Source organism: Acinetobacter sp. ANC 7912, from assembly GCF_039862785.1.
Lineage (GTDB): Bacteria > Pseudomonadota > Gammaproteobacteria > Pseudomonadales > Moraxellaceae > Acinetobacter > Acinetobacter thermotolerans.
The window spans coordinates 2,245,738-2,302,089 of sequence record NZ_CP156795.1 but is presented as its reverse complement, the minus strand read 5'-3'; the positions used below and the strand labels follow the sequence as shown (position 1 = coordinate 2,302,089).

Here is a 56,352-nt window from a genome sequence, read left to right as displayed (position 1 = left end):
GGTGTATTTCTTCGCAATCGAAATTACCAGACGTAAGTTTGCTTCAACCATTTCTTTCTTGGCACGACGTGCTTTCGCTTCACCCACCGCCATGCGTTTCGCGATATCTTTGATGTCACGAACTTTCAGGCCAAGATCATTTTCAATGTCAGCAATTTTTTGCTGGAAGGCCAGTACGTCTGGACGTACTTTTTCCAGATAAGCTTTCTGATCCGCAGGTGCTTTCGCAATCTGCTCATCCAGCCAGCCTGGATTAGATTCCTGACCTGGGAAAGAAGTACGGAACTGGGTACGGTCCATACGGCCACGACGCACGGCATAACGCATGATTTCACGTTCAGCGCCACGGATCTGGTCGTGTGTACCACGGATCATTTCGGAAATGATGTCAAACAGACGTGGCGTAAACTTGAACATCATGAACACAGCAGCAAGCGCTTGAAGGGCTTCTTCACCTTCCTTGCTGTTACGACCGTGTTTTTCCAGAACTGATTTGGTATTTTTCCAGGCATCGCTGAGTTCAGCAAAACGAACTTTGGCAATTTCTGGATCTGGACCTGAATCACCTTCAGAATCATCATTACCGTCAGACTCTTCGTCTTCTTCATCGTCATCCAGTTTTACATCTTTGGTTGACTTGGTACTTGAATCTTCATCATCTTCCAGTTCAGTTTCTTCTTCCAAAACTTCCGGAATATCATCATCAGTTTCAGGGTCTAAATAACCTGACAGAATGTCAGCAAGGCGGCGTTCACCTGCTTCATAATCTTTGTATTCTTGTAGTACAACTTCTACGGCATTTGGCCAGTAAGCAATTGAGTGCAGAACGTCACGAATACCTTCTTCAATGCGTTTCGCAATGCTAATTTCGCCTTCACGCGTTAAAAGTTCAACGGTCCCCATTTCACGCATGTACATGCGTACAGGGTCTGTTGTACGACCTGGCTCATTCTCTACAGATGCAAGTACTGCTGCAGCTTCTTCTTCTGCAACTTCATCGGCAGCCTCTGCAGTATCCTCGAACATCGCATCATCAGATTCAGGCGCGCGATCATGCACCGGGATACCAACATCATTCAACATCTGGATGATGTCTTCAATCTGTTCGCTTTCTGTGATTGAGTCCGGGAGATGATCGTTAACCTCAGCGAAGGTTAAATAACCTTGTTCTTTGCCTCGGCTAATCAGAGCCGCTACTTGCGAAGTAGGGGAAGTCATATCGCTCATCTTTGCTTACTCTTCGTTGAATCTGTGGCAGTGAAAAACCGTGCATGATAGCACAATTCACCTAAAATAGTTTTGGAATTGATCAGTCAAGCATGATTTTAATAAATATGTTTGAACAACAATTGAATACCTATATTGGGGCTAAGCTTATATTTTCAAGTATATTTCCTGCTCTTGTTTCAGAATCGTTCAGGTTTAAGGCTGAATAAAAAATATTCAAAAAATACCCTGTTCATAAATACACAATATTACAGGGTTAGTACAAGTCCATAAACGTATAAAACTACAAAATAAAAAATAAAACTTGACAAGAAATTTTAGGCAAGATAAATAGCGCTCAGGACCCTTTACATTTTTCACAATGAGGTAGTTTTAGTGTCTTCTACAGATTTTGAACTAGATGATAACTACGGTGATGATGATGTTAACTTCGATGAAGCATCGAGCAAGATCAGTGCAAAAGAGTCGTTAGAAAAACGTCGCTTGATTGACGACCTGTTATCACAACGCCGTCTTGAGCGCGAACTCAAGGATTTTGACTATGACTTCGACGACGATGACTTCGACGACGAAGACTGAATTCGGATTTAGCCTGGCATAAATAAATGCTATGCTAGTCCTTTCAAAATTTTTAAGTTTGGATATTAGATGAGTGCTTTAGATTTAGACCTGTTGAGTGACTATCTGGATGGCGACCAAAATGAGTATGGTCTGGATTTCGCGGCAACTCATGGTTTCCTGTGTGCGATTGCCGTTGGTCCACAATTTGACAGATGGTTAGATGAACTTTTTGAAGGCAATCAGAAAAAAGTGCCTGCAGAAATCATCAATCAGGTTAAAGCATGGCTAGAATCGATCCGTCAAAGCTTGGCCAATGAAGAAGGCATCACCTTTCCGTTCGAAATTGAAGAAGCGGATACCGAATCTAGTCTAGGTGACTGGAGTGTCGGTTTTGTGGATGCGATGTTCCTGAACGAAGAAGCATGGTTCACAGAAGAATTTGAAGAACAGTTGGTAGATTTAACCTTGCCAATCATGGTCTTCAGTGGTATCGATGAAGAAGATCCACAAATGGAATCTTTCCGTCGCAATGGCCAGTTAATGGACGAGCTTGCGGAAGAAATTCCAGAAAATCTGAATGAATTGTACCTGATGTACCATACTCCAGGCTGATTCAGTCGAAAGTAAAAAAAAAGCACCTCCGGGTGCTTTTTTTATATCTGCTATTTTTGAAAGAAGTGATTATTTGGCCTGTTTTCTAGTTTCCAGACCTTTCAACGCTGTTCTGCTCATCCAGCCAAAGCATAGGGCCAGAACGATATATTGAATCGCAAGGCCGAGCATTAATACCAACATCCAGATTCCGAATGGTAACGATTCCAATAAACCCAAGATGATTTCCCGTTCGGTAGAAATCGACAACATTACCAAGGACAGAATCAGGCTAATCAATACGCTAATCCCCAGGCAGCCCCAGACCAGCTGTTTTTTCTCATGTGTATTGGGCCGGCGCTGCTGATCTTGAACAAATTTGATCGCTACTGCCATCCCTGCACCGAACAGGGCTGGAATAGCGGTGCTGCTGCCCGGAATATCAATCCACATGTTTAATCCGGCTACGATCAAAATGGCGATCAGATATACCATGGTGAAATAGCTCAAATATTTTTTCATCATCATTCTTATCTCAAGGATGTATTTTTATTGTTGTTGCTTATCGGCTCAAAAAGAAGAAAGCTATACCAGTCGGCTTAAAAAGAAGAAAGCTATACCAGCAAGTGTCTTGATTGTAATGAATTGGTGAAATATTCAGCAAGTTAAAAGTATTAAAATACGATGAAAGTCACATGATACTTGAAAGTATCACGCGACTAGAAGAAAAGGTTTCGTGATTAGGCATGCTTCTTAGGCATTTTAGTCAGGCTGTAACGCGCATAGCCCTGATAGGCGATATGGAACAGTCCAGCATGGAGTGCGATCAGGGCAGCGATAATAAAAGAATTCGGACCGCGACCTAAATAACCGATTCGCCTGAAAATTTCATCGGTATAAGGGTGCAGCCAGATCATCATAAAGATAAAAATAAAGCCGAGAGTCATGGCTACAATGGTGGAACCCCAGACCAGTGTCTTTTTCTCTTCTGGAGTGGGGAGGCGTAATTCCCGATGTGCAAAATGCCGGGCAGACAGAAAAGCCGAGGCAATTAACGCAGGAATGAAAATAACGGCACCGAGATTCAGCCAGTACACAATCATGCCGACGACAATTAGCAAGATTGAATAAATCAGGGCAAAGTATTTCAGATAATGAGACATTGCGGTGGCCTCCTTATCAAGGTTTCCCTTCAGGATGGACGCTTTTTACGCTGCTGTCTACGATATAAAACCCAAGCGATAAAAATCATTACAATTGCCACAATCACATGACTGACCTTGCTAAAAATCTGCTGCATCAGTTCTTGGTTTTCACCAAAGTAAAAACCGACACAAGCCAAAAAGGTCGTCCAGATAATGGTACCCAAGCTGCTGTAAAACATGAATTTCCAGAAAGGCATATGGCTCATACCGGCAGGAATACTGATTAGGGAACGCACTGCGGGTACCATGCGTCCAGCAAAGACAATACGATGCCCATACTGTTCAAACCATGCCAGTGACTTTTTCACATCTTCAGATTTGATAAACAGGAATTTACCGTAGCGATCGACGAACCTAAAAATCGCTTCATGGCTAAACTTGTAACCGATCCAGTAGAGCACAGCTGCTGCGAGCAATGAACCGATACAGCCAGAAATGATGACACCGACTAGTAATAATTCACCCTGGGAAGCGGAATAGCCAGCGGATGGCATGATGATTTCGGAAGGAATGGGCGGAAAGACATTATCCAGGAACATCAACAGGGCAATCCCCCAATAGCCCAGCTGTTCCATCACAGAGATAATCCATTCGGTCAGATTCATAAGCAGCAATTATTTGAAAATACTGCTTTTATCCTACGGATTATCAAGAGATGGGTAAAGTATGAAAATTGTACACGAGCTTCCTAACTATCTAACTATGGGTCAGGGTATAGATATACACGCGGCGCAGAAAATAGGCACTGAATACAGGCAATATACTCAGCAGTAAAAACTGTACAATACCGGTATTGAGGTGATAGCCAATAAATAGAGCGAGGATGGCTCCGATCACTGTCCCGAGAACTACGATAAATAAATGGGATTCCTGTTCTAGCTGTTCCATTTCATTAACAGTATCTGCCGCAGGTACAATCTGGGGCTGCATTTTCTGCAGTTCCTTGCGGCGGAATTGCACAATATTATCTTGATTGTTTTGAAATTTTAGATAGGAATTGGCCATTTTGTGTTCCTTTTCATATTAAAAATATATTTTTAATTAAACACTTAGCGCTAAAAAGCTGACTACAGATAGACTAGCAGGAGTTTTTAGGATTAAACGGGATTCTTGGTTAAGACCTGTATGTTTTTTTATGCGGACTGTGAATCTTGTGTAAAAAAAAGCCCTCAAATGAGTAATGCCAGTCAGTTAAGCAAATATTAGTAAAATGTAGTAAAAATGAGTGTATGTAAATACGCTCATTTTTTTTTATGACTTTATCTGAAAATTTAGATTGCACCCTTCAACATTCTTTACCTTCACTTAGCCATTTTAGTGAATTTATTGATTTCAACTGGATTGAGGAAAGTCTGAATCAAACAGGTAAGGCATCAATTAGAAGAAGGAAGTTACCCGCTGAACATGTGGTATGGCTTGTCATTGGACTCGCTTTATTTCGAAATCAACCTATCGGATATGTCGTAGAACAACTAAAACTTGTATTTGGTACAACAGAATATTGTGTTCCTAGCGCAGTAGTACAAGCACGACAACGTTTAGGATCAGAACCTTTAAATGCGCTATTTTCTTTACTTAGCCAAGCCTGGTTTGAAGAATCTCAGCAGCAATACTCAAACTTTCACGGTCTGAGTGTGTGCGCTGTTGATGGTGTTGTTTGGTCTATGCCTTATACAGATGAGAATTTTGCACACTTTGGTTCATCTAAAGGAAAAACTGCTGATGCTCCTTATCCACAAGTGAGAGCAACCTGCTTAGTAAATACCGCGACCCATGAAATTATAGATGCTCAAATAGGCAGTATGGATCAAGGTGAACTCACACTGGCAAGCCAATTATCTCCTTGTTCACACAGTATTACCCTATTTGATCGAGCCTATTTCTCTGCAGATTTTCTCATCGGGTGGCAAAAACGTGCAGAAGAAAGTCATTGGCTTATGCGTGCAAAAGATAATTTACGGTATGAGATTGTGGAGCGTAATTCGCAACATGACTTTCATATTAGAATGCCGATATCAACAAGAGCTAAAAAACTTAATCCAGCCTTAGGAGATTATTGGGAAGCACGTCTCATTGGGGTTGAGCAGGCAGGTAAGATTAGACGTTATATCACTTCACTAATAGATTCAAAGAGATATCCATTATTAGCTTTAGCAAAACTCTATGCCCAGCGTTGGGAAATAGAAATGTGTTACCGAGAAATCAAGAGTAACTTACAGGAAGGGAAGCATTTAAGGAGTAAACAACCTACCTTGATTTATCAAGAGTTATGGGGAGTCTTTATTGCCTATAATATTCTAAGAAGACAAATGAAATATATGGCTCAACGTGCAAAAGTCAGTCCTTTGAGAATGAGCTTTCATATTACCTCTATTGCTATCCTTAACCTATTGAAGTTTGATTCTTTGGCTTCCGCAGGCAATTTGCCTAAACATCTAGAAAGTTTAATGGAAAAATCTAAAAGGTATGTTTTACCGAAAAAAAGAAGTAGAAACTACCCACGAGTTGTGAAAGGGAAACCACAGAAATACCCAAAAAAATGCCAGTCAATCTCTTAACTGACTGGCATTACTCAAATGAGGGCTTTTTTATCTATCTTTACAATTGGTGGATTAGAGACGTTTACGCTTCGCTGCCAGAATTTGTGACTGACGCATGCGGAAGCCTTCTTTCTGCTTTTCTGTAGTCTTGTCGATACAGTACACGCAAGAAACGCCGTGTTCATAGCTTGGCAGCGCTACTTCTTCTGGTGTGAGTGGCCAGCCACAGGCATGGCATTTCACGTTTTGACCTTCTTCGACACCATGAGTCACTGCAGTACGGCCGTCAAATACGAAACATTCACCTTCCCACAGGCTTTCTTCTGCTGGCGTTTCTTCCAGGTATTTCAGGATACCGCCTTTCAGGTGATACACCTCTTTAAAGCCTTCTTGCAGCAGTAAAGATGTTGATTTTTCACAGCGAATACCACCGGTACAGAACATGGCAATTTTCTTGTCCTTGTGCTGTTCCAGGTTTTTCTTCACGTATTCAGGGAATTCACGGAAAGTTTCAGTTTTCGGGTCGATGGCACCCTTGAAGGTACCTGCTTTATATTCGTAGTCATTACGTGTATCGATCAGGATTACGTCGTCACGGGCAATCAGTTCGTTCCATTCTTTAGGATCAAGGTAGTGGCCGACTAAATCGCGTGGCTTCACCGGCACACCTAAAGTCACGATTTCTTTTTTCAGCTTGATTTTCATTTTACGGAATGGCTTGTCAGAGCTGTGAGACTCTTTGTATTCCATATCATGAAAACCTTCATTGAGAAGGAACTGATGAATCTTGTCGATCGCTTCACGGTCACCGGCAACAGTACCGTTGATGCCTTCGCCTGCCACAATCAGAGTACCGCACAGGTTGATGGTTTTTACCAGATCTAAAAGGCGTTGTTGAAGATCGGCAGGATCTTGAACTTCCTTAAATTGATAAAGTGCGGCAACAACCCAACCAGTCGTCGCTTGCTGTTCTACAGGTGCAAGCTGTTCTACAGTAGCGTTCATGGAATACTCCAACGTAGCATGATATTTGAAAGGCGCACATTTTAGCGTGATTTGCATGATTATGCGAGTAAAACACTAGGATTTAAATAGGCTTCAATTCACGGGGGAGAGCGTGTATAGTCATGCCGGCTTAAGTATTTCGCAGAACTAAAAAACGCTGAATGATTCAGCGAAGATGGAGTGGATTTTGAGTTCAGATCGTCATATTGCATCTTTAACTCCTTGTGCAGGGCGTTGCTCGACCGTATTTGGTGATGCGGTATGTCGTGGTTGTCGCCGTTTTAATCATGAAGTGATTCAATGGAATACTTATACAGCGGAGCAGCATACGGCAGTATGGCGCCGTTTGGATGCGCAGCTCGATCAGATCTTGGTACCGATGCTACCGATGGCAAATCTTGCCAAAGTTGAAACATTTGTTTTGTCCAAACGTGTGCGCCTGCGTGATGATGCCAGCAAGGGGCGCAAGCTTTACCATGCACTAAAACTCTGTGAAAAGAACCGGCATTTTACCGATGAAAGCGGGTTGGGGATTCATTACAAACAGGTGCGTCCGCTCTGGGATGAATTTGAACGCCGGGTACTGGCACTGGCTAAAGCCAGTTATGATCTGGCCTTTCTGCGTGCCGATGGCATTAGCCAGCATCTGATTCAGATGGGAGAAGAGGACGAATAAGTCCTCTTTTTTTTATACTCGAAATTTAGGCAAGGAGGGTGGGAGTGAATATTACGGAATATCTGCTGTACTGTTTGGCCGTGGTGATCATGATCGCTACCCCAGGTCCAGTGATGTTGCTGGTCGCCAGTGCTGGATTGAAAGGCGGTTATAAGCATGCTTTACAGACCATTTTCGGGACGAATTTTGCCTCGCTGGTACTCATCAGCTTATCCATCCTCAGTTTAAAAGGCTTATTGGTCGTTAATGAAAACTGGCTAAATGGCATCAAGCTATTTGGTTGTCTTTATATAGCTTGGTTGGGAATTCAGATATTTCGGGAAGTCTGGCAAGGGCAGGGTCAACCAGTCCACAAGGCTTGCAGCCAGTACAGGGCGGCTTCCGGACTGGATTTCTGGTGGGGATTTCCAATCCCAAAGACATTATTTTCTTTGCGGCATTTTTTCCGCAGTTTATTAACATTACAACAAACCTGGATTTAAGTTTAGTGATTTTGACAATCAGCTGGATTGTACTGGATTTCTTGACCTTGTCTTTGGTCTATCTGGGCTTTCAACGTTTTGCCAAATCCAAGCTGTATCCTTATTTGCTGGGATTATGCGGGTTGATTCTATTGGTTGTTGCTCTGTATGGGATATTTTCTGTTCTCATCTAACATCATATGTTGCTGAAATAAAAAAATCCCGGTCTTAAGTCGGGATTTTTATTTTTAAATCTTAAATATTGTGCTGCTGGCGATACTGTACCAGTTCATCAATGGTAATCACGGTCAACTGATGGGTCTGTGCATAAGAGAGGACCTGAATGCCAGAAGCCATAGTGCCATCCGGATTGGTGAGTTCACACAATACACCAGCAGGTTTCAGTCCAGCCAGACGAGCCAGATCAATGGTACCTTCAGTATGGCCACGACGGGTCAGTACACCGCCTTCACGGGCACGTAACGGGAATACATGGCCCGGACGGTTCAGGTCACTGGCAACAGCGCCATCTTTAATTGCTGCTTTAATTGTAGTCGTGCGGTCTTTGGCAGAAACACCAGTGGTTACACCTTCAGCTGCTTCGATGGTTACGGTAAATGCAGTTTTAAAGTGACTGGAGTTGTCTGCCACCATTGGTGGTAGTTCTAAGTGATCCGCCAGCTCATTGGTCAGGCATAAGCATACGATACCTGAACCATCGCGAATCATGCGGGCCATGGTTTCGACAGTCAGGGTCTCTGCTGCGATAATCAGATCGGCTTCATTTTCGCGATCAAAATCATCCATGACCAACACAGGTTTGCCCTGACGGATGTCGTTAAGAGCCTGAAGGATACGCTGTTCAGCAGGTGCGAGTGCAGAAAAGAAAATTTCGGGTTGAATCAAACTGGACATTGAAACGCTCACGTAAAGTAAAAGTACGATTGAACATTTCAGGACATAGTGAAAATAGGCTTATGGCAAAACAGTTTTATGTTTCACATAAAACATGCTGTACTGCTTTCGTCTTCTTTCATCCGGACTATACCGTCGGCTCTGGAGTCGCACCAGATCTGCAGATCAATCGAAATTGACCGCTCGTGGGCTGATTCAGTCATTGAACTCCGCAATGCTGAAATTACCACCGGTGGGGAATCTCACCCCGCCCTGAAGCGATGTAAGGTCATTATAGTCCTGATTTTTAAAAGATGGGATAGTTTGATAAGTCACGTATTTGCAGAATTTCAGATAAGTAAAACAGATAATCTGAATTGTCTTGGCGTTTTAGCAAAAAGCTGGAAACATGCTATTTAGCGAACAAGAATAGAAATTGATCAATCATGCGAACTATGAAGAAAACTGAGCGGATCCAGAATTATCAATTTTCACCCTTAATGTTTTGTCATGCAGAGGTGCTACATTATCTGAAAATTTTAGGACTGCTACTGATTGCAGTCAGTTTTGTGTATTTGCTTGCGGCGAATTGGTGGATGCTGCCGGATCAGGTTCAGCTGGCGATACCGATGCTGATTTTACTTTGCAGTACGGTAGCAAGTGTAGGGTTTAGTAAGCGAAACTGGCTTAGACAAAGTCTGGATGCTGTATCTGGGCTGATGTTGGGATTAACTCTGGCTGTAATTGGACAGATTTATCAAACGGGCGCAGACAGTTATCAGTTGTTTCTACTCTGGTCGGTGTTGCTGTTGCCATGGTTGTATCGTTCCAATATCGGCATTTTTGTCATGCTCTGTGTCGTCAGCCAATTAGCCCTTTATTTCTATTTTAAACAAAGTTTCTGGATGGCAAGGGCAGTAGGGTTGTATTTACTAGGATTAAACCTGCTCACGGCAGTTAGCTTTGCTTTTACCATACGTTATTACCCGCTACTTCGTTACCTGTTTATTGCATTCATTATCGCTATTTCGATCAGTAGCATGATGCAGTTTACCCATCATTTTGAATTAAGGTATTTGGTTTCCTCACTGATTCTGCCAATTGCTGCAGCTGTTTATTTTTATTGCAAACATCAGGTACTGGAAACAATTCTGTTCATCGCTGGTCTGGCTGCCAGCTTAAGTTTATGGCTATTTGAGTTGGTGGATGATCAGTTGACCAATTCAGCTGCTGGCTTATTTGTATTGGCTATGCTGATTTTTGGCTGGTTTGCGCTGATTAGTTTTGCACTCAAGAAAATCTTTCCTCAAACGAAATTTTCCGTCATTCCTTTGGCACTGGGTGCCTGGATTGCTGGAATTATTCTGGCAGTACTATTGCTCACCTATTGGAAAGCAGTATCGATTGTCTTGGGTCTGGTATTTATCGGCATCGCCTGGAAATTACTGAATCAACAGACATCAATTTTCCTGCGGCAGTTCGCCTATTGCTTGTGGGTCTGTGGACAAGCGGCTGCCCTAATGCATACTGAATTATTAACTGATAGTTTCTTGCTGGTCTGGCTGCTGCAACTGGGAATGTTGGGTTTTACCCTACTGAACCGTATGCACTGGTTTATTTTGACCTTGCAGCTATTGATCGCACATGTACTGGGAATTGCAGTTTTGGCTTTGGAAACTTCCTTTCAGCATGATGATGTGATGATTACGCTTGCCTTAAGCCTGAACTATTTGATTTTTATCCTACTATTTCTGACTGCACCTTATTGGCAGGTCTCAAGTTATTGTAAAAGTGTTTATCTCTGGATGATTGCCATGTTGGCCGGTTCAGCGCTGGTTCAATCTGTAACAGGATTAAATTATTGGCAGGACATTGGGCAGTTTAGCTGGGATCGGATTTTATTGTTTTATCTTCTTCCAGGCCTGTTATTGCTCAGCTTTATCTGGCAAAACTTGCCACAATTTTCAGAAAAATGGCTGTGGCTAATTCCTGCTTTTGGTGTCTTGCTTATCCTGCTGGGCTATTTTGAGATTTTTATTATTTTGGTTCTCATGTCGTGGGCTGTGTCTAGTCAACAAACACTAATCCAAGGGTTGTTGATTCTCTTGCTGATCTTCTGGCTGTGGATGTTGTATTACAACTTGGGACTCAGCTTCCTTGTCAAAAGCCTGACTATTTTTATTTCCGGTCTCATAGTCTTGTTACTGGTTTATGGCTTAAAGCAGATCAGGATTAATCCTGTTCAGGAGGAAACTATATGAAAAAGCAGTTTCCTATTATCTTAGTTTTGTTCAGCATCCTGATCTTTGTAGGGCTGATTCTAAAACATGAAGATCATTTGCAAAACAGCCAATCGATTTATATTGAGCTGGCACCAGTTGATCCACGTTCCATGCTGCAAGGCGATTATATGGCGCTGAATTATGAGCTGTATTTAGCCGGTCTCAGGGAAGGCAATCCTTGGGATGAGAATAGAGCAAGAAATAAAAAGCAAGAAGTTTCAGAAAGGCAGATTCAGAACCAATCTAAGATTTTGAGTTATGTACAGCTAGATGCCCAACGTCGAGTGATTCAAACCAGTTTTGACCAGAATCAGTTAAAGACTAATCCAGAGAACACAGTTCGACTAGTTCTTAAGAATCCGAGCAATCAGCTGCAGAATCTCTACCCGGCAGCGAATAGTTTTCTGTTTGCCGAAGGTTTGGAGTCTTGCTATCGCAATGCCAAATATGCTGAGTTAAGGGTTAAACCGGACGGGCAGGTTCTACTGGCTGGATTAGTCGATGAGGATTTAAACAGCCTGAATTGTGAAAGCCAGACAAATTGGATCAAGGGCAGTTAGAAATATTTTTAGGGTATTTAAAAGCCAATAAAAAAGCCTGCAGATGCAGGCTTTTTTGGATCCGACGCTTAAGCCACCTGAACTGGAATACAGTTTGCAGTGTGGTTTACAGTATTGTCCGGGTTTGCATAAACAAGACGAGGTTTGTGGGCATCTGCTTCAGCTTCAGTGAAGTCGCCGAAAGTCGCGATGATCATGATGTCACCCACGTCTGCTTGTAGGGCAGCACCACCATTAACAGAAATGATACCTGAACCTTCTTCACCACGGATGGCGTAAGTGGTAAAACGCTTACCATTCGTTACGTTCCACATATGAATTTCTTCATATTCGCGGATACCTGCCAAATCCAGGAGAATGCCATCGATCGCACAAGAACCTTCATAATGTAATTCTGCTTGTGTTACGACACAGCGGTGGATTTTAGCTTTTAATAAACGAGATAGCATGGCTAGCGTCTCCTTGGTGGACCTAAGATTTTAATCTTATGGTTAAATCAGTCTTGCTTGCTAAATGATGAACAATCGAGCAATCGCATTTTGCTCTGAAATGAACAAGATGGCAAGAAAGATTGTTGAACAATTTATAGAATGATCAGTTTGGTTTGTAGGCGTTAATCTGGTTCATGGCCTGCTGTACTTCACCATTGACCAGTAATTTCATGCGAGATAAAGCATGTGCGATCGCATCATCCATCAAGGTCTGTTCGCTACTTGGGGCTTTACCCAATACATGACCTGTCACGCGTTCTTTAGAACCTGGGTGACCAATGCCAATGCGCAGGCGATGGAAGTTTGGACCGATATGCGGCACGATATCGCGTAAACCATTATGACCACCATGGCCGCCGCCAGTTTTCAGGCGAATGACACCAGGGTTCATATCCAGTTCGTCATGAGCAATCAGGATTGACTCAGGGGCGATATTATAGAATTTGGCAAAAGGCACAACACTTTGACCGGAACGGTTCATGAATGTTGTAGGCAGAAGCAGACGAACGTCTTGGCCTCCGATATTGCCTCGACCGCTAAATCCATTGAATTTTGGGTCTTTTTTGAGGGAAATGCCATATTGGTCTGCAAGGCGTTCAATAAACCAGAAGCCTGCATTATGGCGGGTTTGGGCATACTCAGAACCTGGGTTACCCAAACCAACAATCAGTGAAATATTTGACACTAATTTACACCATTAACACTTATGCGCGTTTGAAGTCTGCGTGCATTGGAGTGTTTTTAGCTGGGTGACGTTGCAGCGCTTGGATTTTCACGCTTTCAGTTTTACCGTCAACGTTGATTTCAACAACTTCTTCGAAGAAAGCATTGCTTTCTAAAGCTTTAACAAGCTGACGAAGTTCAAGAGTTACAGCTACAGGAGCAGCTTCACCGCCATAGATGATAGCAGGTACTTTGTTTTGAAGACGAAGGCGGCGGCTCGCACCTTTCCCTTGTTGAGCTTCATCACGTGCTGCTGCGTTTAATACGAAGTTTGCCATGATAGACATCCTATTTAAGTTTAAGTTGACCAGACTTGCGACCAGTCTGGTGATAGAAAGCCCCGCCAAAAGGCAGGGCTTTGGAAATTCAGCGCACTATTATAGATAAGAATCGAACATTGCGCTAATAGATTCTTCGTTGTTAATACGACGAATTGTTTCTGCAACCATACTTGCAACAGAAACCTGGCGAATCTTACCAAGAGCTTGAGCTTCTTCTGAAAGAGGAATGGTGTCAGTCACAACCAGTTCATCGATCACAGAATTTTTCAGGTTTTCCAGTGCTTTACCAGACAATACTGGGTGAGTTGCATAAGCAACCACACGACGTGCACCGAACTGTTTCAATGCATCAGCCGCTTTACACAAGGTACCTGCAGTATCCACCATGTCATCGACGATGACACAGTCACGATCTTTTACATCACCAATCAAATGCATCACTTGTGATTCATTCGCTTTTTGACGACGTTTATCGATGATGGCCAAGTCGATATCACCCATCTGTTTTGCAACAGCACGAGCACGAACCACACCACCAACGTCTGGAGAAACAACCATCAGGTTGTCATGAGACTGTTGACGCAAGTCAGCAAGCAGGGCTGGAGTACCGTAGATGTTGTCGACAGGAATATCGAAGAAACCTTGGATCTGGTCAGCGTGAAGGTCGATCATCACTACGCGGTCGATACCTACAGTAGTCAGCATGTCTGCCACTACTTTTGCGGTAATCGGTACACGAGTAGAGCGAGGACGACGGTCTTGACGGGCATAACCGAAGTAAGGGATTACGGCAGTAATACGACCAGCACTTGCACGACGCAATGCATCAGCCATAACCAGAATTTCCATCAGGTTATTGTTGGTTGGGGCACAAGTAGGCTGTACGATAAATACGTCTTTACCACGTACATTCTCAGTAATTTCTACAGCGATTTCACCATCAGAAAAGGTTGAAACAGAAGCAGCACCTAGAGGAATGTGTAAATGGCTTACGACTTTTTGGGCGAATTGTGGATGCGCGGTTCCACTAAAAACGACAAGATTGGGCATGAAGCACCCTTGGCGGTTAGAATATATGGGAATAGATGGCAGGGGTAGCTGGATTCGAACCAACGGATGGCGGGATCAAAACCCGCTGCCTTACCACTTGGCGATACCCCTAATGCGGCAGAACTTTAATATTTTTGCGGTATTGTGTCAAGGTAAATTAACACTCTTACTGCAAAAGCATATTCTGTCTTTTTCGAGAAAATGGCAGGGGTAGCTGGATTCGAACCAACGGATGGCGGGATCAAAACCCGCTGCCTTACCACTTGGCGATACCCCTGGAATTCGATGCAACTGTAAGATGGCAGGGGTAGCTGGATTCGAACCAACGGATGGCGGGATCAAAACCCGCTGCCTTACCACTTGGCGATACCCCTAATACAGTACATCTACAGGTGAAAAATGGCAGGGGTAGCTGGATTCGAACCAACGGATGGCGGGATCAAAACCCGCTGCCTTACCACTTGGCGATACCCCTAAGAAACCTTGAAATGACGTAATGGCGATTCTTGCAGACTGTTGACCAGGTAAGCTTTACATGGTGCATGTTGCAGAATGTCGTTTACATTCATATCACTAGTCACTTCGATAAACACGCAGGCACCTGTACCTGTAAGCTTTGCAATACCGAACTGGTCGAGATACTGCATTGCTTCATCGACTTCAGGATATAAGCTTCTTGCCAGTGGCTCAAAGTTATTTCCGAAATCAGATGGTGATATCTGATAGGCGCAAAATTTAGAGGGCTTCGTGTCTCTTGTCAACGATTTTTGTGAAAAAAGCAGTTGAGTGCTGATAAAACAGTCAGGTTTCAGTACGATGAACTGTTTTTGATCTAAGTCAATGAATGTTAAGTGTTCACCGACACCTTCGGCCCAGGCATTGCGGCCATGCACGAAAATCGGCACGTCTGCACCGAGCTTCACGCCCAGCTCAGCCAGTTGTTCAGTGTCTAGCCCGCAGTCCCAGAGCTGATTCACCACAATCAAGGTCGTTGCTGCATTGGAAGAACCGCCACCGAGTCCGGCACCCATCGGAATATGCTTTTCCAGACGGATTTTTAACCCGGTAACTGTCTTTGCATAAGGCTTGAGCATTTGTGCAGCGCGATAAATCAGATTCTGTTCCAGATCCACCGATGCCAGACCTTCGATCTGAATCTGTTCATCATTAGTTTGCTCAAACTCCAGCCAGTCACACAGGTCAATCAGCTGGAAAATACTTTGCAGCTCATGATAGCCATTGGGTCGGCGACCAGTAATGTGGAGGAACAAATTCAGTTTGGAAGGCGAGGGAACATGAATCATGGATGAACTTCAGTCAAATGCATTAACGATTTTGAATGACCATTGTAATACGGTTTTCACCGCCGCTCTCAAGTGGCTGCTTTAAAATCAAACGGTTTGGCAGACGGGACTGCTCGGCATAGCTTAGATCCACTGTCCAACCATCCTCAATAATCTGACTGATGCGTTGCGAGGCATCTTTTTGCAACTGGGCTTTCATGGTCGCCGGACGGCCTTGTACCCAGTCTACCAGGTGAGTAATAGGCGCCTGCCAGCCGGTGGCTCGTTGCAGTAATTCCTCTGGAGTTGCAGCTTTAATTAGACCTGTTTTGGCACTGTTTAGCGTCACTTGCCCAGGTTGTCCTGAAATCTGGGTTTTACCAACCCCAAGAATACCGGTCAGTTCGATATCAAACTGTTCCTGTTGCTGTGCCCAGGTAAAGAACGCGCTGCCACTTTGCTGTGGAGTACGCACTCCAATCTTGCCCTGTAGCTGGAATTCATTTTCAGCTGTTGGCACTCCAGACGTTGCAGGTGGTTGTGGCTTGGTAATTTGCTGACAGCCGGTCAGAATCAGGGTGCCTGTTGCAAAGGCGCAGCAAGCCAGCTGGCGAAGCTTAAGCATCATTGTAAATTAACTCGTTTTCATCGGTGGGGATAACAATAACGAATGAAGCTGTTTTAATTCAGGATCATTCGGGTATTTTTGTTGTAATTCATTAAAGATCTGTTGGAATTGTTCAGTATCACCGTTCATGTACAGCGAACGTGCCAGACGAGCACCCAGCTTGGCACTTGGGTTCAGAGTGTAGGCCTTGGCCCAGGCCGTGACTGCAGTGGCAAAGTCATTTTGCTGGTAACAGATATAACCGAAAGTATCCAGAATTGAAGCTTGTTCAGGCGCATTCTCTAGGGCCAGTTCGACATAGCGACGCGCTTCTTCCAGACGACGGTTCTGCATCGCCAGGGTATAGGCATAAGCATTCAGATAGGCCGGGTTATTCGGTTCAATGTCCAGTAAACGCCTCAGCAGTTTATCCAGCAGTTCACGATCCTGATGCGGATCCAGCAGCAATACCTGGGCATAGACCAGTTCAGGATCATCCGGCAGGTTGCTACTGGCTTCTTCCAGCAAACGTAGCGCCGCTTTTTTGTTGTTCATCTTCTTCAAGATATCGGCCTGGGCCAGATACAGGAAGCTGGCATGCTGGGGGTAGTTGACCCGTTCCTGGGTCAGGAAGCGCAGGGCATCTGGCAGCTTATCCTGCTTGGCAAAAATGCTGATCATGTTGCGGCGTGAAACGGTATACAGGCTGCCATCTACCAGACGGTAATAGGCCTTGGCAGTTTCATAATGCTGCTTACGTTCGGCGTTAATCGCCAGATAGTAATAGGCCTCATTCTGGTATTGATCGGAATAACGCAGCTCGACCAAATGTTTTTCCGCTTTTTCGTATTGTTCCAGGTCGATACTGGTCAGGCCGGCAATAAACAGCGCTTCTTCATGTGTCGGCCACTTCTTTAAAATGGCTTCCAGCTTCTTTAGTGCCTGTTGTGCCTCGTTCAACTTGATCAGGTATTTGACTTCTGCCAGACGCACTTCGATGTTATTACGGTTCTTGCGGCTGGCTTTTTCATACCATTTCAGGGTTTGTTCTTCATCGTTTAGTGCCTGCAATAGATTCGCTTTAAGCAGGATATAACCGGTCGATTTCGGGCGCTTCTTAAGTGCACGGTTGATGGTTCCTAATGCCTGTTCAAACTGACCATTCTGCGCTTCCAGACCGGCGACCAACACCAAAATGGACGGGTTATCTTTGGCCTTGCTGGTGCTGAGTGCCTGAATCAGATAGTTACGGTCTTCAGGATCTTCTGGCGCGATCCCAGCCAGGATTTCTTCCAGATCTGCGGTATCATCAATTCTGAGAATCTTATCTAAAGTCTCTGCAGCTAACTCATATTCATGGGCTTTCAGGGCAATATGCGCCAGATAAAACATGGCTGGCACATCTTCCGGTTCCTGTACTACCCAATGTGTGGAAATATCCAGTGCCGCGCGCAGATCATTATGCTCGAGTGCCACGTTCAGGGCACGCTGTTTCACGGTGGTGGAATTGCTCTTGATCGCCAGCACGGTATAGTTATGCAGCGCAGTCGGGATGTCATTGGAAGCTAAAGCAAATTCGGCAATCATGCTCTGTTTAATTGCTTCATAATTCGGGTTGGCATGGTAAACTGTTCCTGCTGCCTGAAGCTGGGCAGTGGAAGCCATGCTACCCACAAGTAAGAATGTGGTAGAATATTGCTTAATTGTATGGCCGTGACTACGGCTATTGATATATCGCAATTTTTTCTTGATCCAAGTAATGCTTTTTATGACACCGATGTTGCACAATAGCATAAATTTAGTGAAATGATGACCTGATATGTCTTTCTTTGCATTGGGTGTCAACCATCAAACTGCCTCTGTAGAGCTACGCGAAAAAGTTGCCTTTAACCCTGAAAAGTTAAGCGCTTTATTGGCCGAGCAAAGCCAGCACCCCGAACTGAATGACATGGTGGTGGTGTCTACATGTAACCGTACTGAAATCTACGCGATCTCTGACAATGTAGACCTCGTGCTGAACTGGCTTGCCCAGAAAAATGGCATTGATGTGAGGCAGTTGCAAAATCATGTCTATCGCTATGAGAACGCGCAGGCAGTGACGCACTTGATGCGTGTCGCAAGTGGCCTGGATTCACTCATGCTCGGTGAACCGCAGATTTTAGGTCAGGTCAAAACAGCGCTTTCCCTAGCCAAAGAAGCTCATACTGTTTCACCGAATTTAAACCGTATTTTTGAATATGCGTTTTATGCCGCTAAACGTGTGCGTTCGGAAACTGCAGTGGGTAGTCATGCGGTATCGATGGGTTATGCCGTTGCTCAACTGGCTTTACAGGTTTTCTCCAAGCCGGAAAAACTGACGGTGATGGTGGTGGCAGCCGGAGAAATGAATAGTCTGGTCGCCAAACATCTGGCAGAAATGGGTGTGGGCAAGATTCTGATCTGTAACCGTACCCGTGCCCGTGCCGAAACGCTGGCGCAGGAAATTGCGCATCGTGTTGAAGTAGAAATTATTGACTTCAACCAGTTGGCAGACAATTTATACCGTGCCGATGTGATTTCTAGCTGTACTGGTAGTTTGCATCAAGTCATTAGTTTTGCAGATGTCAAAACGGCTTTAAAGAAACGCCGTTATCAACAAATATTGCTGGTTGATCTGGCCGTCCCACGCGATATCGACCCTAAAGTTGAAAAACTGGATGGTGTCTATCTGTATGGTGTAGATGACTTGCAAAGTGTGATTGATGAAAACTTGGCGCAGCGTCGTCAGGCCGCAGTTGAAGCCGAGCTGATGGTCAATCAGTTGGCTACTGAACTGATCACTCAGCAAAAAGTGAATATGGCCGGTGAAACCATTTATGCTTACCGTGATTTTGGCGAGCAGCTGCGTGAAGAAGAATTAGCATTGGCGATGCAGCGTATAGCCAAAGGTGAACAAGCGGAAACAGTGATGGCTGAATTTGCCTATCGTTTAACTCAAAAACTGTTGCATCCAACGTCGATGCTGCTACGTGAGGCTGCTAAATCAGAAGATCCATCGCATTTTGAGCTGATCGAACAAACCTTACATGATGTGATGGCATACCGCCGTAAGCCGAAACATTAAAATTAACCTGAGTTCGATATAAAAAAAGAGTAGAAAAAAAGCCCTGTTTTTGTAACATATTGGTTCTCAAGACAAAATGTTATAAAACAAGGCTTCTCAATGGATCATATTACCGAATTATTTTGTATTTTGGATGATTTCTGCAAAAAATTTAATGAATCTTTAGAGAAAGCTTTAATTTCTAATCAAAAAACCAGGTTGAAAAAGTCAGCTTTAAGCTTGTCTGAAGCAATGACCATTGTCATTTTATTTCATCAATCCGGTTTTAGATTCTTCAAATATTTTTATTGCCAAATGATCGTTCCATTCTGGAAATCTGCTTTTCCTAAACTGCTTAGCTACAACCGATTTATTGAAATCATGCCCCGTTGTTTGCAAGCTCTGAGTAGCTTCTTCCATCAGGTGAAAGGAAAAGATACGGGAATCAGTATCATTGACTCCACTAAATTGGTAGTTTGCCATAATCTTCGGATTAAAAGGCATCGTGTATTTAAAGGCTTGGCCGGTCGTGGAAAAAGTAGTACGGGTTGGTTTTATGGTTTTAAATTACATCTCGTTATCAATAATTTAGGTGAAATTATTAATCTCAAGCTGACATCGGGAAATGTTCATGATGTTGCTATATTAGAATCTTTAACTCAAGAATTAAAAGGGATCCTACTCGGAGACAAAGGCTATTTGAGCAAAGCAAAAGCCGAAGCTTTAGCAGCAAGAGGACTGAAAATATTGACCCCATCACGTCGGAATATGAAAAATAAACCCATCCAAACTGAAGAAGAAAAACAATTACTTTGCAGAAGAGGATTGATCGAAACAGTGAATGATCAATTAAAAAATTTACATCAACTTGAACATTCACGTCATCGTTCGGTAAATAACTTCATGGTGAATATCATGGCTGCTGTAGTGGCTTATTGTTTGAACCCCAATAAGCCAACTTTCCAAAATATGCTAAAAGGTTAAGTGGATTTCATCGAACTCAGGTTAAAATTAATATTGAAAAGAAAAATGGAGATCACAGTGATCTCCATTTTTGTATCTGGGATATAAGAAAATTAGTCTTCCAGCAACGTCATGGTACGCTTGCGGTCAATCTCAAAGATCTGCAGTTTCAGGTTTTTCATTTCTTCAATGCTGCTAAATTTTTTCGATTTAATCTTGTGTTGCAGGCATTGATACTGCAGCTTGGTGGACAGGTCGGCTGCTAGCTTGTCGGCCTGTTCTGGCGAAGATGTATAGTCACTGACGTTGGCATGCTGCAGGATGCGTTGCAGTTCATGATGGTAGGCCGCACAGGCTCCTAGCACATAGTAAGTTGACAGTTCAGGATCATCTGGCAGGTCATCAAAGATGATATTCAGGATGTTCAGAATCTTGTGCAGCAACTGATCTTCGGATACTAGTGCACGTAGTGGCTCAAAATGAATATACAGATACGGATGATTGATCAGAATCGCGATTACATATTCTTCGGCATCAATCTTGGTGCTAAAACTTAAGCTCGCATCATTATTGACCTTCGGTTGCCATTTGCGGTTAAAACCAAGTTTTTCCCGGAAGAACTGCTGCAGCAGGTAACGGTATGAACCCTGTTTGGGTAACAGTTCAGTCAGCTGGCGCAGCTCGGCCATGACCTGACTTTTACCTTCAGGTGTTGCCACATCATGGTTTTGGGTCAGATGGGCAAACACAAAATCGGAGAGTAGTGGCGCCTGATCCAGCAAACGACGGAAGTTTTCAATGCCCTCACGACGGATCAGGGAATCCGGGTCATGGTCATCCGGCAACACGAAAAACTTGAGCTCACGGCCATCATTGAGCAACGGCAGGGCAATCTCTAAGGTACGTCGTGCCGCTTTCTGGCCAGCTGCATCACCGTCAAAGGCAATGGTAATGCGATTGTTCTGCTTGAACAGGATATTCAGGTGTTCGGTATTACTGGCTGTCCCTAGCGTTGCGACTGCCCCATGAATGCCATATTGCTGCAAAGCAATCACATCCATGTAGCCTTCCACCATCAACCAGTCTTGGGCTTTGGCTTTGCGGCCTTCATATAGGCCATATAACAACTGGTTTTTATGGAAGACTTCGGAATCTGGGGAGTTGATGTATTTTGGCTTGATCTCGTCATTCAGTGCCCGGCCACCAAAGCCGACCACACGGCCTTTGGGGTCGCGAATCGGGAAAATCACCCGATCCCGCAGCAGGTCGAAATCCCGGCCATTGTCACTGGTGCGGATTAAGCCTAAAAGTTTGAGACCTTCAATATCCTGAGGAAAGGCTTTTTCCAGATGCTGCCAGTCTTCTGGTGCATAACCCAGACGCCAATAGGCAATGGTGTCGCTACTTAAGCCACGCTGCTTGAAATACTGCTGTGCGCTGGCACTGTTAGGTAACTGGCGTTCATAGAACTGCGCGATATTTTCCAGCAGGTCATACAGGTTGCCTTCCTGAGGTGCATCCTGTATCGGCATCTGTTCAAAGGATGCAAATGGATCGCCGTAGTCTTGCTCAGCATTCTGGAATTCCGCAAAGGGATCAAAATGTGCAGTAGGAGCAGCTTCAGTAGATGTATTTGGTGAAGGATTCTGCAGAGCTGATGTTGTTGGCTTTGGTGCAACTTTCGGCTTGGCTTCGCGCTTGTATTTAAGCTTGCTGGAATCCTGATTGTCTTTTGGCAGTTCAATCCCGGTCTGGCTGGACAGATCTTTCATCACCTCGATGAAATTACGGTTACCTATATCCATTAAAAAACGGATGGCATTACCATTGGCCTGACAGCCAAAACAGTGGTAGTACTGCTTGTCACGATAGACGTGGAAAGATGGTGATTTTTCCTGATGGAAAGGGCAGCAGCCCGAATAGGTCCGGCCAGTCTTTTTTAATTTTACGAATTGACCAATCACATCGACAATATCGGTGCGATCGAGAATCTGATCAATCGTATGTTGAGGAATGGCCATGGTGTACTGAGCTTCTCGTGCTGCGTTCTTTAATCGCTAAGTTATTGAAAAAATTAGGCGAGTCAAATACTCGGCCGATTCATTACTGTATAAACCTTTTGCAGTTATTGTTCAAGAACTGTTCATGGTGCTATTTATTTTAGCACTGCCGAAAAAGCAAAAGGGCAAGTATGATACCTTGCCCTTTACAAAAATGCATCCGAAAGAAGCTGCTTATTCGGCAGTTGCTTCTGGTTGCTCTGTTTCAGTATTTGTATTTTTCGGACGGTCCAGCAGGCCAAAGCTGATGCGGTTGGTCAGGCTGCGTTCCTGTTTCGGTTCAGGAATATTATCTGAACCTTCATAAGTACGTGCTTCTTTACCAAAGATACCGAGGGTTGCACGGTTAAACAGGCTGCCTTCACTGCGTGCTGCACGCAGATTCACTGAACCGTCAGCATTGACCAGTTCTGGATAGTTCAATTTCAGCAATTCTATATATTGCTGTGCAGTGGCTTTATCTCCCAGCTTGTCATAGCCATAGGCAATGGTCGCCAGTGCTTCCGGGGTTTGTGGTACTTGTGGGTAATGTTCAATCACCCATTGTGCACGTTCAACTGCAGCCAGGTATGCTTTACGCTTGATATTAAAGCGCGCTGCATTCATTTCATGTTCAGCCAGTTCCTGACCAATGAACTTCATGCGCTGTGCTGCATCCACTGCATATTCGCTGGAAGGGAAGCGGCGGACAAAGTCGACAAAGTTCTGATACGCCACTTTCAGGTAGCTCACATCACGGTGTGCCTGTTTCAGCTTGGTATAACGTAATAAACCGTTATAGTTTTGTTCCATATTCGCTACACCACGCACATAGTAGGCATAGTCGACATTTGGATGCTGTGGATTCAGGCGAATAAAACGTTCTGCCAGTGCTACTGCACCTTCATAATCTTTTTGCTGGAATTTGACATAGAGCAGTTCCAGTTGTGCCTGAGCAGCATATGGACTGGTAGGGAAATAGGTTTCCAGACCTTCAAGCTGTTTTGCGGCATCAGTATATTGTTTGCGATCAAGGGCTTTCTGTGCTTTTTGAATATAAACCTGTTCGCTAGATTCTGGACCTTTATCCACGACTTCTTTTTTTGGATTACTGCTACAGCCTACCATTGCCGATGCAACGCCTAGCGTAATTGCAAGCATTGTCATTTTATAATGTGGTAGCGACATAAAAATTCCTCTGTTAATACGGGCAATGAGCTACAATTGCACTATTAAACCACTTTTGTCTGAATGAGCAAATGAGTCAAGCACAATCTTCCAATTCTAATTTCCCTGAAACTGATTTTAATTTACTTGAAGATTCTGAGGATGCAGATAACCATACTTCAGACACAACTGCAACACGTTTAGCGTTGCAATTTCAGGTGGATGAAACCTATCTGGGCCAGCGGATCGATCAGGTCGCTGCACTGGTATGGAGTGAGTTTTCCCGTGAAAAGCTGAAACAGTGGATCAAAGACGGTAATTTATTGGTCAATGGTCAGCCTGTAAAGCCTAAATATAAATGTGACGGTTTTGAAACCCTGACCTTGAATGTTGAGCTTGAACCTCAAACCCGCAGTCTTCCTGAAGATATTCCTTTGGATATCGTCTATGAAGATGAAGATATTCTGGTGGTGAACAAACCGGTCGGTATGGTGGTGCATCCGGGTGCTGGCAATACTTCAGGTACTTTGGTGAATGCATTATTGTATCACTATCCAAAATCGGCAGAATTGGCACGTGCTGGTCTGGTACACCGTATCGATAAAGACACCAGTGGTTTACTTGTGGTTGCGAAAAACCTCGAAGCGCAGTTTGCGCTTAGCAAGCAGCTGGAAAAGAAATCAGTTTACCGCGTTTATGACTTGGTGGTGTACGGCAATATTATTGCTGGTGGCACCATTAACGAGCCAATCAAACGCCATCCGGTCGATCGCGTAAAAATGGCGGTGTTGCCGGGCGGTAAGGATGCGGTGACACATTACAACGTGAAAGAACGCTTCCAGCATTTCACCCGCGTACAGGCGCGTCTGGAAACCGGTCGTACCCACCAGATTCGTGTGCATTTTAGCTATATCGGTTATGGTCTGGTCGGTGATCAAGTGTATATGCCGCGTGTGCGTCTGCCAGCGGGTGCTTCGCAACTGCTTGAAGATACCTTGCGTGGCTTTAAGCGTCAGGCACTGCATGCCTCACAACTGGGGCTGATCCATCCACGTACCCAGGAAGAAATGATATTTGAAGCGCCGTGGCCAGAAGACTTCGCCAATCTGGTTGAAGTGCTACGCAGCGAAAATAAGGCCTATTAATTTCACCATTACCAGCATCGGTCAGTAAAAGGGAAGAGACATGCAATTTGTACAAGGTTTGCCTCAAGGCGTTTATGTGGGTCAAACCCGAGTTCATCATGAACAGGTTCAACCATCAGCGCAGCCAGAACTGGCAGGCTTTAATCTGGCTTTGCATGTCAATGACGATCCGGTGCGTGTGCAGAAGCATCGCATCCAGTTGCTGAAAGATTTCCAGCCTTATGGTGTGGACAAGATTACCTGGATGACCCAGACGCATAGCACCATTTGTCATACCATCAATGAACAGATGCCATTTACCGCACTGGTTGGTGATGGTCTGGTGACGCAGCGCAAAGCGCATGCCCTGATGATGATGACCGCAGACTGTCTGCCAGTCGTGCTAGGCAATGCTGAAGGCACTGAAGTGGCGAACCTGCATGCCGGCTGGCGTGGTCTGGCGGGTGGTATTGTCGAAAATACCATTGCAACGATGCAAACAAAACCAACTTGGGCCTGGCTCGGTGCTGCAATCAGCCAACCCTGTTTTGAAATTGGTGAGGAAGTCAAAACTGCGTTCTGTTCCAAATATCCAGAACTGGACAGTGCATTTCAGGCGGGTGAAAAAGCAGGCAAGCATTATGCCGATCTATATGCCATTGCCCGATATATCCTGAAACAGCATGGCGTAAACACTGTGCTGGGTGGGGATCAATGTTCCTATAAGCAGACAGATGAGTATTTTTCTTACCGTCGTGAAGCCAAGACTGGACGCATGGCAACATTCGTCTTTATGGCTTGAAAATGTTAAACTTGACTGAAATTCTTGGCTTTTAATTGTTATGTCCCTATCTTCCAAAACTCTTGCGATTGTTTATCACAGTCCTTATGGACACACCGCCAAAGTTGCCCGTTATATTGAACTGGGTGCCGATCAGGCAGGGGTTCAGGTTGCCTTAATGAATGTGGAGCAGGTGGACTGGGAGGTACTGGATGCCGCAGATGCGATCGTATTTGGCTGCCCGACCTATATGGGCAGCCTGACCGCTGCGATGAAGCTGTTTATGGAGCAGTCGTCCAAGCGCTGGTTGGCACGTGCCTGGCAGGGTAAGCTGGCATCTGCTTTTACTAATGGTGGCGGACTTAGTGGGGACAAGCTGGCCGTACTGCAGCAGATCAACCTGTTTGCCATGCAGCATGGCATGCTCTGGTCTGGTTTGCCGTTGATGCCTACAGGTCGTAGTATGACAGACCTGAACCGTATGTCGAGCTTTTTAGGCTTGATGACCCAGTCGGATAATGCACCTGTCGAAGCCACGCCACCAGAAGGCGATTTGCAAACGGCAATCAAATTTGGTGAACATCTGGCACAAACTTTATATCGACTACAATAAACAAAATTCCTCGCCATAAAAAAACCTCCGTTATGCGGAGGTTTTTTTGTTACTTTGTGCAAAGCGTTATTTATGGAAAATACGTGCTTTATCACGTTGCCAGTCGCGGTCTTTTTCAGAGGCACGTTTGTCGTGCAGCTGCTTACCTTTCACCAGTGCAATTTCCAGTTTGGCATGTGGGCCTTTCCAGTAACAGGCCAGTGGCACACAGGAATAACCTTTTTGATTAATTGCACCTTGCAATTTTTCAATTTCACGACGGTTTAGCAACAGTTTGCGGGTACGGGTTGCTTCAGGCACCACGTGGGTCGAAGCACTCAATAGCGGCTGAATCTGGGCACCAAACAGGAATGCTTCACCATTTTTAAAGGTAATATAGCTTTCCACAATACTCATACGTCCTGCACGCAAAGACTTGACTTCCCAACCTTGTAAAGACAATCCCGCTTCAAATTTTTCTTCAATAAAATAATCGTGACGGGCACGTTTGTTCAGAGCAATCGTTCCGCCGTTATTTTTTTTAACTACAGTTGCTTTCGCCATAATCAGACACTTCCAAAGTTGCAGCTATTGTACCGCAACTTTAATTGAGTTGAAGTTTTTAAATTGATGGAGTTTCTTCACCAAAAAATCAAGATTTTGTTAAAATAGGCACTTGCACCATAAACAGAGTACAAATGGATGAGTAAAACTCGTGTAATTTATCCGGGAACCTTTGATCCGATCACTAATGGCCATATTGACCTGGTGACACGTGCATCGCGTATGTTTGATGAAGTGGTCGTTGCCATTGCTATCGGTCATCACAAGAACCCGGTATTTAGTCTGGAAGAGCGAGTTGATCTGGCTAAAGAGTCGCTGAGCCATTTGTCCAATGTAGAATTTGTTGGCTTTGACGGGCTGTTGGTTAACTTTTTCCGTGAGCAGAAAGCCACTGCCGTACTGCGTGGCCTGCGTGCCGTATCTGACTTTGAATATGAGTTCCAGCTCGCCAACATGAACCGCCAGCTGGATTCTCAGTTTGAAGCCGTATTCCTGACACCTTCAGAGCAATATTCTTTTATTTCATCCACTCTGGTGCGTGAAATTGCCCGCTTACGAGGGGATGTAACCAAGTTCGTTCCAGCAAACGTGGTTGCAGCCTTCGAGCGTAAACTTCAACAAGGTTGGTAGAGTGTCTTTATATATCACCGATGAATGCATCAACTGTGATGTCTGTGAACCTGTATGTCCGAATGAGGCGATTTTCATGGGTGAAATCATCTATGAAATTAACCCGAACCTGTGTACAGAGTGCGTGGGACATCACGACAAACCGCAGTGTCAGCTGTTCTGTCCTGTCGATTGTATCCCGCTTGATCCGAATCATCCGGAAACGCGTGAAGAGCTGCAGGCCAAGTATGAAAAACTGACTGCTCAAAAAACAGCAAGTAAATAGTTCGTATCTTTGTTATGATGCGTGCTCGAAGTGAGCCAGACGATCGCTGCTGTGGAGGTCTCCGTGACTGAAGCAGGAGAGGAAAGTCCGGGCTTCATAGGGCAAGGTGCCAGGTAACGCCTGGGCGGCGTGAGCCGACGGAAAGTGCAGCAGAGAGTAGACCGCCTCATTCGTGAGGTAAGGGTGAAAGGGTGCGGTAAGAGCGCACCGCATGACTGGTAACAGTTCATGGCATGGTAAACCCCACCGGAAGCAAGACCAAATAGGGATCCTTTAGGCATGGCCCATGCTGGATCCGGGTAGGTCGCTTGAGCGTATAAGTGATTGTACGCCTAGAGGAATGATCGTCCACGACAGAACCCGGCTTATCGGCTCACTTCACCAAATTTTGATCAATCAGCGTAATATGGGCTTGACGTTTTTTTCAGAAAATCCCATAATGCGCGCACAGTTTACGGCTATGTAGCTCAGTTGGTTAGAGCATCGCACTCATAATGCGGGGGTCACAGGTTCAAGTCCCGTCATAGCCACCATATTCTGAAAAGACCACTCCAATTGAGTGGTCTTTTTTATGTCTATAAAAATTAAAATGATATCATGAGTGAAATGTAAACAACTGAATTTAATAACAATGACTGCAGATCAGCTGAATTGGCAAAAAGATAATTTTGAGAATATTCAAACTGCTTGGGAGGGTGATTTATGGGATCGCCGTCGTTTAGGTATTCAACTTACGAATTATGTGGATCGTTTGCAGTGTGGTGCTGTATTAGCTTTGGATGCTCGTTGGGGGGAGGGTAAAACTTGGTTTGTTCGTCACTGGAAAAAGCATTTAGAAGGTGAAAATCACAATGTGATCTATTTAGATGCTTTTGCCAATGATTATTTAGATGATCCATTTTTAACGATCGCAGCGGAAATTAGTCAAGCTTTTAGGAATTCAGATGAGATATCTGAACCGGACATTGAAGATTTTAATTCAAAGACCGCTTCAGTCTTAATATCTTTAGCGGCTGTAATCCCAATGATCGCAGCTAAAGCTGGTATGCACTGGATAGGGCTAGGTGGTGCAGGTGAAGCAATACAAGAAGTTTATAATCAAGGAAAAGACGTTTTTGATGTTGCTAGTGATGAAATCGCTTCTAAAATAAAAGAACAAATAGAAAAGAAAATAGAAAATCACCATATAGAAAAACAAACGATTCAGGACTTTAAGGAAGAGCTTTCAATACTTGCTGCTAAGTTGGAAAAACCTTTAGTTTTTATTATTGATGAACTTGACCGTTGTCGTCCTGATTTTTCAATTCGTCTGATTGAAAGAATCAAACATTTTTTTGACATACCTAAAATTGTATTTGTCTTGGTGATGGATAAATCCCAGTTTTCTAAAGTCGTATGCCATAACTATGGTTATGATGAAGAATTAGGAGAGCAATATTTAGATAAATTTATTGATTTTATCGTACGGTTAAATCCTAAAGAGTATTTTTTAACAGACGATGAACCGTACCGGGTTTGTCGGAGACTTTTTTATTTAAGTTAGGCCACCTGACCTAACGGATTAATCTTATCATAGTACATTGCTTCAAACTCAAAAGGCGATACATAACCCAGTGCACTGTGTACACGCTTTTTGTTGAACCAATCTACCCAATTTAATGTCGCAAGTTGTACATCCGCTAAACCTTGCCAATCTGCTTTTAGATATTCAATCACCTCTGTTTTGTATAAGCCATTCACCGTTTCAGCCAAAGCATTATCGTATGAATCACCTGTCGTACCGACTGATGCTCGTAAATTTGCTGCTTCTAAACGATTGGTATAGCGAATAGAAAGATATTGAACACCTCTATCTGAATGATGAATCACATTCTTAGGCATACCTCGATCGTGCAATGCTTGCTCCAATGCATCGAGCACCATATCTGTATTCATCCGTGTAGATACTTTCCATCCAACAATTGCTCGTGAGAACACGTCAATAACAAATGCGGTATATACCCAGCCTGAATGAGTTTGAATATACGTAAAGTCACCCACCCATAGTTGGTTTGGATGATCAGCATTAAAATTACGTTTCACTAAATCATCTGCTCGTTTTTGGTCATCTCGGTTACGGGTGGTTTGTTTATTCTTACCACGCCAAACACCTTGTATACCTAGCTTTTGCATCAATCGAGCAACTGTACAACGTGCAATCACATAGCCTTCACGTTTCAGTTGTTGCCAGACCTTACGCACACCGTATCGACCTGAACTTTCTTTCCAAATTCGCTTAATCTCCTCAGCATGCTGCAAGTCATGTAAATCTCGTTTCGCTCGATGTTCTGGATTTACTGTGAGATCTAAAGTCCGGTAATAGGTTGAAGCAGCGATCGGTAAAATCCTACAAATCGCCTCAACACCATATCGATCTTTATTGTTAAGGATAAAATCCACCATTATTTGTGTGGGCGGTCGAGCTCCGCCTGGGCGAAAAAAGCGGCTGCTTTACGTAGAATTTCATTGGCACGTTTTAATTCTTTAATTTCACGTTCCATTTGCTTCATTTTTTCTTGGTCAGATACCTGTTGTACTTTGGCGGGATTTTGTTGATCTAAGTATTTTTGATACCAAACACGTAGTGTTTCAGGAGTACAGCCAATTTTAGGAGCAATTGCGGAAACTGCTGCCCAATTCGATGGATAATCTTTTTCAGATTCAATCAATAATTGAACCGCTCTTTCTCTAATTTCGGGGGTATATTTTAATTTTGTCATCGGGATAGTCTCTCAGAATATTGACTCTCCGACAAACCCGGTACGGTTCAGTAATCAACATATGCTTTATGTTGGAGAAACCAATGTTCGGCTTACCCGTGCTGCAAAATCAAATAAAAAAGATTGTTTAGGTCAAAGAGTTGCTCCTCAGAAAGGTGCTGCAATTGAGGCTAGACTGATTATTGCGGTGGTTAAAGATATTAATGAAAAGACAGTTGCAAGATGGTCATTGATCAGTAATGTACCAACTGAGATTACCGCAGTAGAACTGACGACTTGGTATTACTGGCGTTGGTCAATCGAATGTTATTTCAAACTTCTCAAGCAAGCAGGCCATGATATTGAGTCATGGCTTCAGACTACGCCAGAAGCGATTTTAAGGCGTTTGCTAATCAGTTGTATGGCTTGTGTGTTGACGTGGAGAGTACAGCGTTGTACAGATGAACAAAATCAGAAAGTCCGTGCATTTTTGACTAGACTTTCAGGTAGACAACAGAAAAGAGGCAAGGTAGAGAGTGCGCCTGCCATATTGGCAGGACTCTCGATTTTACTAAATACTCTTCAACTGCTCTCAGAATATTCAATAGATGAACTGAATGAAATCGCAACTATTGCACTAGGTACCTAAAGATGTGTAGATACCTATGCTTTTCTAAAGGGAGGTTGGGAGAAATTACTCTGAGATTGAATATAAATCTAGATTCGTTAATCCCCCTAAATCCCCCTTTTTCAAAGGGAGACTTTGAACCGTACCGGGTTTGTCGGAGAGTCAATATTCTGAGAGACTATCCCGATGACAAAATTAAAATATACCCCTGAAATCAGAGAAAGAGCGGTTCAATTATTGATTGAATCTGAAAAAGATTATCCATCGAATTGGGCAGCAGTTTCCGCAATTGCTCCTAAAATTGGCTGTACTCCTGAAACACTACGTGTTTGGTATCAAAAATACTTAGATCAACAAAATCCCGCCAAAGTACAACAGGTATCTGACCAAGAAAAAATGAAGCAAATGGAACGTGAAATTAAAGAATTAAAACGTGCCAATGAAATTCTACGTAAAGCAGCCGCTTTTTTCGCCCAGGCGGAGCTCGACCGCCCACACAAATAATGGTGGATTTTATCCTTAACAATAAAGATCGATATGGTGTTGAGGCGATTTGTAGGATTTTACCGATCGCTGCTTCAACCTATTACCGGACTTTAGATCTCACAGTAAATCCAGAACATCGAGCGAAACGAGATTTACATGACTTGCAGCATGCTGAGGAGATTAAGCGAATTTGGAAAGAAAGTTCAGGTCGATACGGTGTGCGTAAGGTCTGGCAACAACTGAAACGTGAAGGCTATGTGATTGCACGTTGTACAGTTGCTCGATTGATGCAAAAGCTAGGTATACAAGGTGTTTGGCGTGGTAAGAATAAACAAACCACCCGTAACCGAGATGACCAAAAACGAGCAGATGATTTAGTGAAACGTAATTTTAATGCTGATCATCCAAACCAACTATGGGTGGGTGACTTTACGTATATTCAAACTCATTCAGGCTGGGTATATACCGCATTTGTTATTGACGTGTTCTCACGAGCAATTGTTGGATGGAAAGTATCTACACGGATGAATACAGATATGGTGCTCGATGCATTGGAGCAAGCATTGCATGATCGAGGTATGCCAAAGAATGTGATTCATCATTCAGATAGAGGTGTTCAATATCTTTCTATTCGCTATACCCATCGTTTAGAAGCAGCAAATTTACGAGCATCAGTCGGTACGACAGGTGATTCATACGATAATGCTTTGGCTGAAACGGTGAATGGCTTATACAAAACAGAGGTGATTGAATATCTAAAAGCAGATTGGCAAGGTTTAGCGGATGTACAACTTGCGACATTAAATTGGGTAGATTGGTTCAACAAAAAGCGTGTACACAGTGCACTGGGTTATGTATCGCCTTTTGAGTTTGAAGCAATGTACTATGATAAGATTAATCCGTTAGGTCAGGTGGCCTAACTTAAATAAAAAAGTCTCCGACAAACCCGGTACGGTTCATACCCTTATAAGAAATGGGTTTCACTTGCTGTATTTCGATACGTTCAGCAACTTCTCCAACTTTACATATTTCACCCTGATGCTCAATCCGATTTCCTTCCTTTGCTCGAATAAGCCATTGAAAACCATGACTGCTTAATTCCCTGAGATGAGCAATGGAATCTCCTTCACGATCAATAATATGTACGCAGGTTTTATCAAGAGGAAACTGTTCAACTTTTTGAATTTGTTCAGAAAGGGAGTCTAAATGGGTTTTACGTTCGGTCTGTTGCTCATTGAATGTCGAATAGCAACCTGAAGCACTAGAAAGGGTCTGAGCTAATGGAGCAACAGGTAGTCCAGAAGCAGCATCAACAAGTAAGCTCGTTTGTAATTCATAGCCTGAGTCGTACTGATGTGTCCTTTGGAGTTTTTGGGTTTTATTACGATGTGTCACATATTGGATTTGTGACCAATCATGAATAACTAAAGCATAACGATGCAGCGATGTCTTAATCTGATCACAAGCAAGTTTTTGAATAGGTTCATTTAATTGTTTAAATGAGATTTTATCATTATTTAAAAACCGCCATACAGCTTGCGTCGTTGCGAAACTATTTTTTTGAGCAGAGGCAATATCTTTGATTGCAGGAGCAAGTGAAGCAAGAGGATTCATATTGAGTTGAACGAGGTTGTTGTAACGTTTGACAAGGCGCTGATCTAAGCGAGAGATGTTAAAATTGAAGAGCATGCTCTTCAATTTAACGCAAAACATGGAAATTGTGTAGATACCTATGTTTAGAAAAGGGAGGGGGTCCATTTTGTATAAAACTTAGTGGATGATTGAGTTGAATGTTTTTTTTTTAAGTTCTGCGAAGGAAATATAATAGGCCAAACATTATCGGGAATGTATAAAATAAAATAGTGAATCTACCATCAACTTGTATAAAGGGTTTTAAAATTAAGGCTACAGGGAATGATGCAAATAGAGCGATGATAGCATAACCAAAAACAGTAAAGATCCAATCACTTAAGCCATCTTTATCAGATGGTTGTTCATTATTTTTTTGCCTTTCTTGCCAATTTACATAAGAATAAAAATAAAAGCATAATGAGCCAATTGCGAGAATAACTCCAAAAATTAGATTAGTGAATGTATCTGAGTTACCTCTATATCCACGAGCTAGAATATTAGTACTAAACAAAAGTAATGAGATTGTAATTATGAGATTTTTGATCATTTCATTTTATAATTTTTAGAAAATTGTCTTAATTTTTATTTTAAAGGAATTTTTACAAAAAACCCCTCATCCGAGGGGTCTTACAGCCGTAAATATCTATAAATAAAACTTAGATATATTCAACGCTCACGATTTCGTATTCCACTTCGCCTTGTGGAGTGACGATTTTCACTTCATCGCCTTCATTTTTGCCCAGAAGACCACGCGCGATTGGAGAGTTCACAGAGATTTTATTGATCTTGAAGTCTGCTTCGTCATCGCCAACGATTTTATAAGTTTTGCGTTCTTCAGTGTCCAGGTTCTCAATGGTCACTGTCACACCAAATACAACGCGGCCATTTTGCTCAAGTGCTTTTACATCGATGACCTGGCAAGCACCAAGCTTACCTTCGATGTCCTGAATACGGCCTTCACAGAAACCCTGCTGTTCACGTGCAGCATGGTATTCCGCATTTTCCTTAAGATCTCCGTGCTCACGTGCCTCTGCAATGGCAGCGGTGATACGTGGACGTTCAACTGTTTTCAGTTGGTGTAATTCTTTCTCTAAGGCTACTTTGCCTTCAGGAGTCATAGGATAACGTTGCATAGTTGTCCCTCAAAAAAGTCAGTATTTAAAAATACAAAGTCTATAAATGAAAAAAAGCCCGCCACCAAGAAGGTGGCGGGACTTCTTGGAAACGGATTAACCTACGCTTTGTAAGTCTTGCAAACGATATACATCCATTGGCAATTTAATCGCTAAAGCTTGGCATACAGCCTCAGCACCGTTCAGGGTAGTGGTGTGGTACACCTTACCTTGAAGCGCTGAACGACGGATCGAGAATGAATCCTGCTGAGCTTGCTTGCCTTCAGTGGTATTGATAATGAGGTGAATTTCGCCATTTTTCAAGCGGTCCACAATATTTGGACGACCTTCGGTTACTTTATTCACACGTTCACATTCGATACCAGCTGCTTTGATGACATCGTAAGTACCGCCAGTAGCGACGATCTTGAAGCCAAAGTCAGCAAGCTGCTTCGCAATACCAACCGCACGTGGTTTATCAGAATCACGTACAGAGATGAATGCATGTTTCACTTCGCCTTCGGTTGGCAGACCTGGCAAGCGATCGTTAGAGCCTAAAACAGCTTTGTAGAACGCTTCACCGAATGTTTTACCAACACCCATCACTTCACCTGTAGATTTCATTTCAGGTCCAAGGATAGGGTCAACACCAGGGAATTTGTTGAATGGGAACACTGCTTCTTTCACAGAGAAGTGCTCTGGAATAATCTCTTTGGTAAAGCCTTGAGACTCAAGAGACTGACCAGCCATACAACGTGCAGCAACTTTCGCTAAAGATTCGCCGATACATTTAGAAACGAACGGAACAGTACGAGACGCACGTGGATTCACTTCCAGGATGTAAACGTCATCACCTTTCACCGCGAACTGAACGTTCATCAGACCGATTACGCCAAGCTCTTTCGCCATAGCCACGGTTTGACGACGCATTTCGTCCTGAACTTCTTTAGACAGAGAGTAAGGAGGAATAGAACATGCTGAGTCACCAGAGTGGATACCTGCTTGTTCGATGTGCTGCATGATACCGCCGATCACCACATCTTTACCATCAGATACGCAGTCTACGTCGACTTCGATCGCATCATCCAAGAAGTGGTCAAGCAGTACAGGTGCATCGTTAGACGCTTGAACCGCATCACGAAGGTAACGTTTCAGTTCGTCTTCGTTATATACGATTTCCATCGCACGGCCACCCAGTACGTATGAAGGACGTACCACCAGTGGGTAACCCACTTTAGCCGCTTCCGCGATACCTTCTTCAGCAGATTTCACGATGCTGTTGTTTGGTTGACGCAGTTGCAGACGTTGAATCATTTGTTGGAAACGTTCACGGTCTTCTGCACGGTCAATCGCGTCTGGAGATGTACCGATAATTGGCGCACCAGCTTCTTCCAAAGCACGAGCCAGTTTCAATGGAGTCTGACCGCCGTACTGAACGATAATGCCTTTTGGCTTTTCAGTACGTACGATTTCAAGAACGTCTTCCAGTGTAATCGGTTCGAAGTACAGACGGTCTGAAGTGTCATAGTCGGTAGAAACAGTTTCAGGGTTACAGTTCACCATGATTGTTTCATAACCGTCATCACGCATTGCCAGGGCAGCGTGTACACAGCAGTAGTCGAATTCAATACCTTGACCGATACGGTTAGGACCGCCACCGATCACCATGATCTTGTCACGGTTAGACGGATTAGATTCACACTCTTCATCGTAAGTTGAGTACATGTAAGCAGTATCAGATTCGAATTCAGCAGCACATGTATCTACACGTTTGTACACTGGAGTTACGCCCAGGTTCCAACGGTGTTTACGGAATTGTTTTTGTGAAATACCCATCAGGTTGGCAATGCGAAGGTCAGATAAACCTTTGCGTTTGAACGCACGGATATTGTCAGCGTTCAGATCACCGAAACCTAAAGTTTTGATCTGTTCTTCGGTTTTTACGATGTCTTCGATCTGGATCAGGAACCAGCGGTCGATCTTAGTTGCTTCAAATACTTCATCTAAAGTGAAGCCGTGACGGAATGCGTCAGCCACATACCAGATACGCTCTGGACCTGGAACTTTAAGTTCTTGAAGGATCTTCTCGCGAGCACCTTCAGTACCCACCGCAATTTTCTCGTCGAAACCAGAAGCGCCAACCTCAAGGCCGCGAAGTGCTTTGTTTACAGATTCCTGGAAGTTACGGCCGATTGCCATGACTTCACCTACAGATTTCATCTGTGTAGTCAAAGTCGCGTCAGCTTGCGGGAATTTTTCGAAGTTGAAACGAGGAACTTTAGTCACCACGTAGTCGATCGATGGTTCGAAAGATGCTGGAGTTACGCCACCAGTGATGTCGTTTTTCAGTTCATCAAGGGTATAACCTACCGCCAGTTTCGCAGCCACTTTAGCGATAGGGAAACCAGTTGCTTTAGACGCCAGTGCAGATGAACGAGATACACGAGGGTTCATCTCGATGATTACCATACGGCCATCTTTCGGGTTGATACCGAACTGTACGTTAGAACCACCAGTTTCCACGCCAATTTCACGCAGAACTGCTAGAGATGCATTACGCATCAACTGGTATTCTTTGTCAGTCAATGTTTGTGCTGGAGCAACTGTAATTGAGTCACCAGTGTGCACGCCCATTGGGTCGAAGTTTTCGATTGAACATACGATGATACAGTTGTCGTTTTTGTCACGTACAACTTCCATTTCGTACTCTTTCCAGCCAATCAGTGATTCATCAATCAGTAACTGGTGAGTAGGAGAGAGGTCGAAACCACGTTCACAGATTTCTAGGAATTCTTCACGGTTGTAAGCAATACCACCGCCTGAACCACCCATAGTGAATGATGGACGGATAATTACAGGGAAACCGAAGCGAGCCTGGATTTCCAGCGCTTCTTCCATTGATTCAGCAATCGCAGCTTTTGGACATTCAAGACCAATTTTGCGCATTGCTTGGTCAAACAGTTTACGGTCTTCTGCTTTTTCGATTGCTTCTTTAGTCGCACCGATCAATTCAACATTGTATTTTGCTAATACACCGTTGGCATCCAGTGCCAGTGCACAGTTCAGTGCAGTCTGACCACCCATAGTTGGCAGAACAGCATCTGGACGTTCTTTTTCAATGATCGCAGCAACAGTCTGCCAGGTGATTGGCTCGATATAAGTTGCATCCGCCATTGCTGGGTCAGTCATGATGGTTGCTGGGTTGGAGTTTACCAGGATAACGCGGTAACCTTCTTCACGCAGCGCTTTACATGCTTGTGCACCAGAATAGTCAAACTCACACGCCTGACCGATAACAATAGGACCAGCACCAATAATTAAGATGCTTTTAATATCCGTACGCTTTGGCATTATTTCGCTCCTTAATTACTTCTTAGATGCTTCGATAAGTTCGATGAAATGATCGAACAGTGGGGCACAGTCGTGTGGACCTGGGCTGGCTTCAGGGTGACCCTGGAAGCTGAATGCAGGCTTGTCTGTACGATGGATACCCTGAAGGGTTTGGTCGAACAGCGACTTGTGAGTTGCTTTCAGGTTTGCAGGTAAAGTTTCTGCATCCACTGCGAAGCCGTGGTTCTGAGAAGTAATCATCACTGTACCATCTTCGATGTTTTGTACAGGATGGTTGGCGCCGTGGTGACCGTGAGGCATTTTCACAGTTTTAGCACCAGATGCCAGCGCAAGGATTTGGTGGCCTAGGCAGATACCAAATACTGGAATTTCAGTTGTTTCAACAATTGTTTTTACAGCTTCAATCGCGTAATCACATGCTGCTGGGTCGCCAGGACCGTTAGACAGGAATACACCGTCCGGATTCAGGGCCAGTACTTTTTCAGCAGGAGTTTGTGCAGGGACAACAGTCAGTTTACAACCGCGGTCTGCAAGCATACGCAAGATGTTGGTTTTGACACCGTAATCGTATGCAACAACATGGTATTTAAGTTCAGGTTGAGCGAAGCCTTTGCCAAGTTCCCATGAGCCTTCAGTCCATTCAAAACCTTCAGGATCACAGCATTCTTTAGCCAGGTCTAAACCATTTAACCCACCGAATGCGCGTGCTTTTTCTAGCGCTTCTTCTTCAGTGATGTTTTCGCCAACAAGGATACAACCGTTTTGCGCGCCCTTAGCACGCAGGATTCGAGTCAGTTTTCGGGTATCGATGTCTGCAATCGCAACTACATTGTGTTCTTTTAAATATTCACTTAAAGATTGCGTTGATCGGAAGTTGCTATGCAATAAAGGAAGGTCACGGATAATTAAACCGTTGGCCCATACTTTATGAATACGACCAGATTCTGAATCTTCGTCGTTACAACCAGTGTTCCCAATGTGAGGGTAAGTTAAAGTCACTAATTGTTGTGCATAACTTGGGTCAGTCAAAATTTCTTGATAGCCAGTCATGGCAGTATTAAAAACGACTTCACCTGTCGTACATCCCGATGCACCGATAGACGTTCCTTTAAAGATCGTACCGTCGGCAAGGGCTAAAATGGCGAGGGTGCTCAAACCAAAGCTCCTGAAATTTAGGCTGTAAAAAAGCGAGTAGATGAAAAAAAAGGAAGGCTATGTTTTAACCTACCCTCCCTACATCTGCTCGCTTGACTCAACAGCGCATTATACGCATGAAGTCTGAAAATGTCCAATCAACTAATAGAGAATATGATAGATAAATTCCTTGCTTTTTGACTGAAAGTCTGTTTTACGATCAATGTTAAAAAATGTAACCATTTGAGAATTGTCAGACAAATCAAGTCTTAAATTTTATCGGATCGTCTAGTATGAAGTTGTCTCAATATAACTACATAGGCAAAAGACATGGCTACAACAAATAAAACAACAGCATCCAAAAAGTCGCTTAACGTCGTTGTCACCGAATCTGCCGAGCAGCTTGAAAAAGCAGCCGTCGAAGCTAAAGAGCAGGTGGTAGAAACACTTGGGGAAAGCAAAGAAAATATTGAAGCTGAAGTGAAAAAACTCAGCGGTACCGTGACTGAACAACTGACTCAATTCAAACAGGATTTACTGCAGAAGATCGATACGCTAAAAGAGCAGTTGTTTGGTTCACAAACCGAGCTAAATGAACTGACCAGCTTTATCAAAACTGAATTTACAGCAGTGATTGATGACCTTTCTAAACTGGGCAAAGAATTAAAAGAAGATGTGACCCAGATCTCGACCAAGCACAAGGATCATCTGACTGAAACCCTAAAACGTTCCAAAGACAGCACCATTGAAGTATTGAAGAAAGTCAAACCGGTCGTTGTAAAAGGAGAAACTGAAGAAAAAGAAACAGAATTAAAAAGCTAAAATCTTATAAAAACAAAAAATGAGCCGAGGGGGAACATGCAAGTTCTCCTTTTGCGTTCAACGCAACACTGACTCATACAATTATAATAGGGGGTCATGATGCACGATCATCTTGTTGCGGCAATGGTATTACTCGCCTTGATCATGGTTCTGAATCTTGAATCCTGGAAAAGCCGTCTAGCTTACCTTGTCGTGGTACTGCTGAGTTTTGCTTCTCTCAGCGCATTACAGGCCGCAATTTCCGTAATTGCGATGACACTTACTCTTATCCTTTATGTTGCAGTCACTACAATCCAGAAAAATGCACGACTACAGCATTCCGCTGAAGCAACCAAAACCCACCATTATTTATAAACTCAATAAAAAACCTGAGTTCATTCGAGCTCAGGTTTTTTCATGCTATATCCGCTAAGTTTTAACTTAGAACACATGCAACCAGTCACGCTTGTTATGAAAATCTGCCTGAGAGCTGCTGTGCTGCATAGCATAGTAATGCTCACCCTGCGAGGTTTTTAACACCGCAGACAGGCCAATAAACAGATCTGACCATTTCAGCTTGTGCTGGTTCATAAAGTCGGTCAGATCCAGACTGACATTCATGCCGTAATGGGTACGTTTGAGCTGAACCAGATCAATGTCATAAGCCGGTTGCGGTGGCATATCTTCCGGATAGCGGTATTCTTCAAACTGATACGCCTGCCAGGCCTGTGAAGGAGAGAGATTGATCTCGCGATAAAAGTCCTCGTCCCGAACCCCAATAAAGATTTCGAAACAGGTCTGTTCCCACAAATAATCCTGACGGGGATGTGCTGCGACCAGATCTGGCCAGAGCACATACTGGTTCGGGTCACGTAGCCAGTAACCTACATTTAATATAAATGGACTTTGCTGTTCGATGGCACCAACCAGAGAAATCGCCTGAAAGCGACGATCGAATGCATTGAGTTCGTAACTAGCCATAAATCCTGAACTTAGTTAGACAAGTGAGCAAAACGAACAAGGTTAGACAGTTTTTGATTCTGTTTCGGAGCTTTCTTATAAAGCAGAGCAATTTTACCGATGGTTTGAACCAGTTCAGCACCTGTTGCTTCAATGATGTCGGTGATCAGTGCAGCACGCGCTTCACGGTCTTCGGCAACGACTTTCACTTTAATCAGTTCGTGATCGTTCAGGGCACGTTCCAGTTCTTCGACTACGCTTTCAGTCAGGCCCTTGTCACCAAGCATTACCACTGGGTTTAATGCATGTCCGATTTGACGTAAACGTTTACGTTCCTGAATAGATAAAGACGCCATGAGAGATAACCTGATTTTAAAAACGGCTTAGTATAGCAAAAGCGAAAAACAAACGCTTTAAATTCTGGGCAAATAATCCGGATCAAATCATAAAAAATGCAACGTTTGGTCTTCGATTTAGATACAGATGAATACTGCAAATCATGTGTTTTTCACGTACAATTAACAATTGGAAGTTTTTTTTATTTAGAGAGTTATGGCAACACGCATTACCAACCAAAAGTTATCCAAAAGTAGTCGTGCGTGGATGAGAGAGCATCTCGATGACTTTTATGTGAAGAAAGCGCAAAAAGAAGGTTATCGGGCACGTGCAGCGTATAAGCTTCTTGAAATCCAAGAAAAATACAGCATCATTAAACCAGGCATGACCGTAGTCGATTTGGGCGCAGCGCCAGGTAGCTGGTCACAAATCGCTGGAAAACTGGTTGGTCCCAAAGGTCTGGTGATTGCATCTGACATTTTAGAAATGGATGCACTGCCAGACGTAACCTTCTTGCAAGGCGACTTTCGTGAGCAGGAAGTGTTCGATAAATTGTTAAATATTTTAGATGGACGTACCGTAGACGTTGTAATTTCCGATATGGCCCCCAATACATCAGGTAATAGGGCTGTCGATCAACCGCGTCAGATCTATTTATGCGAACTGGCTTTGGACTTTGCCAATAAGGTCTTGGGTCCTAAAGGTCAGTTTGTAGTGAAAGTATTCCAGGGCACAGGCTTTGATGAATTCCGTAAAGAAGTCGTTAACAGTTTTGATGTCCTAAAAACGGCAAAACCTGCAGCATCGCGTGCACGCTCGAAAGAAGTATTTCTGGTCGGGCAGGGGCGCAAGAAGGCTTCTCAATAAAGTCTACTTGCCAACACGCTAAAAATTGTGCATTTTGTACGTTTTTAATATTACAAGTTGCACGCAACTTGGAAACTTAGGTCACCCCGTAAGGGCATGATCAAATTAGATTGGAAATGGGAATAAAGCTTTGAGCGATCTTTTTAAGAATGCCGTATTGTGGCTCGTGATACTGGGCGTGCTGGTACTGATCTTCAGTAACGTCAGTGATCGTAATCAGCCGCAAACAATGAACTATTCAGAGTTCGTTGCCGCGGTGAATGACGGCCAGATTAAGCAAGTGACAATAGATGGCGAAAGAATTCGTGGTGAGAAATCAAACGGTTCAGAGTTTGAAAGCATTCGCCCGGCAGTTCAGGATCCTGAACTGATGCCTAGCCTGATCAAGAATAACGTTGTGGTAGAAGGTACTGCACCACAGCGTCAAGGCTTGCTCATGCAACTGCTTATCGCAAGTTTCCCTGTGCTTTTAATCATTTTGTTATTCATGTTCTTTATGCGCAACATGGGTGGCGGTGCAGGCGGCAAAAATGGCCCGATGAGCTTTGGTAAATCGAAGGCGAAAATGCTGTCTGAAGACCAGATTAAAGTCACTTTTGCTGATGTTGCCGGTTGTGATGAAGCAAAACAGGAAGTGGTCGAAATCGTTGACTTCCTGAAAGATCCAGCAAAATTTAAACGTCTGGGCGCGACTATTCCTAAGGGCGTCCTGATGGTCGGTCCTCCAGGTACAGGTAAAACCTTGCTTGCTAAAGCGATTGCTGGTGAAGCCAAAGTTCCTTTCTTTAGTATTTCCGGTTCTGACTTCGTAGAAATGTTCGTGGGTGTCGGTGCATCTCGCGTACGTGACATGTTCGAACAGGCAAAACGCCATGCTCCATGTATCATCTTTATTGATGAGATTGATGCAGTCGGTCGTCACCGTGGTTCGGGTACAGGTGGTGGTCACGACGAACGTGAACAGACCCTGAACCAGATGCTGGTAGAAATGGACGGTTTCGAAGGTAACGAAGGTATTATCGTCATTGCGGCAACTAACCGTGCCGATGTACTGGATAAAGCCTTACTTCGTCCAGGCCGTTTCGACCGTCAAGTAATGGTTGGTCTGCCAGATATCAAAGGTCGTGAACAGATTCTGAATGTACACCTGAAAAAACTGCCTTCAATCACTGGCGTGGATGTGAAAGTCCTGGCTCGTGGTACTCCAGGCTTCTCAGGTGCGCAGTTGGCTAACCTTGTCAACGAAGCTGCATTGTTTGCTGCACGTCGTAACAAGAACACTGTCGACATGCACGACTTTGAAGATGCCAAAGACAAGCTGTACATGGGTCCTGAACGTAAATCGATGGTACTTCGTGAAGAAGAACGTCGTGCGACGGCTTACCATGAAGCAGGACATGCGATTGTGGCTGAAATGCTTCCGGGTACAGATCCTGTGCATAAAGTCACCATCATGCCGCGTGGCTGGGCATTGGGTGTAACCTGGCAGTTGCCTGAGTTTGACCAGACTAGCCATTACAAAGACAAGATGCTGAATGACATTGCCATCCTCTTTGGTGGTCGTATCGCAGAAGAAGTATTCATCAACCAAATGTCTACTGGGGCTTCGAACGACTTCGAGCGTGCAACTAAAATGGCACGTGCGATGGTCACCAAATACGGTATGTCTGAAAAACTGGGTGTAATGGTCTATGAAGATGATTCACAACAGTCATTCATGGGCAGCATCGGTAGCCGTACCATTTCAGAAGCCACCCAGCAACAGGTGGATGCTGAAATTCGCCGTATCATTGATCAGCAATATCACGTTGCTCGTGACATTCTTGAAAATAACAAGGACATCGCCCATGCAATGGTAAAAGCGCTGCTTGAATGGGAAACCATCGATCGCGAACAAATCCGTGACATTATGGAAGGCCGTGAGCCTCAACCACCGAAGGTATATGTTGCAGACAATCCTGTGATTGATGTAACGCCGAAGGATGGTCCACTGACTCCTCCGCCATTGCCAGCGAACTAAGCTGAATCTAAAAAAACCACCTGCGGGTGGTTTTTTTATACCTGTAGAAAACTATTCAAGCATGTTAAATTGTTGAAAATATAAATATAAAAAGGAACAAATTTGATGGATATGCATGCGCCAGTATTGAGGGGATATGGAGTACGGCTAGAACCTTTAAATTTAGAACATGCAGAAGACTTGAAGACTGCCTGTTCTGATGGCAATCTCGGTGATATTTTCTATACCTCTGCCCCTTATCCGCATACGGTTGAAGCGTATATTGAAAAAGCTTTAGAACAGCAGGCAAAGGGTGAACGAATTCCTTTTGCTGTGATCGATGAACAGACCAATCGAGCCATTGGTTCAACCAGCTATCACGACATCAAGCCAGAAATTCCACGACTAGAAATAGGCTATACCTGGTATGCGCAAAGTTTTCAGGGAACTCATGTCAATCGTGCCTGCAAATACCTTTTATTGCAGCATGCTTTTGAGACTTTAAATGCTCCAGTGGTTGCGTTTAGAACAGATCATTTGAACCTGCGTAGTCAGGCTGCAATTCAGGCTTTAGGAGCCAAACTGGATGGCATTCTGCGTTGTCATACTTTAAGAAAAGATGGCAAGACTGTGCGTGACACGGTGATGTTTAGCATTCTTCAGTCAGAATGGCCTGAAGTAAAACATAAACTAGAATCTTTTTTAGAGGCACGCAATTAACTCACTTAACGTCTCTCGGGGATAGGGCTTGCTTTGTCCCACAGATCATGGACAATGAGTCGGAAATTTATCAAGGAGATCAAACATGCAGCTGACGCCATTGCCACAACGTGTCTGGAATTTTGGACGTTTACAACTGGATCTGTCACAGCCGCATGTCATGGGTATTTTAAATGTCACCCCAGATTCTTTTAGTGATGGTGGTAAGCACAATACGAAAGATGCTGCTGTTGCCCGTGCATTGGAAATGATAGCTGAAGGTGCCACCGTAATTGATGTTGGAGGGGAGTCCACTCGCCCGGGTGCATCAGTTGTGGAAGTGGAAGAAGAAATCCGTCGTGTAGTTCCAGTGGTGGAAGAACTATCTAAACATGATGTGATCATCTCGATTGATACTTCACAGCCCGAAGTGATCAGGGCGGCTGTAAAAGCAGGTGCACATATCTGGAATGATGTGCGTGCGCTAACCCGTCCAAATGCTCTACAAACAGCTGCTGAGCTGGATATTCCAGTGATCATCATGCATATGCGGGGTGAACCAACTACCATGAATAATCTGGATCAGTATGAGGATGTCACTATTGATGTAATGGCTGAACTGAAACAGCGTGTTCAGGATGCCTTGGATGCTGGTGTAAAAGCCGAACACATCATGATTGATCCGGGCTTTGGCTTTGCCAAAAATGCTGAGCAGAATCTGAAATTATTGAATGAACTGTATAAGCTGAATGAGCTGGGCTATCCAATGCTGTCGGCCTTATCGCGGAAACGTTTTATCGGACAGGCACTCGGTGGTGCGGAAGCAGTAGAACGTGCAATTGGCTCAGTTGCCGGGCATTTACTCAGTATTCAGCAAGGTGCATGTATGGTACGTGCCCATGATGTGAAAGCGACCAGCGATGCGCTTAAAGTCTGGAATGCGATGCGCAATGCAGTGTAATTTCTAGTTGATTCAGTATTGGAAACCTTTCACTGTTTGGCTTTTAGGCGACAATATGATATATAGGCACGCTTAAATTCTCCTAATCATTCTAGAGTGCCTGTATGTTTGCAGATTTACTTCTCCCAATGTTTGATGATGAATATTATCCCGATATTCTGGTTGCTGAAGTAAAGCAGCACATTGAACGCTTTGCCAAAAAGGTATCTAAGGCTGGTCTGTCTGAACAGGATATTTACCAGTTTGCCAATGCCACTGTGGCAGAGATCAATGAAATGAAGCCACAGTTTGAGGATCTGGATTCTTCACTGGACGATACCGCAGCGGACTATATTGCTGAAGCCATGATGATGGTGGTACAGGAGTACGGATACTTCAATATTGAAATGGAAGAGCTGATCACCAACCGTGAATGGTAACAAAAAGCCCTGTAAAAACAGGGCTTTTTTTAATGGTCTAAAAATGCATCTTTAAAGTTTTTATAATGGATTTCATCCAGCAGTTTCTGCTCTTCCTGCATGCAGCGTTGATGCAAGTCTAGATAATATTTTTTTAAATCCTTTTGAAGAGGGACCGGTTGTGGCTGTTTGCTTTGCGATTCACGATAAGCCCAATACGCCAGTTGACGGATTTTCTGCAAACGTACCAGCAGGATGCTGCTGGTTGAATTTCTAAAACAAGGTTCAACCCAAACTGCGACAAAACTGCCGAAAGCAAGTAAGATCAGACAAGGGACAGTGATAAACATCGCAGATTCAAATCCCAAGTGCGACACATTTGTAGTTAGTTGAAAAAGTTAGGTGTATTCATAGAATCATTAGACTTTTTCAACTCGCAATTGGAAAGCACACAATGAAGAAATACACCCAACTTTCTCAAGATGAAAGATACGAAATTTATGCTACTTTGAAAAGTAAAAGCTCAATCGCTAACCTTGCTCGGGAGTTAGGGCGTTCACGATCAACCATCTACCGTGAATTAAAAAGAAATACTGGGCAACGTGGATATAGGGCTCAACAGGCAGCTAAATTTGCAAGTCAAAGACGGTACCGTCCTTCCTCATCAATGACAGCATTTGCCTTCGCCTATATTGATTATTTAATTGGCTTGGACTGGTCACCAGAACAAATTTCAGGTGCTTTAACACAACGCGGTTGGCTGGATGTACCTTCACATGAGTGGATTTACCAGTACATTTATCAAGATAAATCAAAAGGCGGTAAACTCCATCTACACTTAAGGCATCAGAAGAAATATCGAAAACGAGGTTACAAAAACACGGATCGTAGGGGGCAAATCATTGATAAAACAAGTATTCACTGTCGAGACCAGGTCATTGATCAACGACAACGTTTAGGAGATTTCGAAGGTGACACGGTGATTGGTAAACATCATAAAGGTGCTTTATTAACCCTTGTTGATCGAAAGAGCCTGTATGTACATATTGTTCATTTAGGATCAACGAGAGCATCCTCTCAAACGATTACTTGTGCGTTAGATCGTTTACGAATGAGCCATGCTTATAGTGTGACATTTGATAATGGTAAAGAATTTTCCGAACACAAAAGAATTACTGATGCCGGGATAGAGACGTATTTTGCTGATCCTTACAAGTCTATTCAGCGAGCTAGAAATGAAAATACGAATGGTTTAATCCGTCAATATCTGCCAAAATCATCATCGTTTGATGACGTGTCAAACGAACAAATAGAGCAGATAGAATTTGCACTCAACCATCGTCCTAGAAAAACGCTAGGTTGGTATACACCGAGTGAAGTTATGGCTGGTTTTTATACTGTTGCACTTGCCGCTTGAATCCGCCCATTGAATGAAAGTGCTGGAAATTAACCCAAGATAAGATCACGATCAGGGTTTGAATATATAAACAGCGTTGCAAACGTTTTGCGAAACGCGCAGAACTATACTTGGCCTGATACTGGGCACGCCAGATATAAGGATAGAGCATACTGATGAGCACGATCATCCCTGCACTAATCGCTTGGTGCTTGGAAGTGACAAAGTCAGGATAAAATGGCAAAGAGAAGCACAGACAGCAAAATCCCGTGATCAGGATCAAAATACCCATGCGCAAATATAAATATGGATCAATGGTTTGATTCAAATATTTATAGCGGCTATAGCTGAGCGTGCAAAAAAACGCATCAGGATGGCGTAACTGAAGTTTGGCTAGATCGAAGGAGCGAGATGCAGACATGGCTAAGAAGTGTTCGATTTTGAAATTTGGATACAAAAAAACCAGCTCACGCTGGGATTTTGCTTTGTAGCATTTTAATCAGAACTAAAATGGTGCCCGAGGCCAGACTCGAACTGGCACGCCTTGAAGGGCGGGGGATTTTAAATCCCCTGTGTCTACCGATTTCACCACTCGGGCATGCGCGCCATCATAGATGAGCAGAAAGCTCTTGGCAAGCGGATTTCACATTATTTGTTGGCTTTTCATTCAATTTATTGATTTTAAAAAGCGAGAGAAAATGCCTAGGCTGGATCGTATCGCTTAATCTACAGCATCTCATCCAGATAGCTTTCGATATCAATATGCTTGATGCGTTTGCAGTATTGATGTTCCAGTTTGAGTAACTGGCTATAGAGATCTGCATACTGATTCAGTTGACGTTGTAAAGTCTGGTATTTGGGATTGTTGGCAGACATCAAACGTAATTTCAAGCGGGTCAAACGGCTTTGCTTATATGCCCAGAAACAGATCCTCCGTAACTGATGCAGTTGATACTGCTCGGTGCCCTGCGTATTTTGACGGAAAAGATTTTCTTTATAAAAACGCACAAAACCAAAACTGACACCAAAGAACAACAAGACCCACATTACCCATTGGCTGTGCAGAAATTCAATATTCAATGCAAACAGCAGAATCACAGCAGTCAGCTTGATTGGCGTATGGCGTACATGCTGATAGAAGGAATGTGAAGAATGACGAATCTGCTTAATGACGAACGGTACCACCAGCATTAGAAATAGCAGAATCGCCAGACAGGCATAACTATGGGCTTCAAAACTACTCAGTGGTGCTAGCACACTACTCAATACATCTTTGAGGGCAAAACTGATCGGAATAAAGATCATGCAGGCCAGAATCCAGGGAATAAACTCGCGGCGGTCATCCAGTACGCCTTTGGTTTTGATCTGGCCATAGAACAGGTAATTGTGCCGGAATGCTGTTGGGTAGAGCAGTTGAAGTTGTTGAAGCAGCACAGTTACTTGTTGGTTTTGCATGTAGGCTAAATTATGAGATAAATCAATACCATTACTATAGAGTAAATCACTGCATTTTTCCTGAAAATTCTCGTACGGATTAAATCATGCAGTGAACAGCAGGAATTTATCTTTTTCAGTGTGAATTATGCGAAAATAGCTCATTGTTGAAATTCTATTTTTTAAGGACAGTTCATGACTGATCAATCTCCTGCGACATTAAGCGATATCGAAATTCTGGACATCCTGCAAAGCATGAAAAACGATGTGCTGAATGAAGAAGCGAAAGAAACTATTCGCCAGGGCGGTAAAGCTGGTCGTCAGGAAGCGCACAAGCAGGCATTGGTTGCATTGCATCAGTCATTTGAAGCTAAGTTTGTTGAAGCGGTAGCCTTGGCTTTAAACCTGAACGAAGCTCAGATCAAAAAGATTCGCTACAAGAAAGACCGTATCCGTATTTTAAAAGCGCGTGGGATTGATTATCTGGCGATTGATGGGGCGGAAACTGCTTTTGTGCTGGCACAGATTGCGCAGGCGATCGTGCATGAAGATGCGATTGTGACCCATGACCTGCACAATATCTTCCCGTTCTGGAAAGAAGGCTGGCCTATGGTGCAATTCGATAATGCCTACAAGATTCTGGAAGATGATATCCGCATTCATTATCAGGCGGTGCTGGATGAGCTGATCAGCAAGTTTGGTAAATAAGATCAAGCACCCTAATGGGTGCTTTTTTAATCCTTATAGATCAGGGCAAGTAACCAGCTGATGGGAAGGATAAATATTTTCCACCAAGTAATGAGTGGATAGAGCAGATAGTTTCCCCAAGTTAAAGTAGAGTCAAAGCCACGACGTCTGTGTTCATGCGGATAGGGAATCAGGATTATCGTAAAGATCAACAAGGCAATCGCAGCGAATAGCAGCAAGGGATTTTGTTCGCGCACAAAGAAAAAATAAAATAGATACAGTGCTGAGTAAAAACTGAGACAAGCCAGGATCGCAAAAATATTCATTTATCACCTTATTCTTATTCTTCGGTTTTCTATTATCAATTGAAAAAAAGAAGAACCAGATTACTCTGATTCTTCTTCGTTGTTTTTATTCGGTTCCAGCAATCGGGTGACTAGGAGCTGGTCAATTTTAAAATGATCGACGTCAACTACTTCAAATTTATAGCCGCCATGCATCACGATATCGGCCGGGCGTGGAATCTTACGTAGTTTGTACATCATAAAACCAGCCAGGGTTTCATAATTTTCTTCTTCCGGCATTTCATCAATTTCAAGCGCGTGTTTCAGGTCTTCAATTGGCGTGCTGCCTTCGATCAGCCAGGAGTCCGCATCACGCTTGATGATCTGCTGATCCTCTTCCATTGGCGTTACCCAGTCGCCCATCACGGTGATCATGATATCTGACAAAGTAATCACACCGACCACCAGTGCATATTCATTAATGACCACTGCAAACTTTTCCTTGGTTGAACGGAAACGGTCCAGCAGTTCAGACAAGGTTAAGGTATCTGGAATGGTCAGCACATTACGAATGGTGGATTCATTCAGCTGATTAAGGCTCTGGTTATTCAGAATCCGCACCAGAATATCTTTGGCATCGACGTAGCCAATCACCTGGTCAATATTTCCATTACAGACTAGGAATTTGGAATATGGAAATTCTGCCAGTTTCTGACGAATACTTTCTTCAGATTCATTGATGGTGAAATACACCACGTTTTCACGTGTGGTCATACTTGATGGAACGGTACGCTCCTCAAGCTCAAACACATTTTCAATGAAATGGTGTTCCTGTTTTTGCAACACACCGGCCTGTGCACCCGCATCCATTACCGCTGAAATATCATCAAAGGTAATGTTGTCTTCACGGGTGGTATTGACCTTGAATAGGCGGAACAGCGTATTGGCAATCACATTGATAAACCATGCCAGTGGCTTACAGATTTTGATAAAGACCTGAATCGGATTGATCACCGAAATGGCAATACTTTCTGGTGCAATCATGGCTAGACGTTTTGGCATCAGGTCGGCAAACAGAATGAACAGGGAGGTGACTAAAGTGAAGGAGAGAGCAAAGCCGATAGTATCCGCCCATGGTCCCTGATAAAACTGCCGGATAAATTCCAGGAAATAAGGACGAAATGCCCCTTCACCTAAAATACCGCCAAGGATGGCGACAGCATTCAGACCAATTTGGGAGGCAGCAAAGAAATCTGCTGAGTTTTCCTGTAAATCGAGCACTTTTTGCGCGCGGTAATCCCCCGATTCAGCCAAAATTTTCAGCTTTACTTTACGGGCACCTGCAAGCGCGATTTCAGTTAATGATAAAAAACCGGCCCCCGCGATGAGTATTAAGATAATCACGATATTTTGAAAGAGGCTCACGGAATCCACCTGTGGATTAATATTATCTTGGAATATTTTTAACACAAAAAAGGACTTAAGCGGTATAAAACCGATCTCAAGTCCTTACAGTATAAGCTTAAAAAATAAGAATTTATGAGAAATTTAAATTAATAATGCGAAAATTGGGAATTATTCGCCAAAAATTCGCGGTTTTCCTCATCAATCATCTGACGCGCTACATAGAGAATCAACTGACGTAACCAGCGATGGGCTGGATGATGGTGCAATAACGGACACCATGCCATCTTCAGTTCGAACTCTGGAATATAGAACGGAGGATCTTTAATAAGTAAGTTTTGATTTTTGGCTTGCAGACGTGCAATTCGTGTTGGCAGGGTCGCGATCAGATCTACATTCGATGCTAAAAGCCCTGGCATTTGATAATGACGAGTAAATACCGAGATTTTACGTTTTTGGCCAATACGCTCTAAAGCCTGATCAATCCAGCCGAGTCCTGCCTGTTTTTCAGGATTCACGCCGAAGCCAACCCCCATACCGGTTTTTGATACCCAGATATGCTGTGCATCTAGATAACTTTTCAGGTTTAAGTTGCTTGAAGCAGGGTGTTTGCTATTCAGCAAGCAAGAGAAACTGTCACGCCAGACCAAGACCTGGTGGAAACTTTGTGGAATTTCATTGAATCGGTTAATGGCTAGATCAACCTTACCTTGTTCCATATCACGGTAGGACACGTCACTTGGCGTAAGAAAGTCGAGCACCACATTCGGCGCTTCAGAACGCAGCGCTTTGACCAGACGCGGCACCAAAGTGGCTTCGGCATAATCTGAGGTCATGATCCGGAATACGCGGTTAGAGGTATAAGGGCGGAACTCGGTACGCGGTTCCAGAATCATCGAGAGGTCAGACAGGGCATCACGGATACGCGGTTGCAGTTCCAATGCACGTTCTGTCGGGGTCATGCCTTCAGAAGAACGGATCAGGAGCGGATCATTAAATAAGTTGCGTAAACGACGCAAGATGTTACTCATGGCTGGCTGGGTGACACCCAATTGCTCAGCTGCACGCGTAACATTTTTTTCGCGAAGAAGTACATCAAGATAAATTAATAGATTGAGGTCGACCCGCTCCAGATTCATAAAAAAAATACCGAAAATAAAATCATGAAATTGTAGTGATTATGCCACAAGTACTGCGGGTTGTGTATGTGGTTGATGAAAAAAAAGACACACCATTTGTAGATAAATTTGCAGTTGGTGGAAGGGTTTTTGAACTGGCTTTAAGGTTTAAATTACCTGTCAATTCGGTCAATAGAGCTTTGAAAACTGCTGCACATTTTAGACTGATTTTCGGGGTTAGGTTAAGCATTCCACTTTCATTTCTTGATCATTTTAAAATAATGGAAAAGTAGTGTGAAAAATATCCTTTGTGAAAAATGACTTTTAAAAAACAATGGCAAAAAGAGACGGAAAAATGGAGAAAAAAGCGGCAGAACAACCTGGTCAAGACTTAAGTCTAATGAATATTTTTCGCACGAATCGTAGAAAAAATGCGCGAATATAAATTTTTAAAATTTAAAAATAAAATATAAAAAACAGATATTTATAAAATATTGGTTAAATTATATTTAGACTTTGATCTACATATTTTTTAAATAAATAATGATAATTCTTGCAGAATATTGGATTAATTTTTTCAGTCAAACTAATCTTTAACCATCGCAACGAGCTGACTAAAATCTAAACAAAGTTTTGAGGGTCTGATTTTAGTACATCGTTGAAGAAAATCCTAAAATTAATACAGGAAAATATCATGACTACATACCAAACAGCGATTGATGCAATCCGCGAATTAAAAGCGAAATTCGGCAACACTTGGGCAGACATCAGTCCTGAAGATGCTGCGCGTATGCAACTTCAGAACCGTTTCAAAACCGGTTTAGACATTGCGAAATATACAGCGGCGATTATGCGTCGTGATATGGCTGAATACGATGCTGACTCTAGCAAGTACACTCAATCATTAGGCTGCTGGCACGGTTTCATCGCTCAGCAAAAAATGATTGCGAACAAAAAATACTTCGGTACGACTTCTAAACGCTACATCTACCTGTCTGGCTGGATGGTTGCAGCACTTCGTTCTGAGTTCGGTCCACTTCCTGACCAATCTATGCACGAAAAAACTTCTGTTCCTGCACTGATCGAAGAAATCTACACTTTCCTTCGTCAAGCTGATGCAAAAGAACTGAACGACCTGTTCCGTGCTTTAAACAAAGCAAAAGAAGCTGGCGACGCTGCTAAAGTTGCAGAAATCACTGCTCAAATCGACAACTTCGAAACTCACGTTGTGCCAATCATTGCCGACATCGACGCTGGTTTCGGTAACGAAGAAGCAACTTACCTGCTTGCTAAGAAAATGATCGAAGCTGGTGCTTGTGCACTGCAAATCGAAAACCAGGTTTCTGACGCGAAACAATGTGGTCACCAAGCTGGTAAAGTAACAGTTCCACACGAAGACTTCATCGCGAAAATCCACGCTCTTCGCTATGCATTCCTAGAAATGGGTGTTGAAGACGGTATCATCGTTGCGCGTACTGACTCTGAAGGCGCTGACTTGACTCAGAAGATCCCTGTATCTAAAGAGCCAGGCGACATCGCTTCTAAATACATCAGCTACTTAGACACTCAAGAGATCGACATCTCTGAAGCTCAAGAAGATGAAATCTTGATCAAACGTGATGGCAAACTGCACCGTCCAACTCGTCTTCCATCGGGTCTGTACCAGTTCCGTGAAGGCACTCAGATTGACCGTGTTGTTCTTGACTGTATCACTAGCCTTCAAAACGGTGCTGACTTACTTTGGATCGAAACCCCGACTCCAAACGTAAAAGAAATCGCTCACATGGTTAACCGTGTACGTGAAGTGATTCCAAATGCGAAACTTGTTTACAACAACTCGCCTTCATTCAACTGGACACTGAACTTCCGTCAACAAGCGTACGACCGTTGGGTTGCTGAAGGTAAAGACGTTTCTGGTTACGACCGTGCTAAACTGATGAGCGCTGAGTACGACGATTCTGAACTGGCTGCTGATGCTGACGAAAAAATCCGTACATTCCAGGCTGACGCTGCACGTGAAGCGGGTGTATTCCACCACCTGATCACTCTGCCTACTTACCACACAGCTGCTCTGTCTACTCACGAGCTTGCTAAAGGTTACTTCGGTGACGAAGGTATGTTGGCTTATGTTGCTGGCGTTCAACGTAAAGAAATCCGCGGCGGTATCGCTTGCGTGAAACACCAAGCAATGGCTGGTTCTGACATCGGTGATGACCACAAAGAAATCTTCGCTGGTGACAACGCGCTTAAAGCGGGTGACGATGCGAAAAACACAATGAACCAGTTCGGTGGTTAATCCTCCAGCCTGATTCGAAAAACCCTGCGAAAGCAGGGTTTTTTTATTGCTCTAAAACAAAAACAATGTCATAAATATTTGAAAAACTAAGATGAAGTGAAAAACCTTCACAATTTCTTCATGATTTAATTTTATCCATGTTTTTCTGTGCTCAAGGCTTGCATTCTGAAAGTCAGTCATTGAATATCCATAAGCTGATCAAGCCTTCAATTCACCTAATATAAAAGTGATGTAATCCCATGCTGTCCAAGTTTTTTATTCATCGACCTATTTTTGCAGGCGTACTAGCTATCGTGGTGATGGCAATTGGCCTGTTTGCGGTGATGAATTTGCCTGTTGAGCGCTATCCGGATATTGCTCCACCTCGCGTAACAGTATCAGCGACTTATTCAGGTGCTTCTGCGGAAACGGTTGAGGAGAGTGTGACTCAGGTCTTGGAGCAGCAGATCAAGGGGATTGATCACCTTTTATATTTTAGTTCCAGCAGTGATTCTTCTGGGCGTAGCCGGATCAATATCAGTTTTGAAAATGGGACTGATCCAGACACTGCACAGGTTCAGGTACAAAATGCGATTAATGGAGTGCTGAACCGGCTGCCAGAAGATGTGCAGCGTCAGGGTGTCAATGTCTTCAAATCACTTGGCGATACCCATATGGTGATTGGCCTGTATGACGAATCGCGCCGTAGTGACAATATTGCTCTGTCTGACTATTTATCGACCCATATCGAGCAGGATATTTCCCGGGTCGAAGGCGTGGGTGAAGTGGATGTGTTCGGTTCGCAGTATGCGATGCGTATCTGGCTGAATCCGCACAAGCTGAAGCAATATAACCTGATGCCGAGTGATATCCGGGCTGCGATTGAAGCGCAAAATACTCAGGTCGCTGCTGGTGCAGTCGGTGATTTACCAACGGTTGAAGACCAGTACCTAAATGCCAAAGTCACTTCAGGTACACGTCTGAGAACAATCGAAGAATTTGAAAATATTATTGTCAAGTCTGACCGGGACGGTAGCTTTATCTATTTAAAAGATGTTGCGCGTATCGAACTGGGTGCCGAAAACTACCAGTCCTTTAGTACTACCAATAGTTATCCATCCGCTGGTTTGGCGATTTCGCTGTCGTCGGGTGCCAATGCAATTGCCACTTCAGAGAAGATTAAAACTGAAATTGAGCGTCTTTCCAAGCAGTTGCCGGAAGGGTACAAGATTGCCTATCCGCGGGATAACACACCTTTCGTTCAGGAATCCATCAAGGAAGTGGTGAAGACTCTGGCTGAAGCGATCATCTTGGTCATTGTAGTGATGTTTGTCTTCCTGCAGAACTGGCGAGCGACACTGATTCCTGCAGTGACTGTTCCAGTGGTATTGCTTGGTACGATGGCAATTCTGTATGCCATTGGACTCAGTATCAACACCTTAACCCTATTTGCACTCGTCCTTGCAATTGGTTTGCTGGTCGATGATGCAATTGTGGTGGTGGAAAATGTCGAGCGTCTGATGCATGAGAAGAACCTTTCTGCCAAAGAAGCAGCGCTGGAATCCATGCAGGAAATTAGCGGGGCACTGGTCGGCATTACTTTAGTACTGACTGCTGTCTTTATTCCGATGGCCTTCTTTGGCGGTTCAACCGGGGTGATCTATCGCCAGTTCTCCATCACGCTGGTGGCCGCAATGTCACTGTCGTTGATGGTTGCCTTGATTTTAACTCCGGCACTGTGTGCTTTAATTCTCAAACCCAATCCTAAACCGGCACGCTGGGCACTATGGTTTAACCAGAAACTGGAAAATCTGAAACAAGGTTATTTAAGCCTGTCCAGCAAAACTCTAGATCATAAAGCCGTCTGTCTGGTGTTATTTAGTGGACTGCTGATTGTATTTGGCCTGTTTTATAAAGCATTGCCCACCAGCTTCCTGCCAAGTGAGGATCAGGGCACACTCAGCATTCAGGTTCGTTTGCAGGAAGGGGCGCCGCTAAAAAACACTAT

At 43.7% G+C, this 56,352-nt stretch carries 57 protein-coding genes, 6 tRNA genes, 1 other RNA gene, 3 pseudogenes, 1 riboswitch and 2 other annotated features (2 of these 70 cut by a window edge); of the genes and pseudogenes, 31 read left to right on the top strand and 36 right to left on the bottom strand.

Annotation, left to right across the window (positions count from 1 at the left end; genetic code table 11):
- Positions 1–1,227 carry the 5' portion of an RNA polymerase sigma factor RpoD gene (gene rpoD, locus ABEF84_RS11415; protein ID WP_034585819.1) on the bottom strand. 660 nt of this gene lie to the left of the window's left edge, so the window shows 1,227 of its 1,887 coding nt (coding positions 1–1,227); it begins with the start codon at positions 1,225–1,227; the stop codon falls past the left edge of the window.
- Positions 1,228–1,602: 375 nt separating this feature from the next.
- Here rpoD and ABEF84_RS11410 point away from each other — a divergent pair, with 375 nt between their 5' ends.
- Positions 1,603–1,806, top strand: a complete 204-nt coding sequence (locus ABEF84_RS11410) for a PA3496 family putative envelope integrity protein (RefSeq protein ID WP_347454783.1) — start codon at positions 1,603–1,605, stop codon at positions 1,804–1,806.
- A gap of 69 nt (positions 1,807–1,875) precedes the next feature.
- The gene (locus ABEF84_RS11405) at positions 1,876–2,400 is read left to right on the top strand and encodes a YecA family protein (RefSeq protein WP_034585813.1); all 525 of its coding nucleotides are present in this window, start codon (positions 1,876–1,878) and stop codon (positions 2,398–2,400) included.
- Between the two features lie 69 nt (positions 2,401–2,469).
- Here the strand turns inward: ABEF84_RS11405 and ABEF84_RS11400 are convergent, their stop codons facing one another.
- The 4 genes from ABEF84_RS11400 to ABEF84_RS11385 all read right to left on the bottom strand — a co-directional run bounded on the left by ABEF84_RS11400 (position 2,470) and on the right by ABEF84_RS11385 (position 4,589).
- Positions 2,470–2,907 carry an ABZJ_00895 family protein gene (locus ABEF84_RS11400; RefSeq protein ID WP_347454784.1) on the bottom strand — a complete coding sequence of 146 codons (438 nt, stop codon included), beginning with the start codon at positions 2,905–2,907 and terminating at the stop codon, positions 2,470–2,472.
- 212 nt (positions 2,908–3,119) lie between these two features.
- Positions 3,120–3,542 carry an ABZJ_00895 family protein gene (locus tag ABEF84_RS11395; protein WP_347452999.1) on the bottom strand — a complete coding sequence of 141 codons (423 nt, stop codon included), beginning with the start codon at positions 3,540–3,542 and terminating at the stop codon, positions 3,120–3,122.
- Positions 3,543–3,571: 29 nt separating this feature from the next.
- Positions 3,572–4,189: a DedA family protein gene (locus ABEF84_RS11390; protein WP_347452998.1), complete on the bottom strand. Its 618-nt coding sequence runs from the start codon at positions 4,187–4,189 to the stop codon at positions 3,572–3,574.
- Positions 4,190–4,280: 91 nt separating this feature from the next.
- Positions 4,281–4,589: an FUSC family protein gene (locus ABEF84_RS11385; protein WP_347452997.1), complete on the bottom strand. Its 309-nt coding sequence runs from the start codon at positions 4,587–4,589 to the stop codon at positions 4,281–4,283.
- 248 nt (positions 4,590–4,837) lie between these two features.
- On the opposite strand from ABEF84_RS11385, the gene ABEF84_RS11380 reads away from it, so the two are divergent.
- A complete protein-coding gene (locus ABEF84_RS11380) occupies positions 4,838–6,142 on the top strand; it encodes an IS4 family transposase (RefSeq protein WP_347454781.1) in 1,305 nt (434 codons plus the stop codon).
- Between the two features lie 54 nt (positions 6,143–6,196).
- On the opposite strand, the gene ABEF84_RS11375 is transcribed toward ABEF84_RS11380, so the two are convergent.
- Complete coding sequence (locus ABEF84_RS11375) at positions 6,197–7,129, bottom strand: rhodanese-related sulfurtransferase (RefSeq protein WP_034585797.1); 933 nt, start codon at positions 7,127–7,129, stop codon at positions 6,197–6,199.
- A 187-nt stretch (positions 7,130–7,316) separates the two neighbouring features.
- Between ABEF84_RS11375 and ABEF84_RS11370 the strand changes: the two genes are divergently transcribed.
- Together ABEF84_RS11370 and ABEF84_RS11365 are read left to right on the top strand one after the other, a co-directional pair.
- The gene (locus tag ABEF84_RS11370) at positions 7,317–7,805 is read left to right on the top strand and encodes a DUF1289 domain-containing protein (protein WP_347452996.1); all 489 of its coding nucleotides are present in this window, start codon (positions 7,317–7,319) and stop codon (positions 7,803–7,805) included.
- Positions 7,806–7,849: 44 nt separating this feature from the next.
- A pseudogene (locus ABEF84_RS11365) lies at positions 7,850–8,460 on the top strand (LysE family translocator).
- 61 nt (positions 8,461–8,521) lie between these two features.
- Here the strand turns inward: ABEF84_RS11365 and ribB are convergent.
- Positions 8,522–9,181, bottom strand: coding sequence for a 3,4-dihydroxy-2-butanone-4-phosphate synthase (gene ribB, locus ABEF84_RS11360; RefSeq protein WP_347452994.1), 660 nt, complete (start codon positions 9,179–9,181; stop codon positions 8,522–8,524).
- Between the two features lie 106 nt (positions 9,182–9,287).
- A riboswitch (FMN riboswitch) is annotated at positions 9,288–9,444 on the bottom strand.
- Between the two features lie 171 nt (positions 9,445–9,615).
- On the opposite strand from ribB, the gene ABEF84_RS11355 reads away from it, so the two are divergent.
- Positions 9,616–11,421: a DUF2157 domain-containing protein gene (locus ABEF84_RS11355; protein ID WP_347454967.1), complete on the top strand. Its 1,806-nt coding sequence runs from the start codon at positions 9,616–9,618 to the stop codon at positions 11,419–11,421.
- Positions 11,418–12,002 (top strand): GDYXXLXY domain-containing protein, encoded by a 585-nt coding sequence (locus ABEF84_RS11350; RefSeq protein WP_347454786.1) that lies wholly within the window; start codon positions 11,418–11,420, stop codon positions 12,000–12,002. Before ABEF84_RS11355 ends, ABEF84_RS11350 begins: the two co-directional genes overlap by 4 nt.
- Positions 12,003–12,070: 68 nt before the next feature.
- Here ABEF84_RS11350 and panD read toward each other — a convergent pair whose 3' ends face one another.
- The 11 genes from panD to ABEF84_RS11295 all read right to left on the bottom strand — a co-directional run bounded on the left by panD (position 12,071) and on the right by ABEF84_RS11295 (position 18,177).
- Positions 12,071–12,451, bottom strand: a complete 381-nt coding sequence (gene panD / locus ABEF84_RS11345; RefSeq protein WP_034585782.1) for an aspartate 1-decarboxylase — start codon at positions 12,449–12,451, stop codon at positions 12,071–12,073.
- A gap of 145 nt (positions 12,452–12,596) precedes the next feature.
- Positions 12,597–13,178 (bottom strand): aminoacyl-tRNA hydrolase, encoded by a 582-nt coding sequence (gene pth, locus ABEF84_RS11340; protein WP_347473683.1) that lies wholly within the window; start codon positions 13,176–13,178, stop codon positions 12,597–12,599.
- 19 nt (positions 13,179–13,197) lie between these two features.
- A complete protein-coding gene (gene rplY / locus ABEF84_RS11335; protein ID WP_347454788.1) occupies positions 13,198–13,494 on the bottom strand; it encodes a 50S ribosomal protein L25 in 297 nt (98 codons plus the stop codon).
- A 99-nt stretch (positions 13,495–13,593) separates the two neighbouring features.
- Positions 13,594–14,547: a ribose-phosphate pyrophosphokinase gene (locus ABEF84_RS11330; protein WP_034585773.1), complete on the bottom strand. Its 954-nt coding sequence runs from the start codon at positions 14,545–14,547 to the stop codon at positions 13,594–13,596.
- 36 nt (positions 14,548–14,583) lie between these two features.
- Positions 14,584–14,658, bottom strand: a tRNA-Gln gene (locus tag ABEF84_RS11325).
- A 91-nt stretch (positions 14,659–14,749) separates the two neighbouring features.
- Positions 14,750–14,824: transfer RNA gene (locus ABEF84_RS11320), tRNA-Gln, on the bottom strand.
- Positions 14,825–14,846: 22 nt separating this feature from the next.
- Positions 14,847–14,921: transfer RNA gene (locus ABEF84_RS11315), tRNA-Gln, on the bottom strand.
- 26 nt (positions 14,922–14,947) lie between these two features.
- Positions 14,948–15,022, bottom strand: a tRNA-Gln gene (locus tag ABEF84_RS11310).
- Complete coding sequence (ispE, locus tag ABEF84_RS11305; RefSeq protein WP_034585770.1) at positions 15,021–15,851, bottom strand: 4-(cytidine 5'-diphospho)-2-C-methyl-D-erythritol kinase; 831 nt, start codon at positions 15,849–15,851, stop codon at positions 15,021–15,023. The genes ABEF84_RS11310 and ispE overlap by 2 nt, the downstream gene beginning before the upstream one ends.
- A 22-nt stretch (positions 15,852–15,873) precedes the next feature.
- Positions 15,874–16,455 (bottom strand): lipoprotein insertase outer membrane protein LolB, encoded by a 582-nt coding sequence (gene lolB / locus ABEF84_RS11300; protein WP_034585843.1) that lies wholly within the window; start codon positions 16,453–16,455, stop codon positions 15,874–15,876.
- A 9-nt stretch (positions 16,456–16,464) separates the two neighbouring features.
- A complete protein-coding gene (locus ABEF84_RS11295) occupies positions 16,465–18,177 on the bottom strand; it encodes a tetratricopeptide repeat protein (protein ID WP_034585839.1) in 1,713 nt (570 codons plus the stop codon).
- 79 nt (positions 18,178–18,256) lie between these two features.
- Here ABEF84_RS11295 and hemA point away from each other — a divergent pair, with 79 nt between their 5' ends.
- Complete coding sequence (gene hemA, locus ABEF84_RS11290) at positions 18,257–19,540, top strand: glutamyl-tRNA reductase (protein ID WP_347454789.1); 1,284 nt, start codon at positions 18,257–18,259, stop codon at positions 19,538–19,540.
- A gap of 99 nt (positions 19,541–19,639) precedes the next feature.
- Positions 19,640–20,503, top strand: coding sequence for an IS982 family transposase (locus ABEF84_RS11285; protein WP_004679438.1), 864 nt, complete (start codon positions 19,640–19,642; stop codon positions 20,501–20,503).
- Positions 20,504–20,595: 92 nt separating this feature from the next.
- Here ABEF84_RS11285 and ABEF84_RS11280 read toward each other — a convergent pair whose 3' ends face one another.
- Complete coding sequence (locus tag ABEF84_RS11280) at positions 20,596–22,503, bottom strand: DNA primase (protein ID WP_034583019.1); 1,908 nt, start codon at positions 22,501–22,503, stop codon at positions 20,596–20,598.
- Positions 22,504–22,716: 213 nt separating this feature from the next.
- The gene (locus ABEF84_RS11275) at positions 22,717–23,709 is read right to left on the bottom strand and encodes an outer membrane protein assembly factor BamD (RefSeq protein WP_034583022.1); all 993 of its coding nucleotides are present in this window, start codon (positions 23,707–23,709) and stop codon (positions 22,717–22,719) included.
- Positions 23,710–23,780: 71 nt separating this feature from the next.
- Here ABEF84_RS11275 and rluD point away from each other — a divergent pair, with 71 nt between their 5' ends.
- Genes rluD through ABEF84_RS11260 form a run of 3 tightly spaced genes read left to right on the top strand, consistent with a single transcriptional unit; the run spans position 23,781 to position 26,206 of the window.
- Positions 23,781–24,833, top strand: a complete 1,053-nt coding sequence (rluD, locus tag ABEF84_RS11270) for a 23S rRNA pseudouridine(1911/1915/1917) synthase RluD (protein ID WP_034583025.1) — start codon at positions 23,781–23,783, stop codon at positions 24,831–24,833.
- 40 nt (positions 24,834–24,873) lie between these two features.
- Entirely contained in the window at positions 24,874–25,614 is a 741-nt protein-coding gene (pgeF, locus tag ABEF84_RS11265; RefSeq protein WP_034583029.1) for a peptidoglycan editing factor PgeF, read from the top strand.
- Between the two features lie 40 nt (positions 25,615–25,654).
- Positions 25,655–26,206, top strand: coding sequence for a flavodoxin family protein (locus tag ABEF84_RS11260; RefSeq protein WP_347454790.1), 552 nt, complete (start codon positions 25,655–25,657; stop codon positions 26,204–26,206).
- Between the two features lie 66 nt (positions 26,207–26,272).
- Here ABEF84_RS11260 and smpB read toward each other — a convergent pair whose 3' ends face one another.
- Complete coding sequence (gene smpB, locus ABEF84_RS11255; RefSeq protein WP_034583034.1) at positions 26,273–26,749, bottom strand: SsrA-binding protein SmpB; 477 nt, start codon at positions 26,747–26,749, stop codon at positions 26,273–26,275.
- 138 nt (positions 26,750–26,887) lie between these two features.
- On the opposite strand from smpB, the gene coaD reads away from it, so the two are divergent.
- The 5 genes and pseudogenes from coaD to ABEF84_RS11230 all read left to right on the top strand — a co-directional run.
- Positions 26,888–27,379 (top strand): pantetheine-phosphate adenylyltransferase, encoded by a 492-nt coding sequence (coaD, locus tag ABEF84_RS11250; RefSeq protein ID WP_034583036.1) that lies wholly within the window; start codon positions 26,888–26,890, stop codon positions 27,377–27,379.
- A gap of 1 nt (position 27,380) precedes the next feature.
- The gene (locus ABEF84_RS11245; protein WP_347454791.1) at positions 27,381–27,644 is read left to right on the top strand and encodes a YfhL family 4Fe-4S dicluster ferredoxin; all 264 of its coding nucleotides are present in this window, start codon (positions 27,381–27,383) and stop codon (positions 27,642–27,644) included.
- Positions 27,645–27,671: 27 nt separating this feature from the next.
- Positions 27,672–28,028: RNase P RNA component class A (rnpB, locus tag ABEF84_RS11240), an RNA gene on the top strand.
- Positions 28,029–28,100: 72 nt separating this feature from the next.
- Positions 28,101–28,177, top strand: a tRNA-Met gene (locus tag ABEF84_RS11235).
- 98 nt (positions 28,178–28,275) lie between these two features.
- Positions 28,276–29,112 (top strand): annotated as a pseudogene (locus tag ABEF84_RS11230) (P-loop NTPase fold protein); the annotation flags it as partial.
- Between the two features lie 71 nt (positions 29,113–29,183).
- Here the strand turns inward: ABEF84_RS11230 and ABEF84_RS11225 are convergent.
- Positions 29,184–30,403 (bottom strand): IS3 family transposase gene (locus tag ABEF84_RS11225; RefSeq protein ID WP_347453839.1). Its coding sequence is split into 2 segments (ribosomal slippage): positions 29,184–30,127 and positions 30,127–30,403, totalling 1,221 coding nucleotides; the frame shifts between segments, so codons are not numbered across the junction.
- Positions 30,012–30,128 (bottom strand) — a sequence feature (AL1L pseudoknot). (Overlaps the previous gene by 117 nt.)
- 52 nt (positions 30,404–30,455) lie before the next feature.
- Between ABEF84_RS11225 and ABEF84_RS11220 the strand changes: the two are divergent.
- Positions 30,456–31,031: pseudogene (locus ABEF84_RS11220) on the top strand (transposase); the annotation flags it as partial.
- Positions 31,032–31,196: 165 nt separating this feature from the next.
- A protein-coding gene (locus tag ABEF84_RS11215; protein WP_347454793.1) for an IS3 family transposase occupies positions 31,197–32,416 on the top strand; the annotation gives its coding sequence in 2 pieces (ribosomal slippage) (positions 31,197–31,473 and positions 31,473–32,416; 1,221 coding nt in all).
- Positions 31,472–31,588, top strand: a sequence feature (AL1L pseudoknot). (Overlaps the previous gene by 117 nt.)
- A gap of 1 nt (position 32,417) precedes the next feature.
- Here ABEF84_RS11215 and ABEF84_RS11210 read toward each other — a convergent pair.
- The 5 genes from ABEF84_RS11210 to carA all read right to left on the bottom strand — a co-directional run bounded on the left by ABEF84_RS11210 (position 32,418) and on the right by carA (position 38,746).
- Positions 32,418–33,185, bottom strand: coding sequence for a hypothetical protein (locus ABEF84_RS11210; protein ID WP_404798970.1), 768 nt, complete (start codon positions 33,183–33,185; stop codon positions 32,418–32,420).
- Positions 33,186–33,297: 112 nt separating this feature from the next.
- Positions 33,298–33,675 carry a putative four-helix membrane protein gene (locus ABEF84_RS15640; RefSeq protein ID WP_052127869.1) on the bottom strand — a complete coding sequence of 126 codons (378 nt, stop codon included), beginning with the start codon at positions 33,673–33,675 and terminating at the stop codon, positions 33,298–33,300.
- Between the two features lie 109 nt (positions 33,676–33,784).
- Complete coding sequence (gene greA / locus ABEF84_RS11205) at positions 33,785–34,261, bottom strand: transcription elongation factor GreA (RefSeq protein WP_034583045.1); 477 nt, start codon at positions 34,259–34,261, stop codon at positions 33,785–33,787.
- Positions 34,262–34,357: 96 nt separating this feature from the next.
- On the bottom strand, positions 34,358–37,591 hold the full coding sequence (gene carB, locus ABEF84_RS11200; RefSeq protein ID WP_034583047.1) for a carbamoyl-phosphate synthase large subunit: 3,234 nt from the start codon (positions 37,589–37,591) through the stop codon (positions 34,358–34,360).
- Positions 37,592–37,606: 15 nt separating this feature from the next.
- Positions 37,607–38,746 carry a glutamine-hydrolyzing carbamoyl-phosphate synthase small subunit gene (gene carA, locus ABEF84_RS11195; protein WP_034583048.1) on the bottom strand — a complete coding sequence of 380 codons (1,140 nt, stop codon included), beginning with the start codon at positions 38,744–38,746 and terminating at the stop codon, positions 37,607–37,609.
- Positions 38,747–39,055: 309 nt separating this feature from the next.
- Between carA and ABEF84_RS11190 the strand changes: the two genes are divergently transcribed.
- Positions 39,056–39,547 carry a hypothetical protein gene (locus tag ABEF84_RS11190; protein ID WP_034583049.1) on the top strand — a complete coding sequence of 164 codons (492 nt, stop codon included), beginning with the start codon at positions 39,056–39,058 and terminating at the stop codon, positions 39,545–39,547.
- A gap of 96 nt (positions 39,548–39,643) precedes the next feature.
- Complete coding sequence (locus ABEF84_RS11185; protein ID WP_171077653.1) at positions 39,644–39,901, top strand: hypothetical protein; 258 nt, start codon at positions 39,644–39,646, stop codon at positions 39,899–39,901.
- 66 nt (positions 39,902–39,967) lie between these two features.
- On the opposite strand, the gene ABEF84_RS11180 is transcribed toward ABEF84_RS11185, so the two are convergent.
- Positions 39,968–40,507, bottom strand: coding sequence for a DOMON-like domain-containing protein (locus ABEF84_RS11180; protein ID WP_034583051.1), 540 nt, complete (start codon positions 40,505–40,507; stop codon positions 39,968–39,970).
- An 11-nt stretch (positions 40,508–40,518) separates the two neighbouring features.
- Positions 40,519–40,842, bottom strand: coding sequence for a ribosome assembly RNA-binding protein YhbY (gene yhbY / locus ABEF84_RS11175; protein WP_034583053.1), 324 nt, complete (start codon positions 40,840–40,842; stop codon positions 40,519–40,521).
- Positions 40,843–41,038: 196 nt separating this feature from the next.
- On the opposite strand from yhbY, the gene rlmE reads away from it, so the two are divergent.
- The 5 genes from rlmE (at position 41,039) to ABEF84_RS11150 (ending at position 45,767) form a co-directional block, all read left to right on the top strand.
- Complete coding sequence (gene rlmE / locus ABEF84_RS11170) at positions 41,039–41,689, top strand: 23S rRNA (uridine(2552)-2'-O)-methyltransferase RlmE (RefSeq protein WP_347454797.1); 651 nt, start codon at positions 41,039–41,041, stop codon at positions 41,687–41,689.
- 130 nt (positions 41,690–41,819) lie between these two features.
- The gene (gene ftsH, locus ABEF84_RS11165; RefSeq protein ID WP_347454798.1) at positions 41,820–43,709 is read left to right on the top strand and encodes an ATP-dependent zinc metalloprotease FtsH; all 1,890 of its coding nucleotides are present in this window, start codon (positions 41,820–41,822) and stop codon (positions 43,707–43,709) included.
- Between the two features lie 111 nt (positions 43,710–43,820).
- Positions 43,821–44,408 carry a GNAT family protein gene (locus ABEF84_RS11160; protein WP_347454968.1) on the top strand — a complete coding sequence of 196 codons (588 nt, stop codon included), beginning with the start codon at positions 43,821–43,823 and terminating at the stop codon, positions 44,406–44,408.
- A gap of 85 nt (positions 44,409–44,493) precedes the next feature.
- A complete protein-coding gene (gene folP, locus ABEF84_RS11155; RefSeq protein WP_347454799.1) occupies positions 44,494–45,348 on the top strand; it encodes a dihydropteroate synthase in 855 nt (284 codons plus the stop codon).
- Between the two features lie 104 nt (positions 45,349–45,452).
- Entirely contained in the window at positions 45,453–45,767 is a 315-nt protein-coding gene (locus ABEF84_RS11150; RefSeq protein WP_347454800.1) for a DUF5713 family protein, read from the top strand.
- Positions 45,768–45,796: 29 nt separating this feature from the next.
- On the opposite strand, the gene ABEF84_RS11145 is transcribed toward ABEF84_RS11150, so the two are convergent.
- Entirely contained in the window at positions 45,797–46,096 is a 300-nt protein-coding gene (locus ABEF84_RS11145; protein WP_347454801.1) for a hypothetical protein, read from the bottom strand.
- Between the two features lie 104 nt (positions 46,097–46,200).
- Here ABEF84_RS11145 and ABEF84_RS11140 point away from each other — a divergent pair, with 104 nt between their 5' ends.
- On the top strand, positions 46,201–47,163 hold the full coding sequence (locus tag ABEF84_RS11140; RefSeq protein ID WP_075174500.1) for an IS30-like element IS18 family transposase: 963 nt from the start codon (positions 46,201–46,203) through the stop codon (positions 47,161–47,163).
- On the opposite strand, the gene ABEF84_RS11135 is transcribed toward ABEF84_RS11140, so the two are convergent.
- The 3 genes from ABEF84_RS11135 to ABEF84_RS11125 form a co-directional block, all read right to left on the bottom strand.
- Positions 47,126–47,563, bottom strand: a complete 438-nt coding sequence (locus tag ABEF84_RS11135; RefSeq protein ID WP_347454802.1) for a hypothetical protein — start codon at positions 47,561–47,563, stop codon at positions 47,126–47,128. The two genes, ABEF84_RS11140 and ABEF84_RS11135, sit on opposite strands and share 38 nt — an antisense overlap.
- A 90-nt stretch (positions 47,564–47,653) precedes the next feature.
- A tRNA-Leu gene (locus ABEF84_RS11130) sits at positions 47,654–47,740 on the bottom strand.
- A gap of 128 nt (positions 47,741–47,868) precedes the next feature.
- The gene (locus ABEF84_RS11125; RefSeq protein WP_347454803.1) at positions 47,869–48,597 is read right to left on the bottom strand and encodes a hypothetical protein; all 729 of its coding nucleotides are present in this window, start codon (positions 48,595–48,597) and stop codon (positions 47,869–47,871) included.
- 174 nt (positions 48,598–48,771) lie between these two features.
- Between ABEF84_RS11125 and ABEF84_RS11120 the strand changes: the two genes are divergently transcribed.
- Positions 48,772–49,284, top strand: a complete 513-nt coding sequence (locus ABEF84_RS11120) for a hypothetical protein (RefSeq protein ID WP_034585306.1) — start codon at positions 48,772–48,774, stop codon at positions 49,282–49,284.
- A 26-nt stretch (positions 49,285–49,310) separates the two neighbouring features.
- Here ABEF84_RS11120 and ABEF84_RS11115 read toward each other — a convergent pair whose 3' ends face one another.
- The 3 genes from ABEF84_RS11115 to ABEF84_RS11105 all read right to left on the bottom strand — a co-directional run bounded on the left by ABEF84_RS11115 (position 49,311) and on the right by ABEF84_RS11105 (position 52,090).
- Positions 49,311–49,589, bottom strand: coding sequence for a hypothetical protein (locus ABEF84_RS11115; protein WP_034585309.1), 279 nt, complete (start codon positions 49,587–49,589; stop codon positions 49,311–49,313).
- A gap of 60 nt (positions 49,590–49,649) precedes the next feature.
- Positions 49,650–50,972, bottom strand: coding sequence for a hemolysin family protein (locus ABEF84_RS11110; RefSeq protein WP_034585338.1), 1,323 nt, complete (start codon positions 50,970–50,972; stop codon positions 49,650–49,652).
- A 128-nt stretch (positions 50,973–51,100) separates the two neighbouring features.
- Positions 51,101–52,090, bottom strand: a complete 990-nt coding sequence (locus ABEF84_RS11105) for a LysR family transcriptional regulator (protein ID WP_034585312.1) — start codon at positions 52,088–52,090, stop codon at positions 51,101–51,103.
- A gap of 41 nt (positions 52,091–52,131) precedes the next feature.
- On the opposite strand from ABEF84_RS11105, the gene ABEF84_RS11100 reads away from it, so the two are divergent.
- The 3 genes from ABEF84_RS11100 to ABEF84_RS11090 form a co-directional block, all read left to right on the top strand.
- Positions 52,132–52,362, top strand: coding sequence for a hypothetical protein (locus ABEF84_RS11100; protein WP_034585315.1), 231 nt, complete (start codon positions 52,132–52,134; stop codon positions 52,360–52,362).
- 401 nt (positions 52,363–52,763) lie between these two features.
- Positions 52,764–54,365 carry an isocitrate lyase gene (locus ABEF84_RS11095; RefSeq protein WP_034585317.1) on the top strand — a complete coding sequence of 534 codons (1,602 nt, stop codon included), beginning with the start codon at positions 52,764–52,766 and terminating at the stop codon, positions 54,363–54,365.
- A gap of 239 nt (positions 54,366–54,604) precedes the next feature.
- A protein-coding gene (locus ABEF84_RS11090) for a multidrug efflux RND transporter permease subunit (protein WP_034585319.1) crosses the window boundary here: on the top strand, positions 54,605–56,352 show its 5' portion. The gene runs 1,354 nt beyond the window's last position; the window shows 1,748 of its 3,102 coding nt (coding positions 1–1,748); it begins with the start codon at positions 54,605–54,607; the stop codon falls past the right edge of the window.

Bases quoted from the DNA above. Each gene is read 5' to 3' on its own strand.
- ABEF84_RS11150 (WP_347454800.1), top strand. From the start codon at position 45,453: ATGTTTGCAGATTTACTTCTCCCAATGTTTGATGATGAATATTATCCC.
- ABEF84_RS11115 (WP_034585309.1), bottom strand. From the start codon at position 49,589: ATGAATATTTTTGCGATCCTGGCTTGTCTCAGTTTTTACTCAGCACTG.
- ABEF84_RS11095 (WP_034585317.1), top strand. From the start codon at position 52,764: ATGACTACATACCAAACAGCGATTGATGCAATCCGCGAATTAAAAGCG.
- ABEF84_RS11120 (WP_034585306.1), top strand. From the start codon at position 48,772: ATGACTGATCAATCTCCTGCGACATTAAGCGATATCGAAATTCTGGAC.
- carB (WP_034583047.1), bottom strand. From the start codon at position 37,591: ATGCCAAAGCGTACGGATATTAAAAGCATCTTAATTATTGGTGCTGGT.
- rlmE (WP_347454797.1), top strand. From the start codon at position 41,039: ATGGCAACACGCATTACCAACCAAAAGTTATCCAAAAGTAGTCGTGCG.
- ABEF84_RS11405 (WP_034585813.1), top strand. From the start codon at position 1,876: ATGAGTGCTTTAGATTTAGACCTGTTGAGTGACTATCTGGATGGCGAC.
- ABEF84_RS11385 (WP_347452997.1), bottom strand. From the start codon at position 4,589: ATGGCCAATTCCTATCTAAAATTTCAAAACAATCAAGATAATATTGTG.
- ABEF84_RS11160 (WP_347454968.1), top strand. From the start codon at position 43,821: ATGCATGCGCCAGTATTGAGGGGATATGGAGTACGGCTAGAACCTTTA.
- ABEF84_RS11260 (WP_347454790.1), top strand. From the start codon at position 25,655: ATGTCCCTATCTTCCAAAACTCTTGCGATTGTTTATCACAGTCCTTAT.
- ABEF84_RS11280 (WP_034583019.1), bottom strand. From the start codon at position 22,503: ATGGCCATTCCTCAACATACGATTGATCAGATTCTCGATCGCACCGAT.
- ABEF84_RS11190 (WP_034583049.1), top strand. From the start codon at position 39,056: ATGGCTACAACAAATAAAACAACAGCATCCAAAAAGTCGCTTAACGTC.
- ABEF84_RS11145 (WP_347454801.1), bottom strand. From the start codon at position 46,096: ATGTTTATCACTGTCCCTTGTCTGATCTTACTTGCTTTCGGCAGTTTT.
- coaD (WP_034583036.1), top strand. From the start codon at position 26,888: ATGAGTAAAACTCGTGTAATTTATCCGGGAACCTTTGATCCGATCACT.
- hemA (WP_347454789.1), top strand. From the start codon at position 18,257: ATGTCTTTCTTTGCATTGGGTGTCAACCATCAAACTGCCTCTGTAGAG.
- ABEF84_RS11285 (WP_004679438.1), top strand. From the start codon at position 19,640: ATGGATCATATTACCGAATTATTTTGTATTTTGGATGATTTCTGCAAA.
- ABEF84_RS11400 (WP_347454784.1), bottom strand. From the start codon at position 2,907: ATGATGATGAAAAAATATTTGAGCTATTTCACCATGGTATATCTGATC.
- smpB (WP_034583034.1), bottom strand. From the start codon at position 26,749: ATGGCGAAAGCAACTGTAGTTAAAAAAAATAACGGCGGAACGATTGCT.
- ABEF84_RS15640 (WP_052127869.1), bottom strand. From the start codon at position 33,675: ATGATCAAAAATCTCATAATTACAATCTCATTACTTTTGTTTAGTACT.
- ABEF84_RS11395 (WP_347452999.1), bottom strand. From the start codon at position 3,542: ATGTCTCATTATCTGAAATACTTTGCCCTGATTTATTCAATCTTGCTA.
- ABEF84_RS11355 (WP_347454967.1), top strand. From the start codon at position 9,616: ATGAAGAAAACTGAGCGGATCCAGAATTATCAATTTTCACCCTTAATG.
- ABEF84_RS11105 (WP_034585312.1), bottom strand. From the start codon at position 52,090: ATGAATCTGGAGCGGGTCGACCTCAATCTATTAATTTATCTTGATGTA.
- ribB (WP_347452994.1), bottom strand. From the start codon at position 9,181: ATGTCCAGTTTGATTCAACCCGAAATTTTCTTTTCTGCACTCGCACCT.
- ABEF84_RS11135 (WP_347454802.1), bottom strand. From the start codon at position 47,563: ATGTCTGCATCTCGCTCCTTCGATCTAGCCAAACTTCAGTTACGCCAT.
- rluD (WP_034583025.1), top strand. From the start codon at position 23,781: ATGAGTCAAGCACAATCTTCCAATTCTAATTTCCCTGAAACTGATTTT.
- greA (WP_034583045.1), bottom strand. From the start codon at position 34,261: ATGCAACGTTATCCTATGACTCCTGAAGGCAAAGTAGCCTTAGAGAAA.
- ABEF84_RS11180 (WP_034583051.1), bottom strand. From the start codon at position 40,507: ATGGCTAGTTACGAACTCAATGCATTCGATCGTCGCTTTCAGGCGATT.
- ABEF84_RS11330 (WP_034585773.1), bottom strand. From the start codon at position 14,547: ATGCCCAATCTTGTCGTTTTTAGTGGAACCGCGCATCCACAATTCGCC.
- panD (WP_034585782.1), bottom strand. From the start codon at position 12,451: ATGCTATCTCGTTTATTAAAAGCTAAAATCCACCGCTGTGTCGTAACA.
- ABEF84_RS11125 (WP_347454803.1), bottom strand. From the start codon at position 48,597: ATGCAAAACCAACAAGTAACTGTGCTGCTTCAACAACTTCAACTGCTC.
- ABEF84_RS11350 (WP_347454786.1), top strand. From the start codon at position 11,418: ATGAAAAAGCAGTTTCCTATTATCTTAGTTTTGTTCAGCATCCTGATC.
- ABEF84_RS11100 (WP_034585315.1), top strand. From the start codon at position 52,132: ATGCCACAAGTACTGCGGGTTGTGTATGTGGTTGATGAAAAAAAAGAC.
- ABEF84_RS11210 (WP_404798970.1), bottom strand. From the start codon at position 33,185: ATGCTCTTCAATTTTAACATCTCTCGCTTAGATCAGCGCCTTGTCAAA.
- ABEF84_RS11140 (WP_075174500.1), top strand. From the start codon at position 46,201: ATGAAGAAATACACCCAACTTTCTCAAGATGAAAGATACGAAATTTAT.
- folP (WP_347454799.1), top strand. From the start codon at position 44,494: ATGCAGCTGACGCCATTGCCACAACGTGTCTGGAATTTTGGACGTTTA.
- lolB (WP_034585843.1), bottom strand. From the start codon at position 16,455: ATGCTTAAGCTTCGCCAGCTGGCTTGCTGCGCCTTTGCAACAGGCACC.
- yhbY (WP_034583053.1), bottom strand. From the start codon at position 40,842: ATGGCGTCTTTATCTATTCAGGAACGTAAACGTTTACGTCAAATCGGA.
- ABEF84_RS11390 (WP_347452998.1), bottom strand. From the start codon at position 4,189: ATGAATCTGACCGAATGGATTATCTCTGTGATGGAACAGCTGGGCTAT.
- ABEF84_RS11380 (WP_347454781.1), top strand. From the start codon at position 4,838: ATGACTTTATCTGAAAATTTAGATTGCACCCTTCAACATTCTTTACCT.
- ispE (WP_034585770.1), bottom strand. From the start codon at position 15,851: ATGATTCATGTTCCCTCGCCTTCCAAACTGAATTTGTTCCTCCACATT.
- ABEF84_RS11185 (WP_171077653.1), top strand. From the start codon at position 39,644: ATGATGCACGATCATCTTGTTGCGGCAATGGTATTACTCGCCTTGATC.
- rplY (WP_347454788.1), bottom strand. From the start codon at position 13,494: ATGGCAAACTTCGTATTAAACGCAGCAGCACGTGATGAAGCTCAACAA.
- ABEF84_RS11275 (WP_034583022.1), bottom strand. From the start codon at position 23,709: ATGTCGCTACCACATTATAAAATGACAATGCTTGCAATTACGCTAGGC.
- ABEF84_RS11375 (WP_034585797.1), bottom strand. From the start codon at position 7,129: ATGAACGCTACTGTAGAACAGCTTGCACCTGTAGAACAGCAAGCGACG.
- pgeF (WP_034583029.1), top strand. From the start codon at position 24,874: ATGCAATTTGTACAAGGTTTGCCTCAAGGCGTTTATGTGGGTCAAACC.